Genomic DNA, 57,207 nt, shown 5'->3' with positions numbered 1-57,207 from the left:
TGTTGCTGGCACACAGCAATGAAATTCCCAAGGTGGGCGAGGTGATTGAACTGCATCACTTCCGTTTTGAGGTCATGGCTGTATCGGAATACCGTATCGAACTGGTACGGGTGACGCGTTTGGCCGATCCTTATGCGGATGAAGAAGAGTAATCCTGGCTACGCACCCGAAAAAAAACCCCTCCGTTGAGGGGTTTTGCTTTTGGAGCGTGACATGTTCAACCATTCACGCGCTGTTAATCACATTGTACTTTCACGGCCAAACCGCCACGCGAGGTTTCGCGGTACTTGGCATTCATGTCTTTGCCGGTTTCGTACATGGTTTCAATCACTTTATCGAGCGATACACGTGGTTCGCTGGTGCGACGCATGGCCATGCGTGTTGCATTGATAGCCTTCACCGAGGCGATGGCATTGCGCTCAATGCACGGCACCTGAACCTGACCCGCGACAGGATCGCAAGTGAGACCAAGGTTGTGCTCCATACCAATTTCAGCCGCAACACACACTTGCTCCGGGCTGGCGCCGAGTAATTCGGCCAGACCTGCTGCCGCCATGGAACAGGCCACACCAACTTCGCCCTGACAGCCCACTTCCGCCCCGGAGATCGAGGCATTCATTTTATACAGTATGCCGATCGCTCCGGCAGCGAGAAAGTAACGCAGGGCAATGTCAGTGGTGATCGGCTCAATAAAGTGATCGTAATAGGCCAACACCGCCGGAACGATCCCACAAGCGCCGTTGGTTGGCGCGGTCACGACGCGGCCGCCGGCGGCGTTCTCTTCATTCACGGCTAACGCGAACATGTTGACCCAATCGACCACGTCCATCGGGTCATTGGAGTGTTTGCCAGCGGCACCCAGAATACGACGCAACGCCGAGGCGCGACGCGGTACACGCAGCGGGCCGGGCAACACCCCTTCAGTATTGATACCGCGATCGATGCAGGCATGCATGGTTTGCCATACCGCGGCAAAGTAGTGCTCAATCTCATCCCGGCTGTGTAGCGCCAACTCATTGCGCATCACCAACCCGGAAAGCGACAAGCCGTGCTGTTTACAGTGCATCAGCATCTCTTTTGCCGAGTGGAACGGAAACGGCACCTGAACGTCGCTTGTGCTGCTTTGACCAAACTGGGCTTCATCAACGATAAATCCACCGCCGATGGAGTAATAGGTGTTGCGATACAGCGGGAGGTCGCCGCCAAAAGCGGTGATGGTCATGCCATTCTCGTGCAGAGAGAGGTTTTCACTGCGAAAATTCATGCCGCCGTGCAACGGAAAATACACTTCATGCTGACCGTTTGCCAGCATCAGGCGCTCGCGCTGCTCTACGTCGCGGATAAATCCCGGAATGGCATCGATGGCGATGGTATCGGGCATGTTACCCGCCAGCCCCATAATAATGGCGATATCGGTATGGTGTCCTTTCCCCGTCAGGGAGAGCGAGCCGTAGACGTCAACGGCGATGCGGGTGACATCGCCCAGTTTACCCAGCTCAATCAAATCATCGACAAATTGCTTACCGGCTTTCATCGGTCCAACCGTATGAGAGCTTGAAGGGCCAATACCGATCTTGAACATGTCGAAAACGCTTATCACGCGAAAACTCCTCAAAAGCGCAGATTTAGAATAATACTCCTTGGATCGCGCTATTGTAGTGGGGTTTATCTGGCAGGAGTGGGCTTTTCACATGAAAAAATCTTATGCGCCAGGTGAAGATAACTTATAGCAGATCCGCGTCACATTTGTGTTTGCCATGGATAATCAGAGAAATAGAAATACCCCTGTTTATGTATGGTTAATGTCCGTGCAGGGGTGTATCAGCATAAAATGCTACATTTCAGAGGGTTGAGGCAGAGACTTGAAGCGCTAGCTGGCGAATGATGGCGGCAGTCAACCCCCAGACAAATTGCTGTCGATACCAGGAGAGATAAACGCGGTGCGTTTGGCGCTGCCGCTCAATATCCAGCGGATAGTAGCGCGCCAACGAAAACGCATCGGTCAACGGCATTTCAAACAGCTCAGCGACCTCATCTGCATTGGGTGCAACACGAATATTGGCGGGTAGCAGCCCAACCACGGGCGTGACCTGAAAGCCGCTGACGCTGTCCAGCGGCGGCAGGGTGCCTAACACGGTCACGACCTCAGGGGCAATAGACACTTCCTCTTGCGCTTCGCGCAGTGCCGTGGCGATCAGACTGGCGTCGCTGCTGTCTGCGGCTCCTCCGGGGAAGGCAACTTGCCCGGCATGTTTGCGCAGCGTGCTGGCACGCCGGGTCAGTAACAGCGTCGGGGCATCGGCGTGGCACACAATCGGCACCAGCACCGCCGCTTTACGCACCTGACGCACCGGTTTGGCCTGCGGTGCGCGCTGCAACTGAAAGCGCGTGACGAAGTTCGCCAAATCATCAGTCAGCGGGGGGAAGGGAAAGGTAATCGGCTGAATCTCTGAACTCATAACCTGTGCGCCGTGTCGAGTAGGGGAAGAATACGCCCCAGTTTATCCAAGGTTTCCTGGTATTCCGCCTGTTCCTGACTGTCTGCCACGATACCGCCACCCGCCCAGCAGTGAAGCTGGCCCTGCTCTGCGATCAGCGTGCGAATGGTAATGCTGGTATCCATGGTGCCACAGACGCTGATATAGCCAATACTGCCACAATAGGCGTTGCGGCGATGCGGTTCCAGCTCTTCAATAATCTCCATGGCGCGAATCTTGGGGGCACCGGTGATGGAGCCACCGGGAAAACAGGCGCGTAGCAAATCTGTGGCATGGTGGGTTTCCGGTAGCCTTGCTTCAATGGTGCTGACCAGATGGTGTACCGCTGGAAACGGCTCAACGTGAAACAACGCTGGCACCCGCACGCTGCCGGGTACGGCAACGCGACCAATATCATTACGTAGCAGGTCGACAATCATGACATTCTCTGCCCGATCTTTCTGCGAGGTAGCAAGCGCCGTGGCGCGGCGCGCATCTTCCTGTGGATCGGTTGAGCGTGGCAGCGTCCCCTTGATGGGACGCGTTTCAATACGCTGGTTTTGTAACTGCAAGAAACGCTCTGGCGATACGCTGATAACGCAATGCGCCGGCAAGCGGATAAACGCAGAAAACGGAGCACGATTGGCCTCAGAGAGCGAGAGAAAAGCCTGCCATTCATCACCGCGATAACCCGCGCTGAAACGTTGTGCCAGGTTAACCTGATAGCAATCCCCGGCGCGCAGATAGGCTTGAATGCGTTGGAAGCGGATGCCGTACTCTTCCCGTGTCATATTGGACTGCCACGGGGTGGTCAGTTGGAAATCGTCAAGGGAAGGCACCTCGGGCGGTGCTGATAACCAAGCCAGCCGCGCTTCATGGCCGCCATAGGTCACCAGAGTAAGCGTCTGCTGCTGGTGATCGGCGATCAGCGCCCAGTCGTAGATGCCCACCGCCATGTCCGGCAGGTGGATATCTTGCTTGGCCTGTGACGGCAGCGTTTCGACGCGCCGCCCAAGATCGTAACCAAACAGGCCGAGTGCTCCGCCCTGAAAAGGCATATCAGGATGGGTAGACGCGGTGATCCCGGCCTGCGTCATCGCCTGGCGCAGCAACAAGAAGGGATCTTGCGTGGAGCGCTCTGTGCCATCCGCACGCGTGATGAGTGTTTCATCGCCGTCGGTGGTTAATGTTGCCACCGGATCGGTCACCATGATATCGAAACGGTTGTGCTGGTGTTCAGCAAAACCGGAGTGCAGCAGCATCGCCCATGGCTGATGAGAGACGCGGGCAAACAGATGCAGCAGGGTGTCCGGCTGATAAGGCAGTTTGTGAAAATCAGGTAAACGAGAATCCATCGGTATTATGTCATCGTGCAGGTGCTGATTAATATCGTCGTTAGCGTTATGATGCGTGTTTATAGGCCACGCGAGTGCGCCAGCCTAGCACAATTCGCCTACGGCGTATAAGGAAGCTGACCGAATGTTTGATGATATGCCCCCCTTGACCCACTCGCAGCAGCAAGATGCGGTTGAACGTATCCAATCGCTGATGGCGCAAGGCATGAGCAGCGGTGAGGCCATCGCACTGGTTGCCGCTGATTTACGGCGGCAACATAGAAGTGACGCCGTCACTTATGATCGCAGTGACGAGGATGAATAAGTGCTAACGCAGGCGCTTAGCGATGCACTTATTCTTCGCTGTACTACAGCGCGGCAATCGCTTTGATTTCCACTTTATATTTCGGGTTCATTAGACGTGCTTCTACGGTACAGCGTACCGGTGCCTGGCCTGCCACTACCCAGGCATCCCAGGCGGCATTCATGGCGTTAAAATCAGCCGCATTGGCAAGGAAAATCGTCACATCCAACAGACGCGTTTTGTCTGAGCCATTCTGTTTCAGGATGGCATCAAGCAGCGCCAGGGCGTTTTCGGTTTGCGCCTCGGCACCAGCATCCAGATTCTCCGGCACGCTGGTGTAGTAAAGGGTGCTGTTATGGATGACGGCATCGGACCAGCGGGCTTCTGGTTGAATTCTGATAATGTCTGTCATTGGTTGTCTCCCTGCATCAATCCTGTGAAGTAAAAATCGTTTTGCAGCCTAGGGCCTGTTGACAATCATCGCCAAGAACCTGTTTTTTTGTAAAAGAATCTGTTTACATTCTGTCTTTTTTGGAAAAGCAGAATGCCAAGATTGATGCTCAGTGATGACCAATACGAACGGATTAGCCCGTTTTTGCCGGGAAAGGATTCGGAGCCGGGACGAACAGCAGCAGATAATCGGCTTTTTGTCGAAGCGGTTTTATGGATCGCCCGAACTGGAAGCCCATGGAGAGATTTACCACCCGATTTCGGACTCTGGAACAGTGTGTACAAACGCTTTGCCAGATGGTCACGGGCAGAAATATGGCATTCCGTTTTTGCTGAACTTGCGGGCGATGCCGATTTCGAGGAAATCTTCATCGACAGCACTATCGTACGGGTTCATCAGCATGCAGCGGGCGCTCCCAAAAAAACGGTGACCAGTCGATTGGTCGTTCTCGCGGGGGATTGACAACCAAGATTCACGCTCTGGTTGATGGGCTGGGCATGCTTGCCCGTTTTAGTTTGACTGGTGGTCAAAAGAGCGACACCAGAGAAGCATTGCCTTTACTTGGTGAATTGAAACCTTCAAGCTTGGCTGCAGACAAAGCCTACGATACGAATGTGATTCTACAATATCTGGAGTCGGTAGGCATTCAGGCTGTCATCCCCAGCAAAGAGAATCGCCGTGAGCAACGCCCACTGGACAAACATCTTTACGCTTCACGCAATTTGATCGAACGTTTCTTTTGCCGTATCAAGCAATTTCGACGCGTAGCTACACGCTTCGACAAACTCTCAAAACGCTTCGCATCATTCGTTGCGCTCGCTGCTGCATTCGTCTGGCTGTGTTAATTGTCAACAGCCCCTAGCATGATTCTGCGGTGTGAGGCGATGCGATTGCGAGGCAGGGTGGCTGCCGGGACAGACACAGGGCATAATTGGACGACAGTTTCACGGTATCCTTAGCGGTTGTGATTGTGACCATTGGCAGTGACAAATAGAGAGCGTGTGTGACAAAACATTCCGTGCAGGACGATTTTTCTCCCGAAGGCACCCTGGCGCGAGCCATTGACGGTTTTAAACCGCGTGAACCTCAGCGTGACATGGCTGCGGCGGTGGAGCTCGCTATTACAGAACAACACGCGCTGGTGGTGGAGGCAGGCACCGGGACCGGTAAAACGTATGCTTATCTGGTTCCGGCGTTGCGTTCTGAACGCAAGGTCATCGTCTCCACCGGCTCTAAAGCCCTTCAGGACCAGCTTTTTTCACGTGATTTGCCGCGCATTGCCACCGCGTTGGGCTACACCGGGCAGGTCGCGTTGCTCAAAGGGCGATCGAACTATTTGTGTATCGAGCGGCTTGAGCAGCAATCCCTGGCTGGGGGCGATCTGAGCGGTGAGGCGTTGAGCGAACTGGCTCGTTTGCGCGGCTGGTCATCCGCCACGGTAGACGGTGACATCAGCACCTGCACCGACGTGGCGGAGGACAGTGCGGTGTGGCCGTTAGTCACCAGCACCAACGACAATTGTCTGGGGAGCGATTGCCCACATTATAAAGAGTGCTTTGTGGTGAAGGCGCGACGTAAGGCGATGGAATCCGACGTTGTGGTGGTTAACCATCACCTTTATCTGGCGGATATGGTGGTCAAAGAGAGCGGATTTGCTGAGTTGATCCCCGACAGCGATGTGGTGATTTTCGATGAAGCCCACCAGATCCCTGATATCGCCAGCCACTACTTTGGTCAGCAACTCACCAGCCGCCAACTGCTCGATCTGACGAAAGATATCATTATCGCGTATCGCACTGAAGTGCGCGATGCGGCTCAGTTGCAAAAATCCGCCGATCGCCTAGCGCAAAGCACGCAGGATTTTCGGTTGGCGCTGGGTGAACCCGGCTTTCGCGGCAACCTGCGCGATGTGCTGGCGCAGCCCTCGTTGCAACGCGCGCTGCTGTTGCTTGATGATGCGCTTGAGCTCTGCTATGACGTTGCCAAACTGTCGCTCGGGCGCTCGGCGCTGCTGGATGCCGCCTTTGAACGCGCTACGCTGTATCGCGCCCGTCTCAAGCGGCTACAGGATGTGCAACAGGCTGGATATAGCTATTGGTATGAATGCAATGCGCGGCACTTCGTGTTGGCGTTGACCCCGCTCTCCGTGGCGGACCGTTTTCGTGAGCTGATGCAAGAGAAGAAGGCCGCCTGGATTTTTACCTCAGCGACGCTGTCGGTTAACGACAGGGTCGAACACTTTACCGAGCGCCTGGGGTTGGACCATGCGCACGCTATGCTGCTGCCAAGCCCGTTTGATTATGCGCAGCAGACGCTGCTCTGCGTGCCGCGTTTTCTGCCGGAGATGCAGCAACGTGGTGCGGCTCAACGGTTAGCCACTCAGTTGCGCCCGCTCATCGAGGCGAATCGCGGACGTTGCTTTATGCTATGTACCTCGCACCAAATGATGCGCGATCTGGCCGCAGAGTTTCGCGCCTCACTGACGTTGCCCGTGTTGCTTCAGGGCGAAACCAGCAAGGCGCAACTGTTAGCGCAGTTTGTCTCTGCCGGAAACGCCTTGCTGGTGGCGACCAGCAGTTTCTGGGAAGGGGTGGATGTGCGCGGTGATGCGCTCTCTTGTGTGATTATCGATAAGCTGCCGTTTACCTCGCCAGATGACCCGCTGCTGAAAGCGCGTATTGAAGATTGCCGCCTGCGTGGCGGTGATCCGTTTGACGAGGTGCAACTGCCCGATGCGGTCATCACCCTGAAACAAGGGGTGGGGCGTTTGATTCGTGATGTGGACGATCGCGGCGTTATCGTTATCTGCGATAACCGTCTGGTGATGCGTCCTTACGGAAAAACCTTTCTGCAAAGCCTGCCACCCGCTGCCCGCACGCGCGATCTGGCGCAAGCGATCCGTTTTCTTTCCCGCACCGAGGCGGTGTGATGCCTCTGAGTAATTCCATGCGCGGTGTGCTATGCTACGCCGCGTTATTTTGTTTCCCTGCCTGAGGTCGGCATGTCTAAGCGAATTTTAGCGCTCGATACTGCGACGGAAGCCTGTTCCGTTGCGCTCTGGAATGATGGTCAAATTTTCTCCCTGTATGAAGTGTGTCCCCGTGAACATACCCAACGCGTGTTGCCGATGGTGCAACAGGTGCTGGCCGAAACCGGTGTGACGTTGAACAGCCTGGATGCGCTGGCATTTGGTCAAGGCCCTGGCAGCTTTACCGGTGTGCGAATTGGCATTGGTATCGCTCAAGGGCTGGCATTAGGCGCAGATTTACCGATGCTGGGTATCTCGACGCTTGCCATGATGGCGCAGGGTGCCTGGCGCCGCACAGGGGCTACGCGCGTGCTGGCGGCGATCGACGCTCGCATGGGCGAAGTCTATTGGGCCGAGTATCAGCGTGATGTTGACGGCAACTGGCAGGGTGAGGAGCATGAAGCCGTGCTGACGCCACAACAGGTGCTGGAGCGCACACTGCTGCTACGCGGCGAATGGGCGACCGTTGGTACCGGGTGGGAGACGTATCCGACACTGGCTGCCCACGCCGCGATCACGCTGACACCGGGCGATATGCTGCTGCCACAGGCGCAGGATATGCTGCCGTTGGCTTGTCATCAGTGGCAGTCAGGTAACGCGGTCGCCGTTGCTGATGCCTTGCCGCGCTATTTGCGCAACAACGTCACCTGGAAAAAATTACCCGGCCGCGCCTGATAACCGCGCAACTTATTGCATTACTGCCTACTCTAATGTGTAGGTAATGGCAAAGGGATCAGTATTATGGCGATTTCTCATTGGTCAAAACAGGTGACGTTCGCGGCGCTGGCACTGTTGCTGGCAGGTTGTTCCTCGATTCCTGAATCCATCCAGAGTAGTTCGGAAAGACCGTACGACCGTTTGTCACAAATTATGTTGATGCCGCAGATGGCTTTGGGCCAGGAAGCGCGTCTCGGCGGTCGCGTTGTCGCCGTACATAACGAAAATGACAAAACCCGTCTGGTGATTGTCAGCCTGCCGTTGGATCGCTGGGCGCGGCCTCAGTTGGAGAGCGTTTCGGAAGGGCGATTCATCGCCAACGTCAAAGGTTTCCTTGAACCCCTCGATTTTCAGGGCCTGCTGGTGACCGTCGTGGGATCCGTCGCTGAAATGGAGCAAGGTCAGATCGGCAGCAGACCTTATCGCTTTGTGGTGATCAATGTGACGGGTTATCAACGCTGGAACGAAACGCAGCAGGTTATCTTGCCGCCCGGCGCAGCCGATCCGTGGGGATGGGATTGGCGCTACCGGCGGGGTTGGGGCTTTGGCAATGACTGGGGCCCGGCTCGTATCGAGACGATTGTGACGCAATAAATGACGTTTTTTCTCTCTTAAAAAAACGCAGAATAACGAGGCGACGCAGGTCGCCTCATTTTTTTGATACATATGCTTAACAATAAGGCGTGATCGAACTCTCAACCTCGATATTGTCTCAGCAGCAACTGGTAAGCTGAGTTAAAATAATGTTAATTATACGAGCGGTGGGAGAATCATCATGCCACTAAAAAAATACCTTGGGAGTGATGCCTTGGAGAAAATCTGGTTAACGCGTTATCCGGCTAACGTGCCCGCCGAAATTAACCCGGATAACTATACGTCGTTGGTCGATCTTTTTGAAAATGCGGTTACCCGATATGCCGACCTGCCCGCGTTTATTAACATGGGCGAGGTGATGACTTTCCGCAAGTTGGAAGAGCGTAGCCGCGCATTTGCCGCCTATTTGCAAAATCAGCTCCATCTGCAAAAAGGCGATCGCGTAGCGCTGATGATGCCGAACCTGTTGCAATATCCGGTCGCGTTGTTTGGAATTTTGCGCGCGGGCCTGGTCGTGGTTAACGTTAACCCGCTTTACACGCCGCGTGAACTGGAGCACCAGTTGAAAGACAGCGGCGCAACCGCCATTGTCATTGTGTCCAACTTTGCGCATACGTTGGAAAAGGTGGTGTATAACACCGACGTTAAACATGTGATCCTGACGCGCATGGGCGATCAGCTTTCCACCGCGAAAGGGACGCTGGTCAACTTTGTGGTTAAATACATCAAGCGTCTGGTGCCGAAATACCATCTGCCGGATGCCATCTCGTTTCGCAGAGTGCTGCAACAAGGGCGGCGTCTTCAGTACATCAAACCACAAATTGTGAATGCCGATCTGGCCTTTTTGCAATATACCGGCGGCACCACCGGGTTGTCGAAAGGCGCGATGCTCACGCACCGTAATATGCAGGCGAATCTGGCACAGGCGAAAGCCGCCTACGGTCCGGTGTTGCAAGAGCGCCATGAGCTGGTGGTCACCATGCTGCCGCTTTATCACATCTTTGCGCTGACGGTAAACTGCCTGCTGTTTGTTGAACTGGGTGGGCAGAACCTGTTAATTACCAATCCGCGAGATATTCCGGCTGTGGTGAAAGAACTCGGTAAATACCCGTTCACGGCAGTCACGGGCGTTAACACCTTGTTTAACGCATTGCTGAATAACAAGGCCTTCCACGAACTGGATTTTTCTACGCTGCGTTTGTCGGTGGGGGGGGGCGCATCGGTGCAGCAATCGGTGGCCGAGCGGTGGGAAAAATTGACGGGGAAACACCTGCTGGAAGGCTATGGCCTGACGGAAAGCTCTCCGCTGGTGGCAGGCAACCCCTATGATTTAAAACACTACAGCGGCAGCATCGGGTTGCCAGTGCCGTCTACCGATGTGCGTATTGTGGATGATGAGGGACAAGATGTGGCACCGGGCGAATCGGGGGAACTGTGGGTGAAAGGTCCGCAGGTGATGCTGGGCTACTGGCAGCAACCGGCTGCGACGCAAGAGGTGCTGAAAGCGGGATGGCTGGCAACCGGCGATATTGTCACGGCAGATGAAGAGGGGTTTCTGCGCGTGATCGATCACAAAAAAGACATGATTCTGGTGTCCGGATTTAACGTCTATCCGACAGAAATCGAGGAAGTGATTGCGCGCCATCCCAAAGTGTCCGAAGCAGCGGTGATCGGTGTGGAAAGCGAGTTGAGCGGTGAAGCTGTTAAAGCTTATGTTGTGGCTCGTGACAGCAGCCTGAGTAAAGATGAACTGATCACCCATTGCCGTCGTAATCTGACCGCCTACAAAGTGCCAAAACTGGTCGAGTTTGTGGAAGAATTACCAAAATCTAACGTAGGGAAGATTTTGCGCCGTGAATTACGTGCAGACAACGCCAACCAAAAGTCATCGGCTGAAGGTGCCGCAAAGGTTTCCTGATTTATCAATAAAACGTCTGCCAGATCGCAGCAGGACAGGCTATCATAGCAAAAGGTTAACAACGCCGGTTATACCGGCGTTGTTTTTGCAGTAGCCGACAGTTAAAAACAAGAGAACCCGTTTTGAATTATCAGTTAATCAGCGACAACAATGGCCTGGAACAGGTTTGTCAACAGGCGCGTCAGCACACACAGGTCGCGCTGGATACCGAATTTGTCCGCACTCGCACCTATTATCCGCAATTGGGTCTCATCCAGCTTTTTGACGGCGAAACCCTCTCTCTGATTGACCCCCTCACTATCAGCGCCTGGCAGCCGTTCGTGGCGCTGTTACAGGATGCGCAGGTGACCAAGTTCCTGCACGCCAGCAGTGAAGATCTTGAGGTGTTTATTAATGCGTTTGGCGTGTTGCCGCATCCGTTTATCGATACACAGATTTTGGCCGCTTTTCTCGGTAAGCCCTTGTCCTATGGATTTGCAGCTTTAGTGGCCGATTATCAAGGTGTGACGCTGGATAAAACCGAATCACGTACCGACTGGCTGGCGCGTCCGTTGACTGAGAAACAGTGTGACTATGCTGCTGCAGATGTCTTCTACCTATTACCGATGGCTGAGAAGATTGTGGCCGAAACGCGTGAAGCTGGATGGCTGGACGCAGCGTTGGATGAGTGCCGGCTACTGTGTCAGCGTAAACAGGATATTCTCACGCCGGAACTGGCCTATCGTGAATTTGGTAACGCCTGGCAACTGCGTGGCAAGCAACTGGCTTGTTTACAACTGCTTGCTCAGTGGCGGCTAAATCTGGCGCGTCAGCGCGACAGCTCGGTCAACTTTGTAGTACGGGAAGAAAATCTACTTCAGGTGGCGCGCTGTATGCCGTCCTCGTTGGGTGAGTTGAGTGCATTGGGGCTGAGCGGCCCGGAAATCCGTTATCACGGGAAAACACTGCTCGATATTGTCATCCAGGCCAATGCGCTGCCGGAATCCCAGTATCCCGCGCCGATCGTTAATTTGATCGACTACCCAGGCTATAAGCGCGTGTTTAAAGACATCAAAAATCTGGTGACACAGGTGAGTGAACGCAGTGGACTTTCTGCTGAGTTACTGGCATCACGGCGTCAGATCAACCGCTTGTTGAATTGGCATTGGAAACTGTTTGCTCAAGAAGGCACTGCGCCGGAAATGTTGAACGGCTGGCGAGCTAAACTGTTCGATGAACCGTTGCGCGATTTGTTGGCTCGCGAAGGGTAAGAGCAGAATAACCCCCACAAGGTGCGGGGGTTATTTAATTCCTTGGACTCATTTAGCGGGTTCTTCCGGTTCAGGCAGGGTGACGTTAAGCTCAAGCACGGAGATATCATCCCCTTTTTGCTCCAACTGAACCGTCACCATTTCCGGGTCGATCTGTACGTATTTACAGATCACCGCCAAAATATCCCGCTTTAACTGTGGCAAATAATGTGGCTCACTGTCACCACGGCGGCGTTCTGCAACGATAATTTGCAACCGCTCCTTGGCAATATTCGCAGTGTTTTTTTTGCGGGACAGAAAGAAGTCGAGTAATGCCATAATTTATCCCCCAAAAAGGCGTTTAAGAAAACTTTTTTTCTCTTCCTCAATGAAACGGTAGGGACGATCTTCACCCAGCAAGCGATCGACGGTGTCAGCGTAGGCTTTACCTGCGTCAGAAGCGATATCAAGGATCACCGGTTCCCCCTGGTTTGATGCGCGTAGTACGGACTGATCTTCGGGGATAACGCCAACCAGCGAAATACGAAGAATTTCCAGTACATCTTCCATGCTTAACATATCACCGCGGCTGACGCGGCCTGGATTGTAACGGGTGAGCAGCAAGTGCTCTTTAATCGCATCCTGCCCGCGTTCTGCCCGGCGTGATTTGGAGGCGAGGATACCAAGAATGCGGTCAGAGTCGCGCACTGATGACACTTCCGGGTTGGTGGTAATAATGGCTTCGTCGGCAAAATAGAGCGCCATCAGTGCACCCGTTTCAATCCCGGCCGGGGAATCACAGATGATAAAATCAAACTCCATTTCTGCCAGCGTATCCAACACTTTTTCCACGCCTTCGCGCGTCAGTGCATCCTTGTCACGGGTTTGTGACGCGGGCAGGATATAAAGGTTTTCCGTGCGCTTGTCTTTGATCAATGCCTGATTCAGCGTGGCATCGCCTTGAATCACATTGACAAAATCGTAGACTACGCGGCGCTCGCATCCCATGATGAGATCGAGGTTACGCAGCCCAATATCGAAGTCGATAACAACCGTTTTTTTACCTTTCTGGGCTAAACCGGTAGCAATGGCCGCGCTTGAAGTAGTCTTGCCAACGCCCCCTTTACCCGATGTAACAACAATAATGCGTGCCATAAATAGTTCCTTGTTAAAGGGCTTAGTCTAGAGGTTGTATGGTTAAATCGTTTGCGAGTTGGTCGAGCTTAAGACGCACGGCCTTCCCGAAATGGGCCGCTGGGATCTTGTCACTGAGCCAGTAACGCCCGGCGATGGATACCAGTTCGGCTGCAAGATGCGTACAGAAGATTTGGCTCTGTACATCACCCGAGACGCCCGCCAGCGCTCGGCCCCGCATCATGCCGTAAATATGGATATTGCCATCGGCGATAACTTCTGCACCGGCGCTGACGCTGCTCAGTACGATTAAGTCGCCCTCTCTGGCATAAATCTGCTGTCCGGAACGAACCGGCGCGGTAATCACTTTGGTTTTGGCTATTGCGGGTGAAACGGGAATAGGTTCCGGTGCCCGACGCGGTGACTTGCCTTCATTTAACAGCGGCAATCCCGCCTTGATAATGGCTTTTTTAAGTACCTCGTCCTTACATCCGCTCACACCCACCACGTGTAACCCTGTAGCAATAATAGCGTGCTGGATAGATAACCAGTCTATTTCTTCCGTCAGGGCGGCAACATTAATAACCACAGGCGCATTTTTTAAAAATGCGGGAGCCTGCTCGATCTTTTCCTGTAATGCTTTAATAATTACCTCGGGTTGCGACTCATACAAATGAACAACCGATAAGGTAAAATTGCTGCCTTTTAACTCAATTGGCGTTTGTGACATCTATCCTGACTCTGTTTCAGCCTGTTAAATCCCTGGATTTGCATGGCAACATGATATTCCAGAGTGCTGTAAGCATGTTATAGTCACAATTATATACAGGCAAGATGACATTCCCATCTAATCGAGTAAAAAAATGTTTTGTGTGATCTATCGAAGCGCTAAACGCGATCAAACCTACCTCTATGTTGATAAAAAAGACGATTTTTCCCGCGTGCCGGAAGCGCTGATGAAAAGTTTTGGCTCGCCGCAGTTGGTGATGCTATTACCGCTCGATGGCAGCAAAAAATTAGCGTCAGCCGACATTGAAAAAGTAAAGCAGGCGCTTAAGGACGAGGGTTTTTATCTGCAAATACCACCGCCTCCTGAGAATTTGTTATCCGTTCATCACAACGTCAGCAAATAATGTGACGCCGTGTTTGGGATGAAAATTCGGTTTTTTCTTAACCGTTTTTCGCCCCTAATTGCGTCGTTCAGACGTCGCGCTCGTGTCTAACCACGCTTAAAAAGTATGATCTGGCGTTGAATTCTTTACTTATATTTTTCCGCATTACCGTCTATAGGCTTGTTTTATCGGCGCAGAGACGTATAAATAAACCCCTGGCGTAAATGGATACCCACCGGTTTACCTGATGCACAGGGTATCTTAGCGTGATTTTCAACTGACAGGGCAGGAGATATCCATGTACCAACACAGAGACTGGCAGGGCGCACTGCTCGATTTCCCGGTAAATAAAGTGGTTTGCGTCGGCAGTAACTACGCGGACCACATTAAAGAAATGGGAAACTCGGTCGCCCCTGAACCCGTGCTATTTATCAAACCTGAGACCGCACTGTGCGATCTGCGCCAACCGGTGGCTATTCCGAAAAACCTGGGTTCGGTGCATCACGAAGTTGAATTGGCGGTGCTGATCGGCACGCCGCTCAAGCAGGCGAATGAAGAGCGCGTGGCGCGTGCGATTGCCGGTTACGGTGTCGCGCTGGATTTGACGCTGCGTGACATTCAGTCCGACTGCAAAAAGGCCGGTCGCCCTTGGGAAAAGGCCAAAGGGTTTGATGGCGCTTGTCCGATTTCCGGGTTTATTCCCGTCGCGGAGTTTGGCGATCCGCAGCAAACAGATTTAGGCGTAAAAGTGAATGATGACATTCGCCAACAGGGCAACACGCGCGATATGATCACGCCGATTCTGCCATTGATTGCTTATATGAGCCGCTTTTTCACGCTGCGTGCAGGTGATGTGATCCTGACCGGAACCCCAGCGGGCGTTGGCCCGATTGTGTCCGGCGATATGCTGACCATCACTATCAACGATCGCAGCCTCTCCACGCGGATTATCTGATCTTTCCCGACCCGTTCCCATTGGGAACGGGTAAAGCACTTGCTTCACTCCGCTAAATCCGTTATATACCCGTCTTACTTCAAGTTGCAGATACGCTGGCTGCGCTCACTCACCCGAATCACTTACTTGAGTCAGGTCATCGGGATTGATGAACCTCATCCCTGAGATTCTCCCTTCGGGCCACTGCTTGCCGTTTTTCTGCAACTCGAATCATTTTGGGTATACCCCTCCTGCTCGTTGCAGGTGTGGTTGGCGGGGCGTTTGTGCGTTGCCAGATAACATAAAGAATGACGAGATACTGTGCATGAGCGAACGCGATTTTTGGCAGCAAAAAACCTTGTCTGAAATGTCCGATCAAGAGTGGGAGTCCCTGTGCGACGGCTGCGGTCAGTGTTGTTTGCATAAACTCATTGATGAAGACACGGAAGAACTCTACTTCACGAATGTTGCCTGTAATCAGTTAAACATCAAAACCTGCCAATGCCGCAATTATGAGCGGCGATTTGAGTATGAGCCAGATTGCATCAAACTGACGCGGGAAAACCTGCTCTCCTTCGACTGGTTGCCTGCTACCTGCGCTTATCGATTGATTCACGAAGGCAAAGACCTGCCCGGTTGGCATCCGCTGCGAGCAGGTAACAAAGCGCTTATGCACAGTGAACGTATCTCCGTGCGCCACATCGCGGTGCGTGAATCTGAGGTCGTCGATTGGCAGGACCATATCCTGAATAAACCGGAGTGGGCGCGGTAATAGTTGAGTTGAAATATAATTTTATTATTGATTGTTTGATTGGGGCATCGGTGGGGCATTTCCCCCAAAATTCGCATTGAGTATGTCCATTTGATTGGTGTTGTTGTCTGCCGTCCATTTCGATAAACGCTTTAAACCCTCTGCGCCGAGGTGTGGCCCATACGAACAAGGCGTTCACCGTGGCAACTACTGATGCCACCAGAGTTACAGCGGTTGCATCAGGCAACACTGTCATTTGCAGTGCAACCGAGGATGGCAACAAAGTGGCTACTCACACTGTCACCGTGAGTAAGTGGTCATTACAAGGGGGTGGTCAGACTGCCCGTGATAATGACCATGGAGAAACCCCATGACACTATTACTGCGATCGGGAAAATGGTCCTCTCCCACACGTAAACAGATTACTTTTTCTGCCCCTTTCTGCCCCTCATCCCTACGCCGCGTTACTTACAGCAACATCATTCGGTTCGCCTGATTCTGTTAGTTACACAGACGGAGGTAAGGAAGTAGGTTTACTCCAAGATTTCTTTATAAACGCGGTGTTTTGGTTGCCATATGTCTGATGTGCGGCAGTGAGGATATCGGCTTTCCGTAGGTAGAGATGGAACGCGATGAAAACGGTAAAATGAGGTATGTAGCTTATATAAAGTTAGACGCGGGCGGCCCGCCATTTTCTCTCATGCACTATCAATATCGGTTAATCTGCCGGAATTGTGGATTAACACGTAATCTAGCCGTTTGACCTGTGCTGAAATGGATAGAGGAAGAGAAGGATGTCCAAAATACCAAATAGCGAGAGAGATCCTAACGTTATTGTCGGCGACATTCTGCGATTTGGCGGTGGTAACAGTGGAGGGGGGGAAGTGATTGATACCCGAGTAGTCAGGCTGGCATCTGATTCTGAAAATATTAAGTCAACGCTGAAATACATTAAAGATGATGTGCGCGAGATAAAACGAGAGGCTCGTTGTGATTTCCGTATTCTCTTTGGTGTGCTTATCGTGTTAGTTCTTGGTTTAGCTGGCATAATGTCGAAAGGCTTTGGGTGGCTCTACATTACCAATGGGGATGAGGATGAAAAGCAAAGCCGGCTATATATTTCTCATTGTGATTATTTTATTTTCCATATTTGCATACAACAAAATGACTATCTTTAGCATTCAGCCTGTTGGCGCTTTACCTGAAGGTGCCACAGTTGTTATGTGGCGAAAAGGCGACATGAGATTTTTTGAAAGCCCGGATGGCATTTGTTTGAGAAAAGTCGGTAGCGTGAGTCTGATGTGTAGGCTAATGGCTATGGGTAGCATTGGGGAGAATTCTCAGATAATCCTGAAGTTGCCATATATAGAGCAAGCTTATCTACTTTCAACCGATGGAAAGAAATTTGAAAAATAGGGGTGGCATGAAAAATTTACTAATTATTGCATTGTTGCTTGTCTCTGGACATGTCAACGCTGAATCCGAGATGGTTAAAAACCTAAGAAAGGCACCTGAGAATTTATGCATGGGACACCCAAGGTATGACGAATGTGTTGTCCTTACTAAAAAGATGATAGTTGCAATAGATAGCGCTTCAAGAGCAGCAGCACTCTGCCAGGTAAATAGATCAAACTTGACTGCGGAGCTTCGAACTCAATGTAATGAATTTCAAGAAGTTGTTGATTTTATAAAAACACTAAATTAGGACACTAATTTAACAGTAAAACACATACCCGCTTCTGCGGGTTTTTTTATGCCCGGAGAACATCATGACTGAGGACGTTGTTGGACAAACCGTCTATCAAGTAGACATGGACACTTGTTCAGCAACTTCCCGATAACGCTAGAAAGTATCTCGATATACGCCCATGACTTTGCAGGTTTTTGATACATTGCCGCGTTTTTCGGCTAGATTCAGCAAACCTGCTTTGTGTTTAATAACAGGATTGTTGGTATGCAGCATGAGAGTTACCTTTTGTGTTTTGCATAAGGATTTGACACCCATATCAAAACTGGTAACTCTCAACTTTTCAAGTCGTTGTGTCAGAACTCGTCGCGACTAATAGACTTAATATCATGAGGCGTTACCCTCAACCCCTCATGTTTCGCCTGTTTCAGACTGTGCGGTTATTTATTTAGTGTGTGTCTGGCTTCATCGAGCTCGGACTGAGCCTCTTTGAGCTTCCTCTGTTGTTTACTGATTTTATCTTTACGCCCGTTAGCCTGAGCTTCAGCCAATTCCTGGCGGCGCTTTTCAACCTTTCGCTCTTTTTCACGCAAGTTGGATTCACGCTTGGCACGCAATGCTTCGTCGGTGCAGTTAGCGTTAAGTTCAGAAAGTGCTTTTTCCAAACCGGCTATGCGATGGTCGTTGCCGTGTGTGCGGGCATAATCTATTTGCTGCTCAATGTCCTGGCGTTTGGCTTCGCATCCTGTTGCTGCTTGGGGGGTTGCTAGTACGGAAAAAATCGGCGTCATAACCAGCAGGCCTGCCAGCAGTGTTTTAGTGTGTTTCATAAAATTCTCCTGATTACGTGCTTATCCTCGACGGGCAGGGGCTAATATTACAGAAGAGTTTTTAATGATTCCTTACCGCATTTGTGAGTGCAGCGATATGTGATATTGCTAGTTCAGCACGGGGTACGACGCCATGTCCCTTAATTGCTCGTTAGGTGGAAAATTGTACAGGGTGGCGGTTTTTGGTAATAAAAAGCTCAAGGTGAGTCCAAAAAATAAACAGACTCGATGCGCGGCAAGCAGCTGCCTTGTACGTGGCGTTACGTTTGAAGAAAAAAGATACCGACAAACGGAATGTGAAATTGAGTATTAACAACAGGTCCTGGCTAACGTCGGGTTTTTTATTCTCTGAAATCACAACGCGCTCACTTGGCGGGATGCGTTCATGGCTGACATGAGCAAAATATCGGCAGAGCTACTTACCTCACCGACACTATCTACTGCCGGAATGTCTCTAGCGACGTGGGGTGCATCTATTGAGGATAAATTCACAGTGCTTGGCGATCAGATGGCAGGATTAACACTCAGGAATTCTTTTCCAGAGTAAAATTCAAATCGTAGTGTAATCATATCGAAAAAATCCGTATCTACAGGAAGATACCTTGTTAGTGTAGTGGCATTTGTGGAATTTGCTTGGTTGTTTAAGGTTAGAGAATAAATGGCAACTGTAAGGGAAATATACGCTGTAAAGGTTCGCCTAAGAACTGGCGTTACATTGAATGGATTTGTAAAACAGGGCTATAACATGGTGGGGAGCTGGGTAATCATATCAAAAACAATTGACATGAAAAATATTATCTACATCAACCCTGTCGAAATTTCTTATCTTGAACTGAGCTAGAATAAATAAAGGGTGAAACTCACAGGCAAACAGGGTTTGTTTGCTCATCAGTCAAGGTTTTTACTCGGAGACCTATGGCGGTTAATTATGTCGCGCTACTCTGCGCTGTTGCCAAGGGTATCGTAATGGGCGTTTAGGCGTTCAGGGGGAAATCGTGGAGCAGTGCGAAAGCGGTGACTTGGTGCTAAAAGAGGGGCTCCAGTGCAAAATTGACCGCATAAAACGCGAAACATCGCTAAAGCCGCTAATACCTGCACCTGATGCGTATCGGGCAATGTCCATGATTGTTAACGCTGTCTTTGGGCACCATTTTTCCCTGCCAGAAACGTAGGGCGCATGATGCTAATTACGGGCAGTAATTAGCTGTTCAGTGACTTGTCGTTGTGGTGAATGACGTATCTTTCTTATTCTAAGACCTGGCGTGCGAGCTAGGCCAGCGTCAGGATGGCGCTGTAGCATCAAGACTATTGAATCGACACGAGGAATAGTATGAAAAACGCAAAGGTATGCAGCCGGTTAGCCGTTATTCTGGCTTTAATGGCCAGTTCAGCATCATTGATGGCGGCGGAAAAAAACACAGTCAGTGAACAGGATCTTGCTCAGGCGTCTGTCATTACACTCAACGCCACGACCGTTAACGGCTTTGTGAGTATTGCCAGAGGCCGTAATTGTGTGGTTCTGGGGAAAAATGATGTTCCCACTCTGCTACCGTGTCCCGAGGCATCAAAAACTGCACCTATTACTACGACCTTCAATATCATTGAACTCAGTCATGATTGGTGCCTGGCTGATAACGGGATTGGTCCTGTAGTTAAGAGATGCGATATTAAGGATCCCGCTCAGCATTGGGACGCGCTGACCGCGGGACCAACCCACGTTAAAAATATTGAGACAAAAAGATGCCTGACGTCAGTGGGACTTGATAAACCACTTAAATTGCAAAGCTGCACGGGTTCGTTTGCGCAGTCATGGGCTCTGCCAAAGTAAGCAACTGCGTAAATTGTACATTTAGGCTCACTTCAGTGGGCCTTTACCTTTCCGGTAAATCCTACACGGCCCCCTGTTGGGCGTTAACGTTATTTACTGTCTGTTATTTTAATAAAAAAACCTGGGGCCAGTAGAGTTGGTTTTGTTGAGCGACTTATTCAGTTTTAGTAGGTTTTTTGCTGATAACGGATTTTGGTTGAGATGAACCTCCGCCTCTTTTGATAAGTCAAAAATATTTTTCGGAAGCGATTCTAACCAATTGTTTTTTAGATTTAGATACAGAATGGACGTTGGCAATTTTTTGGGTAATTTACCTATTTTGTTATCATTTAATGAGATGTATTTTATGGCGTGTGGTAAGGGTGTTGATAAATCCGTTAATGCATTGCCACTTAAATCTAAATACACTAAGGACATGGGCGTGTTGCTAACCAGACCTTCCATTCCGTTATCACTAATATCCAGTTTTGATATACAGGGTGGTAGGTTTTGTGGAAATTCTTTTAAGGCATTATTGGATAAGAACAGTTCGGAGAGCCTTCCTGGAAGGTCTGTGGGCAGCGTGGTCAATCGATTGTCATGGGCATAGAGTTTGTCGAGATTTTTGGGTAATTTTTCAGGTAACCAATGAATTTTGTTTCTGTCTACATGTAATTCCGCAATGTGCTCGGGAATAAAATCTGGTAGCGAACTGAGATTGAGTTTACTTAAGTTAAGGGAGATAGCATTTCTTTCCAGACAATCTTGCATTCTTGCTACTGCGATATCTCTTTTTTCACCTTCACCCTGTGGGGCAACTTTCTCCCATGCTGACCAAACAGCATGGTATTCTTCAGGATTACGAGGTGGCGTCATTGTTTGAGACGATATCCTTGAAGGTGTGGTGGGCATCACCGATGCTGCGTTTATCAATGCTGATGAACATGAATTGTTGTCATCTTTTATAGTGAACATATCAATTACTCATTTTAAATAAATTGTTTTTATTATGTTCTCCTATAAAGGGGATGCATTATATCAAATAATAGGCATTACGGTGTTATATGTACATGCTGCCGCCTAATTTGAATCGATGCGACTGTGCGCTAGTGCTGCCAAAGTAGCGTTAATTTATTCTGGCAAACTTGTCGGTATGCACGGACGTTAGCTACATTTTCAGTTGGTGTGATTAACGGTGAGTGAGGCCTGATGCTTTGGTTAGAACAAGGGTTATATCTACGAATTCAGGAGTTAGACAACGGCCCCAGACCGTTACCACTGCAAAGCGGATTTTCGGTGGGCACAGCGTATCGCGTGCTGGGATGCTTTAATCCTTCTGAAACCTCAGATGCTTATTACATATTGGCAAACGATCGCGATGAGATATGGTTTATTTGCAACCGGCATGTGCGCGTGGTGACATTGGACGCATCGCATAAAGCGTTCAGATATTCGCTGGACCTCTCGCTTCACCACTGAGGTCGCGCACAGCCTACGAGGCCTTAGACGTGTATGAAGCCAGATGGCGCAGGCCATCTGGCAACAACAGGATTAGCGGCTAAACAGATCGCGACGTTTTGGCTTGAACGGCTGGGCAATCAGCACCAGTACGCCCATCACCAGAAACGCACCGAAAATCACCAGCATCCACTGTGGCATAACCAGTGACAGGAACTGCCATTGGCGCTCGGCACAGTCACCGTAAGCAACGAACACGGAGGGCAGCCATTTGTCCAGCGGCAGCCATGACGGGAAGTTGACAAAGAAGTCACACACGGCAAACGGTGAAGGATGCAGCATGACATTGGTGTGCTCCCAGGCGAGCTTTAATCCTTCGACTGCACTGTAGATCCACAGGAAAATGGCTGGATAGCGCAGCAGCGTCGCGGGTGCGATAGCCCCCAGCAACCCGGCACCCATCACGCCGAACAGTGCGCTGCGCTGGTAGATACACAGCACACAAGGTTTGAGCAACATGACATGCTGAAAATAAAGCGCGACCAATTCAAAGGCAAACGCCGTCAAAGCCATTAACAGCCAGGCACCGCGCCCACGTGAGCAGCGGTTAAGAAATCGCAACATAACGAATATTCCATGCTAAAAAAAATGATCGATTTGGCGGCAAAGACGGTACAGGCAATGACGCCATCATTTCACTGAGCAAAACGTAACAATCTATTTATTTGATAATCTTTATATATCATTTTTGCGACTGCCATCCTTTGACGCATCGCACGCTACGGTTAAGCGTTGTAACGCGTTCACTATACACGATAGTTGTGCGTAGCGATGCGTCTGTGTTTACAGTTTTGGTAGCGCTATCCACTGCCATTCAGTAAACAGTTCGGTTGCAGGCACTAACGCGAATGCGACGCACAGCCAGCCTACCAGCGTCATGACTATCGTATAGGGCAGTGCCATGATCACCATTCTGCCATAAGAAAGTCGAATGAGCGGGGCCAGGGCCGAGGTCAGCAAAAAGAGAAAGGCGGCCTGTCCGTTGGGTGTCGCGACTGAAGGCAGGTTAGTACCGGTGTTGATCGCTACGGCTAACAGTTCAAACTGTTCCTGTGAGATGCGGCCTTGTTCAAAGGCCTGATGCGCCTCGTTGATATAAATAGAGCCGACGAACACATTGTCAGAAATAGAAGAGAGCAGGCCATTAAACAGGTAAAACAGCGTAAGCTGGTTTTGCTCCGAGCCTTGAAGCACAAACTGAATCAGCGGTGTGAACAGTTGCTGGTCAATAATCACCGCAACAATGGCAAAGAACACGGTAAGTAATGCCGTAAAAGGCATCGCATCCTGAAAGGCTTTGCCGATGGCGTGTTCTTCTGTGATGCCGCAAAACGAGGTAACCAGAATAATAACGCTCAGTCCGATTAAACCGACTTCTGCCAGGTGAAATGCCAGGGCTGCAATCAACCAGATGCCAATAACGCCCTGAATCCACAGAATAGTACGCTCTTGCGGTGCCCGTTCGGCGCTGGTCTTACGCTCGTAATCTTCCAGCACCTGACGCACGGTATCCGGCAGTGCGACGCCATAGCCGCAAATTTTTACACGCTCTACCAGAATGCAGGTCGCGATCCCGCACAGGAATACCGGAACGGTGACTGCAGACATACGCAAGAAAAAGCTGGCGAAATCCCAGCCGGCGGTTTTGGCAATAATCAGGTTTTGTGGCTCACCGACCATGGTCATCACGCCGCCGAGAGCTGTACCCACGCCCGCGTGCATCAATAAACTGCGTAGAAAGGCGCGAAATTGTTCCAACGTTTGCGCCTGCTCGTCGGTGATCGACTGGGATTGTTGATCCAGACCGTTGATGTACCGGTGGTAAATATCATAAAACCCGGTGGCAACGCCAATCACCACCGCGATGACGGTCAAGGCATCCAGGAACGCCGACAAAAATGCGGCCGCCAGGCAGAACGCGAGTGAAAGCAGCGTCTTGGAACGGATGCGCAGCAACAGTCGCGTGAACACGAACAGCAACAGCGGCTTCATAAAGTAGATGCCCTCAACCATAAATATCAGCAGTGTGATGACGGGAATATTGCGAGAAACCTCATGCCAGATCTGCTCTGGACTTGTCATGCCGATAAACACCGCTTGCAGCGCCAGTAGTCCACCGGGCTGGAGCGGGTAGCATTTCAGGGCCATGCCCAGCGTAAAAATAAACTCGGCGACCAGTAACCAGCCCGCTAAAAAAGGACTGACCCAAAAAAACACCAAGGGATTGAGGATGAGGAAACCCAGCAGGGTTAATTTATACCAACCGGGGCATTGCCCCAGAAAATTAGTTTGCAGTGCGCGTCTTATCGACATGTCCGTCATTATGTTTACGGTTCCCTTATTGTCTAACAGTGTGAAATCTGAGTTACCGTTCACTGACGGTAAACGACCGGGTCAATACTAAGCCCAATGCAATGACTTTTAAATAAATCAGCGGGTGAAGTGTCACAGTTTCTGTCGGAATTCTGCTTTTGTCTCCCTGCCACGCTATGTCATAGCTGACTGCTCTGGTATGATGAGTCCGCTTTTATATCGCAATGGAACATCACACACATGGTTATCAAGGCGCAAAGTCCTGCTGGATTCGCGGAAGAATATATTATCGAAAGTATTTGGAATAATCGTTTTCCTCCCGGTTCAATCTTACCTGCGGAACGTGAATTATCGGAACTGATCGGGGTAACCCGTACCACGTTGCGCGAGGTGCTACAGCGCCTGGCCCGTGATGGCTGGCTGACGATTCAGCATGGTAAACCCACGAAAATCAACAATTTTTGGGAAACATCCGGGCTGAACATCCTGGAAACACTGGCGCGACTCGATCACGACAGTGTCCCGCAACTGATTGATAATTTGCTGGCTGTGCGCACCAACATTGCCGCGATTTTTATTCGTACTGCGCTGCGTCAACATCCTGATAAGAGCCAGGAAGTATTAATACAGTGGGCCAGTGTCGAAGACAACGCCGATGCATTTACACAACTGGATTATGCAATTTTCCGTGGATTGGCGTTTGTTTCCGGTAATCCGATTTATGGATTGATTCTTAACGGGCTGAAAGGGCTGTATATGCGGGTTGGGCGTTATTACTTCTCTAACCCGGATGCGCGTAAGCTGGCTATTGATTTTTATGCTCGACTGGAAACCATCGCGAAAGAAGGTCAACACGAGCGTGTGATGGATGCGGTGCGTACCTACGGTAAAGAGAGTGGCGCTATCTGGCACAGCATGCAAAACCAGATCCCGCGCGATATTGCTGAGGTTCGTCGCTAATTAATGCCACCACGTGTCGCGCCCTGTGTGAGCGCGGCACGTGAGACATTTGCCTCAGTTAACCCCAGGGTTACGCGCAGGACAGCGTTCAACCAATTCTACGCTGCCGTCTGCATTCTGCTGTTCCAGATAAACATCAAATCCCCACAGACGATGTACATGTTTCATCACATCGTGGCTGCTCTTGTCGAGCGGTGCGCGGTGGTGAGGAACATAGCGCAGCGTCAGCGAGCGGTTACCGCGCAGATCCACATTCCACACCTGAATATTGGGCTCCTGATTGCTGAGATTGTACTGCGCGGACAGCTCTTGACTGATCATCCGGTAGCCTTCCTCATCATGGATGGCGGCAATCTCCAGGTAATTATTGTGGTCGTCATCCAGCACGGTAAACAGCCGGAAATCGCGCATCACCTTGGGTGATAAAAACTGGCTGATAAAGCTTTCATCTTTAAAGTTCTGCATGGCGAAATGCAGGGTTTCCAACCAGTCCTTGCCCGCAATATCAGGGAACCAATAGCGGTCCTCTTCTGTCGGCGTTTGGCAAATCCGCTTGATATCCTGAAACATGGCGAACCCGAGTGCATAAGGATTGATGCCATTGTAATAGGGGCTGTTGTACGGAGGCTGATAGACCACATTGGTGTGACTGTGCAGGAACTCCATCATAAACCGCTCGGTCACTTTCCCTTCATCGTAGAGATGATTGAGAATGGTGTAGTGCCAAAACGTCGCCCAGCCCTCATTCATGACCTGAGTCTGTTTTTGTGGGTAAAAATACTGGCTGACCTTACGTACAATGCGCAGCACTTCGCGCTGCCAGGGCTCCAGTAACGGTGCATTCTTCTCCATAAAATAGAGAATATTCTCTTGCGGCTCGCGCGGGAAACGACGCGTCGATTCGAGCGAAATTTCGGGATCGCGCCGTGGCAGAGTGCGCCACAGTTCATTGACCTGACTTTGCAAATAGGCTTCACGGCTTTTCTGACGCAGTTTTTCCTCTTCCAGCGAAATCTTTTGCGGGCGTTTGTAGCGATCGACGCCGTAATTCATCAGCGCATGGCAGGAATCAAGCAATTGCTCGACCTCTTCAACGCCATAGCGCTCTTCGCATTGGGCGATATATTGCCGGGCAAAAATCAGGTAGTCGACGATGGAGCCGGCATCGGTCCAACTGCGAAATAAATAGTTATCTTTAAAAAAGGAGTTGTGGCCATAACAGGCGTGCGCCATCACTAAGGCTTGCATGGTGATGGTGTTTTCTTCCATCAAATACGCGATACAAGGATCGGAGTTGATCACGATCTCATAGGCCAGCCCTTGCTGACCGTGTTTATAGCGCTGTTCGGTTTCGATAAACCGCTTACCAAACGACCAATGGGAATAGTTGATGGGCATGCCGATGCTCGAATAGGCATCCATCATTTGCTCAGAAGTGATGACCTCGATTTGATGCGGGTAGGTTTCCAGGCGATAGTGCTTCGCCACCCGATCAATCTCCTCAAGGTAGGTTTGCAGCAAATCGAACGTCCAGTCTGGTCCATCATTCAAACGTGTTTCAGCTTGCGGTACTCGAGTCTTTGTTTTTGTCACCATCAGCGCGCCCCCCACAGTGCCCTCTACACGCTTTCGTGCAGACTCTATTAATCGTAGCTCACTCTGATAAAAGTGCCGTGAAAACCGGTGTTTGGCAGAAAAGATTGCGGCGTAAACAGCAGCATAAAACGGGACTTCACTCGCGGAATAATAGATAAATAGTATGTTAGCCAAGCGTGACAACGGTAAATCCCATGTTACATTAGCTTTTTATTTTGGGTAGTGGCGATTCAGGCAGCATATTGCGCCGCAAACGGCGAGTTATCACGGAGATAAGTCAACATGCGGGTTGTAATCTTAGGCAGTGGCGTTATTGGCGTCAGCACGGCGTGGTATTTGTGTCAGGCAGGACATGACGTAACGGTGGTTGACCGACAGCCTGCACCGGCGCTGGAAACCAGTGCGGGCAACGCTGGGCAAATTTCCCCCGGTTATTCCGCGCCTTGGGCAGCGCCTGGCATCCCTTTGAAAGCCATAAAATGGTTATTTCAGCGCCATGCTCCGTTAGCTATCCGGCCCGATTGTTCCAGTGACCAGTTACGTTGGATGTGGCAGATGCTGATGAACTGCGATTCCGCGCATTATCAGGTCAACAAAGCGCGCATGGTGCGCCTGGCAGAATACAGCCGTGACTGTTTGCAGGCACTGCGCGCGTGCACGGCGATTCAGTACGAAGGCCGCCAAGGCGGGACGCTGCAACTGTTTCGCAGCGAGCAGCAGTATGACAATGCCAGCCGGGATATTGCCGTGCTGCGCGATGCGGGTGTTCCATACCAGTTGCTGACCTCTCAGGAGCTGGCGACGGTGGAGCCTGCTCTTGCTTCGGTGGCGCATAAACTCAGCGGTGGGCTGCGTTTGCCCCATGATGAAACTGGCGACTGCCAACTGTTTACTCAGCGTCTGGCTGAAATGGCGCAGGCGGCTGGTGTGGTTTTTCGTTTTGACGAATCTGTCGAACAGTTGCAGGTGGCTGGCGATCGCGTCACTGAGGTGCGGTGTAATGGACAACGCGTAACCGCTGATGCCTATGTGGTGGCCTGCGGTTCCTATTCGACGGCGCTGGTACGCCAGTGGATGCACCTGCCGGTCTATCCCCTGAAAGGCTATTCACTCACGCTGCCGCTTGCCAACGAAGCCGCAGCACCGGTTTCAACGGTACTCGATGAGACGTACAAAGTGGCTGTGACGCGCTTCGATCGCCGTATTCGTGTCGGGGGCATGGCAGAAATCGTTGGTTTTGACACAGCCCTTAACCCTAAACGCCGTGAAACGTTGGAAATGGTGGTGCGCGATCTTTACCCTGACGCTGGGCCGGTAGAGCAGGCAACGTTCTGGACCGGGCTGCGCCCAATGACCCCAGACGGCACGCCATTGGTAGGCCGTTCGCCGCTATCCAATCTTTATCTTAATACCGGACACGGTACCTTAGGCTGGACGATGGCATGCGGTTCGGGGCAACTGCTGGCGGATATCATTTCTGGCAAGACGCCTGACATTGCCCATGACGATTTGTCGATCTTTCGTTACGCCAGCGTTTAAATCATCGGGTTATCGAGCACGATTGCAGCGCGCTGCGATCAACCGAGCGCCGTGATCGTGCCGCGCGCCACTACGCTTAAACGTTGGGCGCGCAGCGCTAACAGCGTGGCACACAGCATGGAAATAGCCAGCGTACTCTGCGGTGAAAGGGGCAATGCCATCACCGCCAGCCCAACACCCGCACCGCCCGCCATTTGCACGAATCCGACCAGCGCCGATGCGGTACCCGCTTCATTGGCATAAGGTTCCAGTGCATAGCTGGTGGATGGGCCGATGGCAAACGCCAGGCCAGCGAACGCTACCACGATCGGGATCATAAAGATCCACCAACGCACCTGTAGCGCCTCGGGCAACCACAGAATAATGGCGCACAGTAATAAAAACCACTGCCGATCAATATCACACTCAGTGTCAGGCAAGCGGGGCGGCCAATTTTCACGATCGCGCGCGTTGCCAGCAGGCTCATCGCCATCACCCAAAAGCCGTTTGCGCCGAATACCAGAGAGAACTGTAACGGTGACAACCCGCCGTGTGCCATCAATACCACTGATGCCATCGACAAATAGGTAAGGGCCATCCCCATAATGCCTGCATTACAGCCAGCAAAGCCGATAAAACGTGGCGTAAATAGGATGCGTGCATACTGTTTGATGGGTAATCCTGGCAGGCGCAGGGTGTCTGCCGGGCGGGTTTCTGGCAGATAGCGCAGGGCGAGCAACAGGGCCAGGCTGGCATACAGCGTCAAAAACCAGAAGCAGGCCCGCCAACCGAAAGCGGCGGATAGCAAGCCGCCAAAAAACGGGGCCAGTGCGGGCACGATATTCAAGGTGCCATTGAGAAAGCCAAAAGTGCGTGCAGCATCATCGCCGTTTAACCGGTCCCGCACGGCGCTAAATACCACCACAGCAGTGCAACACACGGCAATGCTTTGCAGTACGCGCGAAGCGATAAACACAGTCCCAGTGGTCGCCAGCGCTGCCGTGATGGCCCCAACAATGTAAATTACGATCCCGATCAGGGCCATTGGGCGGCGTCCTACGCGGTCAACCAGCGGACCCGCCACCAGTTGTCCCCATCCCATGATCATGATAAACAATGAAATGGTCGATTGGATGGTCGCATTATCGCTATCCAGACCTTGTGAAATAGCTGGGATCACCGGAAGGTAGAGGTCGATAGCTAATGGGCCGAGCAGCACCAGTATAAATAACAACAGCACGAATCTTTGTATGGTCATAGCAAGGTAAATTCCGTTCCCTGGCAAGTGAATGAATAACGTAGTGCTTGCCTTTGGTCATCGTCAGGAAAGGCGGGTTACATAACCACACTGTAGCGAATGGTACGCTACAACGGACGTGCTTTACCACGCCAGAAGCGTTTCTTGGTGTTTTATGCGTTCCGGGGCAGAGAGTCTGGTTCATTATTTTAAGTGACAATGTCACTTTGCCTTCTTCATACCAACGGTCATTTGTCCCAACGAGACCGCCAACATTGCCAGCAGCATCAGTGTGGTAACCGGGGCCAGTACCTCCCAAGGGGCACGTTCTATATACGGCATGCCTTCAGCGACAATCCGTCCCCATTCAGGGTATGGCGGTTGTTGCCCCAATCCGAGAAAACCTAATGCCGTCAATGCCAAGGTGATACCGGGAAAACGCACTAGGGCGTGCCGGGTGACGGGGCCAACCAGCGCAGGCAGTACATAGCCTGTGAAGCGGTGCCAACGTCCGACACCCAACAAGGGGGTGATGCGCACATAAGGGCGTGCCAGTATCTCTTCCACCAATGCGGCAGTATGCGCCGCCAGCGGCGCCCAACTCACTAGCATCACCGCCAGTGCCGCACCATAGGTAGAGGGTCCGGTGAGGGCGACAACGATCAGGCCCGCCATCATCGGCGGCAACGCATTGGCTATCTCCATCGGACCAATAAACAGGCGCGGGAAAAGCCCAAACAGAATACCGATAAGCAAACAGGCAATGCTGACGCCGGTGGCGGTGATAAGCGTGGCAAACGCGCCGTGCGCCACGCGTGCCAGCAGATCGCGCCCGGTGGCATCTGCGCCTAACGGCAGTGCCAGGCTGGGGGGTTGCAAGCGAAGAAAATCAGAGGCCAGCGGATCGCGGGTCAGTCCGAGCGCAATCAGCAGTACCAACGCCACGGCAATCGTTATCGGGAAGGCATAGTGTGGCCGCATCGTTGGGCTGATGGTTGGGGCGGACAAGGAGCCACTGCGTAGCGCACGCCCCAGTATCAACTGACGTAACAGGTTGCCAAGGGTGCCGCTCACCGTTGCAATCAACAGTAACAGCAGAACGCCGCATTGCTGGGCAGGCAGATCCTGTGCGGCTGAGGCGCCAAGCGTGGCACGGCCCAAACCGGGGATAGCAAAGATCTTTTCTACCGCGACTGCACCCCCTGTCAGCCCTACGGTTATCAAGCCAATCTGTGGCAATAACGCAGGCAGTGCGCGCCGCAGAACCGCGATGGCACAATCAAATTGGCTCACGCCCGCCACGCGCCAGGTGATAAGCCACGGCTCGGCAAACGTGCTGCGCAGTGCATCCGCCAGCAAGCGCGCCAGTAATCTTCCGGTAGTTCTGCGCGATCGCTGAAGGTAGCCAGTTTGATAACCTCGCCCTGCGGATAGCGTGCGGGGGTCGGATGGTCGATGGCATGGCGCAGAGGCGCAGCCCACCGCAGCGCCGGACCGAGCAAGCCGCTGGCGCTATCCGCGCGGTTCTCGTACACGTTTTTGACCAACACGTCCCGTCGAACGGCGTCGCGCACGGCGGCTCGCAGCCCGGCATCGCGCAGTGGGCCGATGCGGGTGTTGAGATACAGGGTATTGGTGCGCGGCATTGGCACCTCATGGATCAGCACTGGATCGATCAGGGGAGCCTGCGCGACCGGCACGGCCTCCACAATATCTGCGCTGCCGCTGCGCAGCGCGGCGGCGCGGGCTGTTCCGTCTGGAACGAAATCAACATCAATCCCTGAAGCCTGCGCAGGCGTGCCCCAGTAGCTATCAAAGCGCTCAAGGGTGGCGTGACTGGTGCCCTGAACGGCGGTTAACACAAAGGGGCCACTGCCGTGGCCGATCGGATCAACGCGACCTTCCTGATACGCATTGGGCGAAAGGATAGCCAGCTGTGGGCTGGAAAGCCGTTGAGGCAGTAGAGGATCGGGGGTTGCGGTAGTTACCCGCACCGCGTTGTCGCCGTCAGCACTGATGTGCAACGTCACACCATCCAGAATACGCGGTTTGGGGGCGGCGCGTGTCGCCGCGCTGAGTGCATTGACCACGGCGGCCGGCGTCAGCGGTTCACCGTCGTGGAAATGCACATCGGGACGCAGGATGAAGCGCCAGGTAGTGCCGTCTATCGACTGCCAAGCCGTCGCCAGCGCTGGCTGTGCATCACCGTTTTCATCCAGCACGATTAGGGTTTCGCTGGTGCTCCAACGCGAAAGCTTGAAGGCATCATCGCTTAGCGGGGTCAGACCTGCGCGGGGCGGTTGCAGCATTGCGATGCGAATACGATCGCGGGCGGCTTCCGGCGTGGTCTTCTCTTCACTGTCAAAGCAGCCAGCAAGCCCGGCACTGCCAACGACCAGCAGTAAAGGAAAAATTTGGCGATAGACTAACGACATAGCAGCGTCCTTTCAGGGAAAAAAATTAACAATAACAATCAGGGAGTGTCGGGATAGCCGCCAGCAGCGCCCGCGTATGTGGATGGGCAGGGGTGGAGAGCAGCGCGCTACACGGCCTGTCCTCGACAATGTGCCCCTGATGCAGGACCAATACGCGCTGGCACAGTGCCGCCACAGTGGAAATATCATGGGAAACCACGAGCATTCCCATATCATAGTGCCGGGCAAGTTGGTCAAATAACGCCGTTATCTGCGCGCGTAACGGTAAATCCAAACCGCTTACCGGCTCATCAGCAATCAGGAAAGCTGGTCGTAAGGCCAGCGCGCGGGCAATCGCTACCCGCTGCGCTTGCCCACCGGAAAGTGTTCCCACGCGCTGGTGCAGCAGTGAGGCTGGCAACGCGACATCGTCAAGGGCACGTTGCAATATCGACATAGACGGTGTGCCATGGCTTAAGAAATGCAGTGGCTCGGCAATCGACTGTGCCACCGTTTTATGGGGGGCCAGCGTGGCGGCGGGATCTTGGGGAATATACTGTACCAACTGGCGATACCAACGCAGCGCTGCGGTGGAAGCAGGAACAACGGCACGGCCCTGACAGTGCACACTTCCTGAGTTTGGCGTTGCTAATCCCAATAAAATCTTCAGCAGCGTTGATTTTCCGGCACCCGATGCACCCACCAATCCGACATGTTCGCCTTTGTTAAGTGACAGCGTCACATTATCAATTACGCAATGATACTGGGTGGCTTGCCAGAAGCGAGTGCCCGGCAGCGGATAGCGCTGCGTTACCTGATGCATCGCCAGAAAAGGGGGCGCGGTGGCCGCGTGCAATGCAGAAGCACACATCTCAGGTTACCCCGCCAGCGCTAATGCGTTTTGAGATATCTGATGACGCTGTTGACGCGCCGCCGCCATCAGCGCAACGGTATAAGGGTGTTGCGGGTGACGCACTAGCGCATCGATAGCACCTTGCTCAACGATCTTGCCCTCGGACAAAATCAACGCCCGCTGGCAAAGCGCAGCGGCCACGGCGATATCATGGGTAATAAACAGCAGGGCGCGTTCAGGTGCATGGCTGGTGTAGGTTTTTAGCGCTTGTAGCACCTGAGCCTGGGTGATGACGTCTAGTGCAGTGGTGGGCTCATCCGCAATCAGCAGCGCGCTTTGGCTCGCGAGTGCCAGTGCGATACAGACACGCTGACGTTGCCCGCCAGAAAGCTCACCGGGGTAGTGATGGGCGATATGCTCCGGCTGAGAAAATCCGACGGTAGCCAGTAACGCAATTCCTGCCTCCCATGCAGTACGTGCAGAGGGTGCGCCGTTAGCGCGTAGCGCCAGTACCAGCTGTTTGCCGACGCCGATCAGCGGATGCAGTGCCGCCGAGCTGTCTTGGAAAATGGCGGCAATGTGCGGTGGCTGCACGGTGGACGACGCGACTCGCTCTTGTCCAGCATAATGAAAGGTGCCACTCATCGTTGAGCCTGCAAGGGGCAACCCTAACAAAGCGCGTGCCGTGAGCGATTTTCCAGAACCCGATGCCCCGAGGAGTGCGACACGCTCTCCGGGATGCTGTGTAAAACTGATGTCGTTAAGTTTTATCAACCCGTTAAGTGTGAGGGTGAGGTTATCGACGGTAAGCAGCGCCATGCCGGGAAGTTCCTGTTACACAATAATGCAATGTTATAATATATCATAAATTATGATGTAACATAACATTATGCATGCCGGTGTTCAACTCAAAGTGGCGTGATACTGCTGTCTGTCAGGGTGTGGATGCGCTCAAGCACTTTTGCCATACTGCGATTGATGACTTTATCTTGCCGCATCACGATGCCCAGCTCGCGATGCAACGTCGGTTCCAGCGGATAGACATCCAGGCCCACCTTATCGGCAGGCGTCATCACCGACATGCTGGGCACAATGCTATAACCTAACCCTGCACTGACCATCCTTTTGATGGCTTCAATGCTTCCCAGTGCCATTGTGGGGGTGGTTGCCTTGCCGTCCGCGTGAAACCAGCCATCAATAAGTTGTCGGGTATTGCTGCCGGTCTCAAAAGCGATCCACGGCTTATCGGCTAATGTTGTGGGCGTGAAAGTCGGTGAGCCACCGATGCTGTCTGCCTGAGCGATCGCGATAAATTCTTCTTTCATTACGGGCGTAACACTCAGGCTTCGGCCATTTGCTGGCAACGTAACCAACCCCATATCAATGCTGTTTTCTTCCACTGCTCTGACGATATCCTGTGTGTTTCCGGTTCTGACGCCGATAGACAAACGTGGATGTGCTTTCTGAAGTTGGCACAGTAACGTTGGAAGTAAATGAATGCAGGCCGTTGCGCCAGTACCCATGGTTACGGTTCCGCTGATGTCATGCTGGTGCTGCGCGATGGCCTGCATGGCTGCATTGACCGCACTTTCAATGCTCTCACAGTGATCGAGCAGTGCCAGCCCGGCGGCAGTTGGGCGGACACCCCGACCCGTCCGTTCAACCAGTCGCACGTGAAGTGCCAGTTCCAGTTGCCGTATTTGCAGGCTGACCGCAGGCTGGGAAATACCCAATGCGGCGGCTGCTGAGGTAAAACTTCCACGCTGTATAACGCGTTTATAGGTGACCAGTTGGTCGAGGTTGAACTGCGCCATCCGTGATTTTCCTTATGCGGTTTATAAGCGTTGGTGGGTATCAGCCTTGGCGGATTTCACGTAGCCTGTGATCGGTTTATTGAGGGAGTAAAACCGTGGACATTATTGCAGCAGAAGCACGACACATTAGCGCTATCCAAAAAATTTACGCCTATCACGTCCTCCATGGCACCGCATCGTTTGAAACAGAGCCTCCTGATACCAACGAGATGCTCGCACGGTTACACAAAACTAACGATGCCCGCCTTCCCTGGTTTGTGGCCATCAAAAACGGCAGTGTAGCAGGGTATTGTTATCTGTCTCGCTACCGTGAGCGCCGAGCCTACCAGTATACGCTTGAAGATTCGATCTATGTTGATCCTCAGTATCAGCAGCAGGGCGTTGGGAAAACGCTTCTGGCTCACGCTATTGAGTGGGCAGAGCAACACGGCTTCCGCCAACTGGTTGCGGTGGTAGGTAACAGTGAAAACGAGGGATCGCTACATTTACACCGTCAGGCCGGCTTCTCGCTGGTGGGGACGCTGGCAAGCGTAGGATTAAAACATGGGCGCTGGCTGGACAAGGTCATGCTGCAACGTGCATTGGGTGAAGGGGATTCGACCTTGCCAGAATCTCCTCCGCGCGTTGAAGCGAATAGATAGGGTGCTGGTTTCCGCCAGCGCGAAGGCTGGCGGAAGGCTGGGCGATTAACCGTTAACGGTTTGCTTGCGGAACAATTCGCGAAACACCGGATAAATATCGTCCTGATCGCGAATATGCTGCATGGCAAAATTGGGGTAGGTATCACGCAACGCTTCATACTCGCGCCATAGGGTTTGGTGTGAGCGACGCGTGATTTCGATGTAGCTGTAGTAACGCACAAAAGGCAACAGTTGATTAGCCAGAATATCGTGGCACAGCGGTGAGTCATCGGCCCAGTTATCGCCATCAGACGCTTGTGCCGCATAAATGTTCCACTGTGACGGGTCATAGCGCGCTTTAACCACTTCCTCCATCAGTTTCAATGCGCTGGACACAATGGTGCCGCCAGTCTCCTGAGAGTAGAAAAACTCTTGCTCATCGACCTCTTTGGCCTGGGTATGATGGCGAATGTAAACCACATCCACGTTCTTATAATTGCGACTCAAAAACAGATAGAGCAGAATATAAAAACGTTTCGCCATATCCTTGGTCGCCTGATCCATCGAGCCGGAAACGTCCATCAGGCAAAACATCACTGCCTGACTGGATGGCTCGGCCCGGCGTTCATAGTTTTTGAAACGCAGGTCGAACGTATCGATAAAGGGCACGCGCGCAATCTTCTCACGCAGCGCCGCAATCTCGTTGCGCAACCGATCCTCTTCGAGCAATTGTGCTGGCTCGGTGTGCTCAAGTTCGGTCAGATCTTCCTCAAGTTGGTGCAGTTCGCGACGTTTACCCGCCGTCATTGCCATACGCCGCGCCAGAGAGTTTTGCAGCGAGCGCACCACGCTGATATTGGCAGGCACGCCGTTTGCGGTGTACCCCGCACGGTGCGTTTTGTACTCGTTCATTTGGTGCTGCTGGGTCTTTTTCAGGTTAGGCAGCGCCAGATCCTCGAACAGCAGATCGAGGTATTCATCCTTGGAGATTTGAAACACGAACTCGTCCTGGCCTTCGCCATCTTTACTGGCGTTACCCTGGCCGCCACCGCTGCCGCCACCTCCTTGTGGCCGCTCGATGCGATCGTTGGTAACAAAGTGGTCGTTGCCGGGATGGACGCGATGGCGCTTCCCGCCGCGCCCCTGATGGAACATCGGTTCGCTAATGTCGCCCTGGGGAATCGACACCGACTCCCCGCTGTCTATGTCGGTTACCGAACGCTTGTTGATGGCCTCGGAAATCGACTGTTTTATTTGCGACTTATAGCGGCGTAAAAAGCGCTGGCGGTTCACCAGGCTTTTGTTCTTGCCGTTCAGCCGTCGATCAATGAAATAGGCCATGATTCCCCCGCATGACGTCGTCAAGCTGCCCGTACGTTATGATGATTTCCTGACACGCAGATACCATTCGCACAGCAAGCGTACCTGCTTGCGGGTATAGCCTTTTTCCATCATACGATCGACAAAGTCGTCATGTTTTTTCTGCTCATCGGTTGAGGTTTTGGTGTTGAACGAAATCACCGGCAACAACTCTTCCGTATTAGAGAACATTTTCTTATCAATCACGGTGCGCAGTTTCTCATAGCTGGTCCAGTTCGGGTTGTGGCCACTGTGGCTGGCGCGGGCGCGCAGCACAAAATTGACGATTTCGTTACGGAAATCTTTGGGGTTGCTGATGCCAGCCGGTTTCTCGATTTTCTCCAGTTCGGCATTGAGCGATTCCCTGTCAAACAGCTGACCGGTGTCCGGATCGCGGTACTCTTGATCCTGAATCCAGAAATCCGCATAAGTGACATAGCGATCGAAAATGTTTTGCCCGTACTCGGAGTAGGACTCCAGATAGGCGGTCTGAATCTCTTTGCCGATAAATTCGGCGTATTTGGGGATTAGATAGCCTTTCAGGTGCTCAACATATTTCTCTGCTACTTCTTGCGGGAACTGCTCACGTTCGACTTGCTGTTCCAGTACGTAGAACAGATGCACTGGGTTGGCTGCAACCTCACTGTGGTCGAAGTTAAACACGCGTGAGAGGATCTTGAAGGCGAAACGAGTGGACAAACCGCTCATGCCTTCGTCGATGCCCGCGTAATCGCGGTATTCCTGGTAAGATTTTGCCTTGGGATCGGTATCTTTCAGGCTTTCCCCATCGTACACGCGCATTTTTGAGTGGATACTGGAGTTTTCCGGATCCTTCAGGCGCGAAAGGATTGAGAAGCGTGCCAGGGTTTCCAACGTGCCGGGCGCGCAGGGAGCGTGTGACAACTCGCTGTGATCGAGCAGTTTTTCGTAAATTTTCACCTCTTCAGAGACGCGCAGGCAGTAGGGCACCTTAACGATGTACACGCGGTCCAAAAAGGCTTCGTTATTTTTGTTATTGCGGAATTGCACCCATTCTGACTCGTTCGAGTGGGCCAGAATGATGCCGTTGAACGGCAGGGCGGCAATGCCTTCGGTTCCGTTATAGTTGCCTTCCTGCGTGGCGGTCAACAGGGGATGCAGGACTTTGATCGGGGCTTTGAACATCTCCACAAATTCCATGATGCCCTGGTTGGCACGGCACAACGCGCCGGAATAGCCATAGGCATCAGGGTCGTTTTGGGCAAAATGCTCCAGCTTGCGGATATCCACCTTCCCGACCAGAGCGGAGATATCCTGATTGTTTTCGTCACCCGGTTCGGTTTTTGCGATCGCGACCTGTGCCAGAATGGACGGCCACACTTTTATTACTTTGAATTTGGTGATGTCACCGCCGAAATCACGCAGGCGTTTGGCCGCCCAGGGCGACATGATAGTGCCCAGGTAACGGCGCGGTACCGCGTACTCCTTTTCAAGAATATCGGCATCTTCCTGTGGGTTGAACAGGCACAGCGGGTGGTCATTCACCGGACTACGCTCACCGTTGGCGCTCAGCACATAAATCGGCACGCGTTGCATTAAGGCTTTCAGTCGCTCAGCCAGCGACGATTTTCCGCCGCCCACCGGGCCGAGCAGGTAGAGGATCTGTTTCTTCTCTTCCAACCCCTGTGCGGCATGTTTCAGGTAAGCAACGATCTGCTCTATGGCATCTTCCATGCCGTAGAACTCTTCAAAGGCCGGATAGCGTGCAATCACCCGGTTGGAGAATAAACGGGAAAGGCGAGACTCATGGGCGGTGTCTACCATCGAAGGTTCACCGATCGCCATTAACAATCGTTCGGCGGCGCTCGCATAGGCACTGCGATCCTGCTGGCAGATGTTAAGAAATTCCTGCAACGTGAATTCTTCGTCCTTGGCAGCGTCATAACGCTGACGGTAATGATCAAATATGTTCATAGCGATGCCCGTCCTTCGTCGATTAGCACAGATTTAGAGAGCCTGTTAAATAATGTGCGGCGTTATTTATACGGCCATAGATGTGTAGCCCTCTGGCAGATGATTTCTCTGAATACAGCAACCCTTATGCCACATTCGCAGCAGTGTGGATGTTATTACACTGACAAGGCGCGTTATCCTTAACCCACTCTGGGTGAGGTGGGAAGGCTGGTGAACGCGCTGATGCTGACCTGCGAACTCAGGAACATTCATCTCCCTGTCATTAAGCGTAGTTGGCATCTGCAAAATTTCCTCATTGGTGAAAACATCTTTTTAAGATATTTCAATAACTCACTCTGCGAAGTATGCCGCTACAATGGCAGTAGCCACTGGGCATTCATGCCTTTGGCTCATCTGGAACAACGATAGGTGCGGCATGTGGTTTAATGCCATGCGGTTTGCACATTTAACGATTATGATTGATATGAGCGAAATACGATTTTGATAATTCATATCAGTAATAGGAATAATAACGTTATGAAAAAATCATCTGTGATTTATACCTCTGTGCTGTTGGCAGGAGCGCTGGCAGCAACAACGGCCGCTGCGGCGGATTTCTCATTGGGGGCCGGGGTTTTAGGTTCCATCAGCCCGTATCGTGGGGGCGATAACGCCCTGTATCCGGTGCCCATGGTCACCTATGAAAGTGACAACTTTTATTTTCGCGGGCTGGGTGGGGGGTATTACCTGTGGAATGATGGACAAAATCGCCTGTCGGTAACTGCACTCTATTCTGCGCTGGGATTCAAACCGAGCGATAACGACGATGCGCAGATGAAGCAACTGGATAAGCGCCGTGGCACGCTGATGGCGGGGCTGGCCTATTCTCACTCCGCGTCCTGGGGCATTTTGCGCACCTCTCTGATGGCGGATACCTTGGGTTACAGCGACGGTTATCTGTGGGACAACACCTATCTGTATCGCTTCGAATTGGGTGACTGGTCATTGACGCCGGGCGTCGGTGTGACCTGGAGCAGCGAAAGACTCAACCGCTACTACTTTGGTATCAGTGGCAAAGAGGCATCACGCTCAGGCTTAGGCGCTTACCGTCCTGATGGTGACTGGTCACCGTACGCCGAGTTGAGCACCAACTACCGTATTAACGATAGCTGGAGCGCATGGGCGACCGGGCGTTATGTACGCCTGGCGGATGAAGTAAAAGAGAGTCCGATGGTCGATCGCAGCTATACCATGGTGTTTGGCGCGGGTGTGAGCTATCGCTTCTAACGCCTGATGCGCTAAAACAGGGCAAATGCCGCACAATAATGGGGTGATTTCACCCCATTTGCACGTTTTGGGCGCGCTGTGGCTCAGCTAGGGTAGTTAACAGGATGCAAGGAGGATGGCGATGACAACCCGACAGATTCGATTTCCTGATGGTTCAACGCTGCCCGCTATCGGGCAGGGCACGTGGTTTATGGGGGAAGCGGTCAGTGAGAAGGCGCGTGAAATAAAGGCCTTGCAGGCAGGGCTCGATCTCGGGCTCAGGCTTATTGATACCGCAGAAATGTACGCCGACGGTGGTGCAGAGAGCGTAGTGGGTGCTGCACTGCGTGGGCGGCGTGACGCAGCGTTTCTGGTCTCCAAGGTCTATCCGCACAATGCGGGCGGTGCGAAAGCGATTGAAGCCTGTGAGCGCAGCCTGAAACGGCTGCAAACCGACGTGTTGGATTTATACCTGCTGCACTGGCGCGGAGGTATCCGGTTGGAAGAGACCATCACGGCAATGGAGGCGCTGCAACAGGCAGGCAAAATTCGTCAGTGGGGCGTGTCCAATCTGGACGTGGCCGACATGAATGAACTCTGGTCTTTGTCGGGCGGTGAGCGCTGCATGACCAATCAGGTGCTCTATCACGTTGCCTCGCGCGGCATTGAATTTGATTTACTGCCCTGGTGTCAGGCACGTGCCGTGCCGGTGATGGCCTACTGTCCATTAGCTCAAGCGGGTACGCTGCGCCGCAACCTGTTTTCTCACCCGGTGATAACGCGTATGGCAGAAAAATACCAGGCGACGTCTGCTCAGATTATGCTGGCGTGGGTATTGCGACAACCCGGTGTGATGGCGATTCCGAAAGCGAGTTCGGTGGCCCACGTTGAAGAAAACGCACACGCGCTCACGTTGGAATTGGACAGTGGTGATATCGCGGCGCTGGATGCCGCTTTTCCCGCACCGACCAGTAAGCAGCCGTTGGCTGTTGTGTAGCGGGATAGGGCAGTGAGGCTCAATGGGTTAGCATTATGTGACTAACGCCGCCCGCATGGCTGCGAGCGGCGATTTCGGATCTACGGACGTAAACCCGTTTCTCTGATCAACGTTTTACGCTAATCACCGTCGTCAAACGCGCGGGTGCAGCCGGAGTAGCAACAAACGGCTGCGTCACGCGTGCTGTTTCCACGCAAACAAAGGTTTTATAACCGTCATCCGGCATATCAGCGATGGTTTTAGACACTTCTGCCGCCGGGTTCCAGGCAACCGCATCGCTGTGGTGCGTGTGGTGCACGTCGATAGTGCGTTTCAGCGTTGGATCCACGATGCTGCTCACTGCTTCTGGATGCGTATAGATACGGTCGGTACGCGCGCTGAATGTCAGATCGCCACCTTGCGTCGTCAACTTGCCTTGATTGACCTTATCAATAAAGGTATCGCCCAAACCGCTGACGCGGATATGGTCAATGTCACCAATCTTGAAGTAGGTGTGCAAGGCGCTGGTGATGCTGTAATCGCCCTGCGCTTCTAATTCGATGGTGCAGGTTTTACCCAGCTTGTAGCGCGCCGTCAGCGTGAAAGCGTGTGGCCAGCTTGCCAACGTCTCCGGCGTATCACGCAGGGTGAAAGTCAGCTCAACGCCGTTGGCGTCTTCACGGTGCGCGGTGAATTCCAACGGCAGCAAACGGGCAAAACCGTGGTTAGGTTCCGCGAATGGACCAAACCATGGGAAACAGATCGGCACACCACCACGAATGGCGACACCCTCAGCGAACGGCATATTGTCGCTCAACCACAGCACGGGGGGTTCACCCTGCGGCTGCCAATGCAGCAGATGGGCACCTTGCAGCGTGACGGCAGCACGTACCTGCGGATGATCAACCACAATAACCGGCAGTTGGTCTATCTGGCGTTGAGTGAGCGTGGATGAAATTTCAGATTTGATGGGAAGTGAAAAATTTTATCGTTCATGATGTTACCTTGTTTTATTTGTATTTCGTGTTGCATCATGGCGGAACGCAGCTAATAAAAAGGGCGACATTATGTCGCCCCTAGCATCGCTTATCGCACCGTCGCCTTATTTGGAGATGTGGGCGATCAGGTCCAGTACTTTGTTGGAGTAGCCGGTTTCGTTGTCATACCAGGAAACCAGTTTCACAAAGTTGTCGTTGAGCGCGATACCGGCTTTGGCATCGAACACAGACGTCAGAATTTCGCCGTTGAAATCGGTGGAAACCACGTCATCTTCAACGTAGCCCAGAACGCCTTTCAGCTCGCCTTCAGAAGCGGCTTTGAGGGCTTTCTTGATTTCTTCGTAAGAGGCTGCTTTTTCCAGACGAACAGTCAGGTCAACCACAGAAACGTTCGGGGTCGGAACGCGGAACGCCATACCGGTCAGTTTGCCGTTCAGCTCTGGCAGAACTTTACCTACTGCTTTAGCTGCACCAGTAGAGGACGGAATGATGTTCTGGGATGCGCCGCGGCCGCCGCGCCAGTCTTTGTGAGACGGGCCATCAACGGTTTTCTGCGTAGCCGTGGTGGCGTGAACAGTGGTCATCAGACCTTCGATGATACCGAAGTTGTCGTTGATCACTTTTGCCAGCGGTGCCAGGCAGTTAGTGGTGCAAGATGCGTTGGAAACGATATCTTGTCCGGCATATTTGTCAAAGTTGGCACCACGAACGAACATCGGGGTGTCATCTTTGGACGGGCCAGTCAGAACCACTTTTTTCGCGCCAGCGGTGATGTGCTTACGTGCAGTTTCGTCAGTCAGGAAGATACCGGTTGCTTCTGCAACCACGTCAACACCAACTTCGTCCCACTTCAGGTTAGCCGGATCTCTTTCTGCGGTAACGCGGATTTTTTTGCCGTTAACAATCAGCTGACCGTCTTTCACTTCAACGGTGCCGTCAAAACGGCCGTGAGTTGAGTCGTATTTCAGCATGTAAGCCATGTAGTCAGCGTCCAACAGGTCGTTGATTGCAACGATCTCAATGTCAGAACGTTTCTGAGCAGCACGGAAAACAATGCGGCCGATGCGGCCAAAACCGTTGATACCTACTTTGATAGTCATATATTCCACCAGCTATGGTTTGTGAATAATGGTTAGTGAATAAAGGTTGGTTGTAAAATTACAAAAACCTTGCTGAGCGTCAAGCGGAATCGTGTCAATAGTTGCGGCAAGTCAAATCTGAGACGCAAAGGTTGCACGAAAATGCGCCGTAATGAAACTTAGGAACATCTTTCCCTTAAATGGGACCGTTTGCACCAATATAAAGCCCGCAGTCCCGATAAATGTGATGAGTGTCACAATTGCTGGGGCCTTGGTCGGTTACTCCTCATTTTAGTCGGAAAAAACGTTATGAGGATGTTAATTCTTGTTAAGCTAAGCAATGCCAAACAAAAATGATAACGAGACAATCATGGACAAACCAGCTTCAACGTCTGCACCGGCAGGCAAGGGAACGTTGACGGAGATGCAACAGTACGTGACGCAGCAACGCGGCACTGAACCTGCCTATTCAGGCAAACTGTTGCATAATAAACGCACCGGGGTGTATCACTGCCTGTGTTGCCAAAGCGCGCTGTTTTACTCCGACAACAAATATGACTCAGGATGCGGCTGGCCCAGCTTTGATCGGCCCGTGGCGAAGGGAGCCATTCGCTATCTGGAAGATTTTTCGCATAACATGCACCGTATCGAAATTCGCTGCGGTAAATGCGATGCCCATTTGGGGCATGTGTTCCCCGATGGTCCGCAAACCACTGGGGAACGTTACTGCGTTAACTCGGCCTCGTTGAGCTTTATCGATGGCAGCGACGGTGAGAAAGTGGATGGCTGACGTTGCGGGATGACAGTTGTAGCTAAAACGTTTCAGCCTGTTGGATTTTGATCAAAAATAGCAATGACAGGATGGCAATCACGATGCTCGATAAACAGCTTGATGAGGTTGTGACGGCGCTGACGCCGGATATCTACCAACGCCTGGCAACCGCCGTGGAGCTGGGGAAATGGCCTGATGGCGTGCCGTTGACGCCGGAGCAAAAAGAAAATTGCCTGCAAATGGTGATGCTATGGCAATCGCGCCATAACGTGGAAGCGGAACACATGACCATCAATACCGACGGTGAGTTGGTGATGAAAAGCAAGCAAGAGCTGAAGCAGGCGTTTGCCATCGACAAGCTGATTCAGCGAGAACGCCAGTAAGCAAGCCCCCTGAATGCACAGGGGCTCTGCGTTAAGCGGGGGGGGGGGGCGCTGAGGTCGCGCTAAAGTCGGCCAGGCTAATACGGCGCGCTCCGTGAGCCACCATCTCGACCAAAGCGGCTTCACTGTCACCCGGTTGGAGATTTACCCCGCGACAACCGTATTCAACGATCTGCACGTCATACCCGAGTGTCAGTGCATCAAGCACGGTAAATTTTACGCAGTAGTCCGTTGCCAGCCCCATGATGGTCAACTGCGTGATACCGCGTTGGCGCAACAGGGCATCCAGTGCGGTGGAGGCGCGTTTGCCGTTGTCGAAAAAAGCGCTGTAGCTGTCAATGTCAGGCTGAGTGCCTTTCTGTATCACCGCATCAAACGCCCCACGTTCAAGGCGCGCGTGAAATTCTGCACCACGCGTGCCCTGTACGCAGTGCACGTGCCACCATGTTTGCGCTAATCCTGCCAGTTCGCCACGCTCTCCCACGACAGCGTTCGGATGGTTGGCTGCGAAGCTCAGATGATTAGCCGGGTGCCAGTCCTGGCTGGCGATGACCGGCATTCCTGCACGCTGCGCCACCGCTATCGCGGCGTTGGCAACATCGATGGTGATGTCACCTTCTGCGACAGGCAGTGCGCCGTTCGGACAAAAATCATTCTGCAAATCAATCAACAGCAGGGCATGGTTTATGACGACAGGGTTCATGGCAGCTCGCTCCAGCATCCGGGTTAGGCGTCCTGAGTCAGTTCGCCGCGCAGGTCTTGTTGCATTAGCTGGCGAATGGTATCAGGGGTTAAATCAGGTTGGCTCAGCAGATAATGCAGTTTAGTCAGCGCGGCTTCCACCGTCATATCGAAACCGCTGATCACGCCAGCCTGCGCCAGCGCATTGCCGGTGGCGTAACCTTCCATATTCACCCGTCCGGAAATGCACTGGGTGAGGTTAACCACCACGATACCGCGCGCTGATGCCTGACGCAGCTCGTCCAGCAGCGCCGGGCTTTGCGGCGCGTTACCCACACCATAAGAGCGCAATATCAGCGCCTTGACCGGCTGGCTCAGGAAGTTACGCACTACGTCCGCTGAAATCCCTGGATAGACAGTGATCACACCGATCGGTTGCGGGGTAATCGGATGTACGATCAGCGGTGCGCAGGAGGTTTCTGACGGCGCTGGCACCAGACGGCGTATATGAATACCGGCCTCTAACAGGGTCGGAAAATTGGGAGAGGCGAACGCATCGAAGCCGTCGGCATGGGCTTTGGTGGTGCGGTTACCGCGCAGCAGCTTGTTATTGAAGAACAGGCTGACTTCATTTACCGGATGATTAGCCGCGACGTACAGTGCATTAAGCAGGTTGGTTTGCCCATCTGAACGCAATTCGGCCAACGGAATTTGTGACCCTGTAACAATGAGCGGCTTTGCCAGATTCTCCATAATGAAGGAGAGGGCAGAAGCTGTGAAGGCCATGGTATCGGTGCCGTGCAGAATCACGAAGCCATCGTATTCATCGTAATGTTGTTGAATATCCTCAGCGATAGCCTGCCAATCGGCAGGGGGCATGTCGGAGGAGTCAATCAGTGGGTCATATTCATGGATGGTAAAATCAGGCATTTCCGGACGATGAAACTCCGGCATGTTGGCCAGTTGCTGTTGCAGGTGACCTGAAACTGGAATGTAACCATTGGCGGAGCGTTGCATACCAATCGTACCGCCGGTATACGCGACATAAATGGATTTCTTTTGCATGCTGTTCTTATCTAAAAGATGAAAAACAGCCCGACATAAGCCGGGCTGAGGGAGAACCCTGTGTGACGTTGTCTTATTTTACTTCACCGCAGGCCATGCACAGCGCATAGCGATGCTGCGGATCGTTAAACGTGTTGAGCAAAGCCGGTTGTGCTTGCACCACCTCAGCCAACTGCGCTACTGGCGCAGGTAGCATGGCCTGAAGTCGGGCAGGTAACCAGGCGTGGGCGGCGGCGTTGACGCGGTTTAGCATCATATCCAGCAGGCTTGGCTGTTCTTCGAACCAGTTGAGCTGGTATTGGCCCAACTTGGCCAATTCAGCGGCTTTTTTGACGGCGTCGTCGAAGTCACCCAACTGATCGACCAACCCGTTGGTCTTGGCATCATCACCGGTCCAAACGTGCCCCTGGGCGATTTTATCAATCTCTTCCGGGCTTTTCTTGCGTGACTGTGCAACCAGATCGACGAAGTTTTTATAACCGCGCTCGATGCTGATTTGCATCATCTGAGCAAACTCGGGCGGCAGCGTTTTGGTGATGCTGAGATCCGCTAACGGTGAGGTTGCCACGCCGTCGGTATGTACGCCAATAGACCCAAGGGTATTTTCAAAGGTGGTGATCACGCCAAATATCCCAATCGAGCCAGTCAAGGTGCTCGGGCTGGCGATAATCGCGTTCGCCGGCGTGGAGATCCAGTAGCCACCGGAGGCGGCCATACCGCCCATGGATACCACGATCGGTTTGCCAGCCAAGCGTACCGCCATCAGCTCAGCGCGAATCTTCTCTGAGGCGGTTACGCTGCCGCCGGGGCTGTTGACGCGCAGCACGATCGCCTTGATTTTAGGATCCAGTCTGGCCTGGCGAATTTGGGCCGCCGTGGTATCGCCACCGACCACTCCCGGGGTTTCCGGACCGTCAACAATGGCGCCACTGGCAAAAATCACCGCGATTTCAGCGCCGCTTTGAGTGGTCGGTTTCTCGGTGTAGTCGTAAATGCTGGTGTAGTTGAAACTCTGATTTTTGGTGTCCCAGCCAAAGGTTTTTACCAGCTTCTGTTCGATGAACGAACGTGATGCCACTTCGTCCACCAGTTTGTTTTCCAGCGCATAGCGTGCCGGATCGCCTTGCACGGCCTGAAGGCCGGCAATAATTGCGCTGGCACCGGGGAACAGCTGTTGCGGCGTAATTTGGCGGTTTACGGCAACCGTATTCAGGTAGTTTTGCCATAATCCACCCACCCAGCGCATATCGGCTTCACGCGCTTCAGGGGACATATCATCACGCAGGAAAGGCTCCACTGCTGACTTGTAAGTACCGACGCGGAATACGTGACTGGTCACATCCAGCTTTTCCAACAGCGATTTGTAATAGAGGCCATTGGTGGCGAAACCGCGCAGATCGACGTTACCCTGCGGGGTGAGTGAAATGCTGGTCGCGAAACTGGCCAGATAGTATTGCGTTTGGCTGTAACTGTCACCGATCGCGAAAATGGGCTTGCCGCTGTCGCGGAATTCACGCAATGCTTTGCCGATATATTGTAGATAGGGTTGGTCTGCACCGACGAAATCGCTTAGATCGAGCACCATACCGGTAATATTACTGTCGGTTTTGGCCTGACGAATCGTATTAACAATATCGAACAGCGAATTTTCCTGACGGCGATTGCTGGAAGCACCAAAAATTTCTCTACCTAACTGGCGCAGTTTATTATTAACCGTCGGTTTATCGACGACAACGCCGGTGATATCAACGAGCAGCGCGCCCTGAGGTGTTTGAGCTGGCGCATTTTTGAACTGCACATAAATGCCGACACCCACCAGAATCAACACAATCAGAAACAAATTAAGAATAAACTCACGGGTGAAATTGAGCAGACGCCAAGTCCACTTGAAGAGTCCGCTAAAGATTCGCCACAGTGTGCGCATGTTATCTCCAAAAAACGCCAAACATAATACCTGCCGCTGTTCCTTTTAATGGCAAAGCGAGCAATAAAGGGTTGCCCCGCGACATTCACGCTAATAAGAGCGAACTTACTCTCTATCCTAATGAGCGTATAGGAAAATGCCAACTTCATTAGTACCCTTCGTTGATAAAAATGTGTCTATTTTGTAAAGAAAAGCGATTGCCTGAGCGGCAACATTTTTTCGCAGGGCGTGATGTGAAGACTGCCGGAGGAGGAATAGAGGCGTGTGGGCGAGAGATGAAGAATAACGCGCAGAATCTGGTAATGGCATTTCAGGGGAAAAATGCTCGCCCCTGGAAAATAATACTTTTATTATTATCATGTTGCCTGAAGCGATCGGGTGAAGTGCATTATTATGAATGGAGTGAACCATGTCTTTTTTAACGCACGTCCGCGTGTTGTTCCTTTTGCTATTGACCTCTCTGTCATTCCCCGCCTTGTCCGATCCGGTTTCTGGCTTGACCTGTGGCATTTACCAAGAACCAAGAAGCCAGATTCGTGTGTTAAATCACGAGTTGCTACAACAATCGTTTGCGACTGAGACTGCGTTGCATCAGTACCGCTTAGCGGGAAGTAAACTCAAGCGGGTTACGCTGGGGGAATTGGTAGACACTACTATGGAGGTGTCTGCTGACGGTAAAACCATTACCGACCCGATGTTCAAAGTTAATTATGTGCTCAAGGAAGAGCAACCCTGTCTGACCAACCTGCCGCCGCCGAAAACCGAGATAGGCAAAACCTGCTGGAACGACCTGCTCGCTTGCAAAAAAAGGCTGTATGAGGTTGATACTGCTCAGTTAAAACAATTATGTGAAGACCACATTGATTCAGCGTGTAGCCGGTGGGAAGCGCGTACCTCTGCAGAAAAATCGGGCCAGTCACCGTTGGCAAGCATTGCAGGCATCCCGGCCGCACCGGTACAGGAATATACCGATATCATGGCCACAGTGTGCCGCAGCGGTATTTCGGCCAAACTGTGTACTGAAGCGGCCAAAGCGCAGTGGCGTAGCGGACAATACCTGGCGGCCCGTGACCTTTTGCAGGTTGCCTGTACCGCGCCGATCAATGATGGTTCATCGTGCCAGAAAGTGGCCAATCTGGCCTCATTGACAGAGCAGGACATCGCGTCGCCGGTATCGGGTATTCCCGTAGGAGCCTTTGCCCTGCGCGAAACGGGCGATCCGGATATCACGTTTGCCGAAGACGGTAGGGTGAACATGCGCGGTATTGCACCGGTTAACGCACAAGAAGAAAAAGGCATTATTCGTATCGGTCACAATAAAGGCGGTGCATTTGCCTTTCGCCGCGCAGGAAATGACAAGTTGATTGGCCTCGACTTTTGGAATCAACTAACGGTGTATCACTTGCGTCACGACACGAAGTGATAGCAGTGCGGCACTGAGCGTGCTTCCGGTCACGGTTCGAATGCGCAGGCAACTGTTCATGCTGGCCCATCACCCTACGTCAACCGTCTGAACAGGGCCGGAAACAATCAGAATCTCCCCGCATTATCACCGGCATCCGCTATGATAGGATTGCCACAAAACCGTTACTGACGCACCGCGAGTTGTGATACCGTGGCGCGCACTAACAGGCGATGGCAACGCTTGGCGCTATTTTTCATGCAGACCGTTTACAGGAGAAAAAGGATGGATGCACTGGACTTGTTACTCAACCGCCGTTCTGCCTCGCGTTTGGCTGCTCCGGCACCGCAAGGCGACGCGTTAGCCAACATTATTCATGCCGGCATGCGCGCGCCCGATCACGGCACCCTGCAACCGTGGCGTTTCGTGATTGCTCAGGATGAGGGATTGGCCCGCCTGAGTGAGGTTTTATACGCCGCGGCTCAACAGGAAGGCCTTGACGCGGCTGCTCAAGATAAAGCCCGTCAGGCCCCGTTTCGCGCTCCAATGGTCATCACCGTGATTGCACATTGCGAAGATAATCCCAAGGTGCCCAAATGGGAGCAGGTGGTTTCCGCGGGCTGCGCGGTGCAAGCGATGCAAATGGCTGCACTGGCGCAGGGTTTCAACGGTATCTGGCGCAGCGGTCTGTGGACTGAGCACGAACAGGTCCGTGAAGCCTTTGGCTGCCGCGAACAAGATGAAATTGTCGGGTTTCTCTATTTGGGAACACCGCAACTGAAAGCGTCCACCACGGTTGTGCCGTTGGACACGGAAAAATTTGTTCGCTATTTCTGATAATGCGCCTGTTTATTGCTGAAAAACCCAGCCTCGCCAGAGCGATAGCCGATATCTTGCCTAAACCGCATCGGCGAGGTGACGGCTACATCGCCTGTGGTTCACAGGATGTCGTTACCTGGTGCGTCGGGCATCTACTCGAGCAGGCTCAGCCTGATGCCTATGATGCCCGCTACGCACGCTGGTCGTTGGCCGATCTGCCGATTATCCCCGAAAAATGGCTGTTGATGCCGCGTCCCTCAGTGAGCAAGCAACTGAATGCCATCAAGAAGCTGTTGGGGGAGGCGACGGAGGTGATCCACGCCGGTGACCCGGATCGTGAAGGACAACTGCTGGTGGATGAGGTGCTGGAGTATCTGGCGCTGGCGCCGGAAAAACGTCAGCAGGTGCGGCGCTGCCTGATCAACGATCTCAATCCGCAGGCGGTGACGCGAGCTGTCGAACGTCTACGCGATAACCGCGACTTTGTACCGCTGTGCGTATCGGCGCTGGCGCGTTCGCGGGCTGACTGGCTCTACGGTATTAACATGACCCGTGCCTACACGCTGTTGGGGCGCAATGCCGGTTATGACGGCGTGCTCTCCGTCGGCAGAGTGCAAACGCCGGTGCTGGGGCTGGTGGTGCGTCGCGATGAAGAGATCGAAAATTTCGTCGCCAAGGATTACTTTGAGGTCAAGGCGCATATTGTCACGCCTGCCGATGAACGCTTTGTGGCGCTGTGGCAACCGAGCGAATCTTGTGAGCCGTATCAGGATGAAGAAGGGCGTTTGTTGCACCGCTCGTTGGCTGAGCATGTGGTCAAGCGCATTGCTGGACAGCCTGCCGCCGTAACGGATTACAGTGATAAACGCGAATCGGAAACGGCACCGCTGCCATATTCTCTTTCCGCATTGCAGATCGAAGCTGCCAAACGCTTTGGCCTTAGCGCACAACAAGTGTTGGATACCTGTCAGCGCTTGTATGAAACCCATAAACTGATTACCTATCCGCGTTCGGACTGCCGTTACCTGCCTGAAGAGCATTTTGCTGGGCGTCATGCGGTTATCAATGCGATTACGGTGCATGCGTCCGGGCTATTGCCGCAACCGGTCGTCAACCTTGAACGTCGTAACCGCTGCTGGGATGACAGCAAAGTTGATGCGCACCATGCGATTATTCCCACCGCGCGCAGCGCCAATGCATCGCTGAGTGAGAACGAGCGTCAGGTGTATGGGCTGATTGCCCGGCAGTATCTGATGCAGTTTTGTCCTGATGCGGTGTTTCGTAAATGCGTCATTACCCTCGATATTGCCGGGGGGAAATTTATTGCCAAAGCCCGTTTTCTTGCCGATGCAGGCTGGCGTGCGCTACTGGGCGCCAAGGAGCGCGACGACGAAAACGATGGCTTGCCGCTGCCGGTGGTCGCCAAAGGGGATGTGCTGCTGTGTGAAAAAGGTGAGGTGGTAGAGCGGCAAACCCAGCCTCCACGTCCGTTTACCGATGCCACGTTGCTTTCTGCCATGACCGGCATTGCCCGTTTTGTGCAAGACAAAACGCTGAAGAAAATATTGCGTGAAACCGATGGCCTCGGTACCGAAGCCACGCGTGCAGGCATTATTGAGCTACTCTTTAAACGAAGCTTTCTGTTTAAAAAAGGGCGTTATATTCATGCTAGCGAAGCGGGGCGGGCGCTGATTCATGCATTACCGCCTAGCGCAGCGTTGCCGGATATGACCGCCAATTGGGAAGCCACGTTGACGCTGATCAGCGAAAAACAGCGTCGTTACCAGGATTTTATGCAACCGCTCACTGAAACCTTGAGTGGATTGATAGCGCAAGCGCGACAAAACCGGTCCGCATCGGCGTTTCGCGGACTGCAAGCACCCCAAAAAACGCAGAAAAAAACACGTAAACCCACGGCGAAAAAGGCCGCGAAGGAGCAGAACGGATGAAATCATCACAGGTGATGTTGTTTGTCGGCGCGCTGGTCTCTCTGCCCGTGTGGGCGCAATCTGCCGCGACGACCCTGCCCGTGCCCTCGCGGGGCAACACGGATATCGTGGTTGGCGTACCGCCCAGTGTGATTTGGGGCGATAACAACGGTTCGACGCGGCGAGAGCCGCAAAACAACTGTATGCGTTGCTGCGTGTTTGAGAACCGTAATTATACGGAAGGCGCTGTGGTGCGAACGGAAGGGGTGTTGTTGCAGTGTACGCGTGACAGGCAAACGCTGGGGACGAATAATCTGATCTGGCAAGTGCTGAAACAGTAACGGTATTAGCGACAGGGCAGTCGTGAACGGCTGCCCGTGCAAGGTGTCAGAGCCCGGTGAACGTGGCCCAAATCGGCGCGTGGTCAGAGGGTTTTTCCATGCTGCGGATGTCGTAATCGATATCGCTTGCTGTGCAGTGCGTCGCCAATGCCTGACTGGCGAGGATCACATCGATGCGCAGGCCGCGATTGTCGTCAAAACCAGCAGAGCGGTAGTCAAACCAGGAATAGCGGTCGGTAGTGTCTGGCGCCAGCGCGCGGAAGGTATCGACCAATCCCCATCCCAGCAGGCGCGCCATCCATTCACGTTCTTCGGGTAAAAATGAACACTTACCGGTGCGCAGCCAGCGCTTACGGTTTTCTTCACCAATGCCAATATCCAGATCTGTTGGGCTGATATTGATATCCCCCATGACGATCAGCGGTTGCTCCGGGGTGTGATGCTGCGTCAGATAGGTCTGCAAGTCGGCATAAAAGCGCGTTTTGGCCGGGAATTTCACCGGGTGGTCGCGGCTCTCTCCCTGCGGGAAATAGCCATTGATAACGGTCAGCGTGCCAGCGGGCGTGGCGAAATCCGCCATGATGATGCGTCGCTGCGCATCGGGTTCATCGCTGGGAAAGCCGTAGCGCACGGCAATCGGCGTCTCTTTACACAGCAGCGCGACGCCATAATGGCCTTTTTGCCCGTAGTAGTAGACCTGATAGCCCAGCTTGCGTATCTCTTCGAAGGGAAACATATCATCGTGTACTTTGGTTTCCTGCAAGCCAATGATATCCGGCTGATGCTGGGCGATGATAGCGGCCAGTTGGTGAGGGCGGGCACGCAGCCCATCGATATTAAAAGAAACAACTTTCATCGTCACTGCCATGTCAGGAAATTGTGACGCTGATGGTATCAGAAAAAACCGGCAAAGGTCGCGCCAGAGGCGCCCGGCGGATGATATCGCGGTCTGTTGAGCGAACGGAAGGTTGAAGTAGCGATAGTAAGCCCTTATACTTCGCAGCTCGCAGGAGAGAGGACCGCGCAACGCGCGACCCGCCGAAGGCGCAAACTCCCATAATCGCTCAGGCCACCTTACTGCACTTTGTTGATACGCCGACTTGAGAGCGGTGTGCGCGCTGTTTCTGCGTAGCCACCCACCGAAGGGGCAAGCGGCGTAAGCTGCATAAACTCTCAGGTAAAACGGACAGGGGGAGAGGCACATTTCACAGGAAAATTTGTGTGCTTACTTACATCTATCTGATCGCAATTACCGCAGAAGGCATGTCTGGTGCATTGGCCGCCGGACGCAGGAACATGGATATTTTCGGTGTGGCGATGATCGCCTTTATCACCGCACTGGGCGGTGGCACCGTTCGTGACATCCTGCTCGGCAACTATCCCATCGGCTGGACGCAACACCCCGGTTATATCTATCTGACGATTGGTGCAGACCTGTTCACTATCGTGATTGCCCGCATCATGCATCACCTGCATCGACTGTTCCTGATCCTTGACGCTATGGGGCTGATTGCCTTTACCATTATCGGCTGCAATGTGGCGCTGAAGCTGAACTATTCCTTTACCGTGGTCATTATGGCAGGGATTGTCACCGGGATCTTCGGCGGTATTCTGCGCGACATTTTTTGCAACCGTACGCCGATGGTACTCCGTAAAGAGCTCTATGCCAGCGTCTCACTGCTGGTGGCGCTGCTGTATCTCGGGCTGAAAGCGTTACAGATCAACCACGATATTAATCTGCTGGTGTCGTTTACGCTGGGGCTGTCGCTGCGTTTGGCGGCGATCCGTTGGTCATGGCAGTTGCCGGTGTTTTCTTACTCGCCGGGCAGTTGGAAAGGAAAAGCCTGAGAGATGTGCTGAACCGCACCGTAATCGGTCACAAAACGGTGTAACGTGGCTTCTTCATAACACTATGGCAGACGGATCTGATCGTATTCTGCTACCAGGACCCTATGAAGAACAATTTTAACGTTTTTGTCGCAAGTTCTGCGTTTTCACTTCTGGGAATTGAAATTTACCACATCACGCTACCTTTGCTGGCGTTGAGTCTCAACCTCGACCCGGTGCAGATAAGCTGGTGTGTGTTTGCTTTTTATTGCCCGGTGATTTTTATCAAAATAATATCATCACCGTTCATAGAAAAATCAAACAAGATCAGCGTGCTAAAATGCAGCGAGTGTGGGCGCATTTTCTGTTTGGCGCTGTTTATCCTGTTGCTCATGTTGTTTCGCGATGCCAGCTTCTGGTGGATTATGGCGGTTTCACTCGCTTATGGCATATTCACCGTGTTTACTGAAGTGGCTGAACCTGTGGTCATCAAGGGACTGATTCAGGGACACGCCTCTACGTCAGCCTTGTCAACCTACGAGATCAGAACCCGAGCCGTTCAGCTTGTTGCGCCAGCATTGTGCGGCTATCTGATCTCTGTGAATATTTTCTTTCCCTATTCCGTCAATCTGCTCTTTTCGCTGTTAGCCGTGTGCTTATTGTTCCTGATGCGTATTGATGCCCCCCCGACAGCACGTGCTGCGCATTCCTCGGTGGGCGCTGATATCCAACAGGCATTTCGCTGGTTGCGCGACAATAAATTGTTTAGCGTCATCGTTGCACTGACCGCGCTTAACAATTTTTTACATCCTATTCTCTATCTGACGGTGATATGGAGCCTGAAAGCACAAAATACCGCCTTTGAAATAACCGGCCTGGTGCTTTCTGGTCTGGGGGCGGGCGGTCTTATCGGCAGCTTTATTTCACGCAAAGTGATTAACCTATTGTCGCTCAGGCAGTTGGTTCTCATTGTCAATCTGGCTCGCGTGCTGATTTTCTGTGGGTTTCTCGTCTTTACCGATCCGGTGTCGATTTTTGTGCTGTTTGTCTTTAAAGCCATCATGGGGGGGATATGGAATGTCAGTTATAACGTATTCACCCTTCAGGAGATGCCGCTCAAACTGGCGGCAAGGATTTCTGCGGTGAGCGGGACGTTGGTGAAAATCAGCGCTGGCGTTGGTAGCCTGGTGGCCGGATATTCTCTGGGATTTATCGGGGCGGATTTGACGCTGGTTACACTGGCCGTGCTGACCTTGTTCATGGTGTTTACCATACTCTTTTGTGTGTAAAAAAGAGTATGGTAAACACCATGAACAAAAAGCGTTAGAAGGATAGGGCGTGAACGTCAGGTGCGAACAGGAATTAGGATAAACGAGAGAGATAAACGGGTGCAACAGGCGTTGCTAGATGGTGGTGGGGGAAGGATTCGAACCTTCGAAGTCTGTGACGGCAGATTTACAGTCTGCTCCCTTTGGCCGCTCGGGAACCCCACCATGGCCTAACTGATTGTGCGCTTTCTTGGTAAGCGGGGCGCATCATATCAAATGCGGCGCCCCTGTAAAGCCTGAAGGCAAAAAAAGGCGTTTGTTTGCCGTTTTTTCACACGCCTTGCGGATTTTCCACTCAGCGTTGAGTGGAAAAACAGCGGCTTAAAGAATAATGGTGCGATTACCGTAAACGAAAACCCGCTGCGCCAGCACGCGGTACAGGGCGCGGCTAAGGACGTTTTTCTCGACGTCGCGGCCTGCACGCATCATGTCATCGGCGGTATAGGTGTGATCGACGTTGATCACATCCTGCATAATGATCGGACCTTCATCCAGGCTATCGTTCACATAGTGGGCAGTCGCACCGATAATCTTCACGCCGCGCTCATAGGCCTGATGATAGGGACGCGCACCGATGAATGCTGGCAGGAACGAGTGGTGGATGTTGATCACCTGATTCGGATAGTGCTGCACAAAAGCAGGCGTCAATACGCGCATGTATTTGGCCAATACCACATAATCCGGTTTGTAGGCGTCAATCTGCTCAATCATCAGCTGGTCGTGTGCTTCGCGCGAAAGCCCTTCATGGCTCACCAGATGGAACGGGATATCAAAACGCTCAACCAGCGTCTGCAAGGTATCGTGGTTGCCAATCACGGCGGCAATCTCAACATCCAGGCCACCGTAGGCGCTCTTCATCAGCAAATCGCCCAGACAATGCGCCTCTTTGGTGACCAGAACCACGATGCGACGACGGCCCGCATCGCTCAGTTCACGCACGGAACCTTCCGGCAGCGCGCCGTCCAAATCCGCCAGCAGCGTCGTGTCATTGAAGATCCCTTCTAATTCAGTACGCATGAAAAAGCGCCCGGTGCGGTGATCGACAAATTCATTGTTCTGCACAATGTTTAATTCATGCTTGTAGCAGATATTGGTAATTTTCGCGATAAGCCCCTTCGCATCGGGGCAAATAGTACGCAACACTTTTCGTTGTATTGCCTGAGATTGCATCGTTTGGGATTGCATGGAAATAAGAACCCTGTCCAAATTCGTCTGTCATCATCCCCGAAAGCTGCCACGTTCGTGCGTTTTATCGCCGCGATAAGGGGAAGCATGCCACCGGGTTACATTTTTTGCCTTACACTACGCGCCTATCTTCGCCCGCAGCACTGTTTGTATTTTTTGTCCGAACCGCATGGACAGCGATCGTTTCTGCCAGTTTGCAGATGTACGCCATCCACATAGTACCAGCGATCGAGGCGGCGAAGGAAGCGTGAGCGTTCGCGCATCAGCGATGTGCGCTCTGGCTGCGCGGTGTCGGTATAGCGCGCAGCGAATTCGACATATCCTTCATCCGCATCGCGTCCTGGGCTGGTAGCCAGCACGTTCAAGCGTTGCCACTGCGTATCCTGGGCGCTTTCGGCGATTGAAGCCCGCCATTTTTCAGGTTGAAGCGCAGGGTCCCAGGTAGCAATAAGATAATCAACGTCATGGGCTACGTACGCACAATAGCGTGAACGCATTAATGCTTCTGGCGTTGGTGCGATGTCGGTGCGTTGCAGATAGGGAAGGCAGCATGCGGTATACTGCTTACCACTCCCGCAGGGACAGCTTTGCGGCACGGTGACTCCTGGGTGTATTGCCAATAGTAAAAAAAATTAAAAAATATCGATATTTGCGTGAAAATAACTCAACGTCGTGGCGATATGTTACCTAACAATCTCGGTGAGTGGCAATGTACGCTAAAATGAATAGCGAGATGAGAAGGATATCATGAGGCAAAGAAAGATTGGCCTGGCGCTGGGATCGGGCGCGGCA

53 protein-coding genes, 1 tRNA gene, 5 pseudogenes and 2 riboswitches (2 of these 61 running past the window's edge) are annotated in these 57,207 nt (G+C 52.6%); of the genes and pseudogenes, 29 read left to right on the top strand and 30 right to left on the bottom strand.

All coding sequences use genetic code 11. From position 1 onward, the window contains the following. Positions 1-152: the 3' portion of a TerC family protein gene (locus K6K13_RS10655; protein WP_222160754.1), read on the top strand. 1,399 nt of this gene lie to the left of the window's left edge; only the last 152 of its 1,551 coding nucleotides appear in the window; its start codon lies off the left edge, out of view; its stop codon occupies positions 150-152. An 83-nt stretch (positions 153-235) separates the two neighbouring features. Here K6K13_RS10655 and K6K13_RS10650 read toward each other — a convergent pair whose 3' ends face one another. The 3 genes from K6K13_RS10650 to pabB all read right to left on the bottom strand — a co-directional run bounded on the left by K6K13_RS10650 (position 236) and on the right by pabB (position 3,832). Next, the gene (locus K6K13_RS10650) at positions 236-1,600 is read right to left on the bottom strand and encodes an L-serine ammonia-lyase (RefSeq protein ID WP_222160753.1); all 1,365 of its coding nucleotides are present in this window, start codon (positions 1,598-1,600) and stop codon (positions 236-238) included. 241 nt (positions 1,601-1,841) lie between these two features. Further along, complete coding sequence (locus K6K13_RS10645; protein ID WP_222160752.1) at positions 1,842-2,459, bottom strand: CoA pyrophosphatase; 618 nt, start codon at positions 2,457-2,459, stop codon at positions 1,842-1,844. After that, positions 2,456-3,832, bottom strand: coding sequence for an aminodeoxychorismate synthase component 1 (gene pabB / locus K6K13_RS10640; protein WP_222160751.1), 1,377 nt, complete (start codon positions 3,830-3,832; stop codon positions 2,456-2,458). Before pabB ends, K6K13_RS10645 begins: the two co-directional genes overlap by 4 nt. A 124-nt stretch (positions 3,833-3,956) precedes the next feature. On the opposite strand from pabB, the gene K6K13_RS10635 reads away from it, so the two are divergent. Continuing rightward, positions 3,957-4,136 carry a YoaH family protein gene (locus K6K13_RS10635; protein WP_222160750.1) on the top strand — a complete coding sequence of 60 codons (180 nt, stop codon included), beginning with the start codon at positions 3,957-3,959 and terminating at the stop codon, positions 4,134-4,136. 43 nt (positions 4,137-4,179) lie between these two features. Here K6K13_RS10635 and K6K13_RS10630 read toward each other — a convergent pair whose 3' ends face one another. Beyond that, positions 4,180-4,527: a RidA family protein gene (locus K6K13_RS10630; protein WP_222160749.1), complete on the bottom strand. Its 348-nt coding sequence runs from the start codon at positions 4,525-4,527 to the stop codon at positions 4,180-4,182. A 132-nt stretch (positions 4,528-4,659) separates the two neighbouring features. Between K6K13_RS10630 and K6K13_RS10625 the strand changes: the two genes are divergently transcribed. The 6 genes from K6K13_RS10625 to rnd all read left to right on the top strand — a co-directional run bounded on the left by K6K13_RS10625 (position 4,660) and on the right by rnd (position 12,073). Beyond that, positions 4,660-5,411 (top strand): IS5 family transposase gene (locus K6K13_RS10625; RefSeq protein WP_252120469.1). Its coding sequence is split into 2 segments (ribosomal slippage): positions 4,660-4,993 and positions 4,993-5,411, totalling 753 coding nucleotides; the frame shifts between segments, so codons are not numbered across the junction. A 173-nt stretch (positions 5,412-5,584) separates the two neighbouring features. Next, the gene (yoaA, locus tag K6K13_RS10620) at positions 5,585-7,495 is read left to right on the top strand and encodes a DNA repair helicase YoaA (RefSeq protein ID WP_222161053.1); all 1,911 of its coding nucleotides are present in this window, start codon (positions 5,585-5,587) and stop codon (positions 7,493-7,495) included. A 72-nt stretch (positions 7,496-7,567) separates the two neighbouring features. Continuing rightward, positions 7,568-8,269, top strand: coding sequence for a tRNA (adenosine(37)-N6)-threonylcarbamoyltransferase complex dimerization subunit type 1 TsaB (gene tsaB / locus K6K13_RS10615; RefSeq protein ID WP_222160748.1), 702 nt, complete (start codon positions 7,568-7,570; stop codon positions 8,267-8,269). Positions 8,270-8,335: 66 nt separating this feature from the next. Beyond that, the gene (locus K6K13_RS10610; RefSeq protein ID WP_222160747.1) at positions 8,336-8,905 is read left to right on the top strand and encodes a Slp family lipoprotein; all 570 of its coding nucleotides are present in this window, start codon (positions 8,336-8,338) and stop codon (positions 8,903-8,905) included. A gap of 214 nt (positions 8,906-9,119) precedes the next feature. Further along, complete coding sequence (gene fadD / locus K6K13_RS10605) at positions 9,120-10,823, top strand: long-chain-fatty-acid--CoA ligase FadD (RefSeq protein WP_222161052.1); 1,704 nt, start codon at positions 9,120-9,122, stop codon at positions 10,821-10,823. Positions 10,824-10,945: 122 nt separating this feature from the next. Beyond that, entirely contained in the window at positions 10,946-12,073 is a 1,128-nt protein-coding gene (gene rnd / locus K6K13_RS10600; RefSeq protein WP_222160746.1) for a ribonuclease D, read from the top strand. Positions 12,074-12,121: 48 nt separating this feature from the next. On the opposite strand, the gene minE is transcribed toward rnd, so the two are convergent. From minE to minC, 3 genes are read right to left on the bottom strand one after another with little or no spacing between them, the layout of a single operon-like run. After that, positions 12,122-12,391, bottom strand: a complete 270-nt coding sequence (minE, locus tag K6K13_RS10595) for a cell division topological specificity factor MinE (protein ID WP_222160745.1) — start codon at positions 12,389-12,391, stop codon at positions 12,122-12,124. Positions 12,392-12,394: 3 nt separating this feature from the next. Continuing rightward, on the bottom strand, positions 12,395-13,207 hold the full coding sequence (gene minD, locus K6K13_RS10590) for a septum site-determining protein MinD (RefSeq protein WP_195313355.1): 813 nt from the start codon (positions 13,205-13,207) through the stop codon (positions 12,395-12,397). A 22-nt stretch (positions 13,208-13,229) separates the two neighbouring features. Further along, on the bottom strand, positions 13,230-13,916 hold the full coding sequence (gene minC, locus K6K13_RS10585) for a septum site-determining protein MinC (RefSeq protein WP_222160744.1): 687 nt from the start codon (positions 13,914-13,916) through the stop codon (positions 13,230-13,232). 133 nt (positions 13,917-14,049) lie between these two features. On the opposite strand from minC, the gene K6K13_RS10580 reads away from it, so the two are divergent. From K6K13_RS10580 to K6K13_RS10560, 5 genes are all read left to right on the top strand, one after another. Next, positions 14,050-14,319 carry a YcgL domain-containing protein gene (locus K6K13_RS10580; protein WP_222160743.1) on the top strand — a complete coding sequence of 90 codons (270 nt, stop codon included), beginning with the start codon at positions 14,050-14,052 and terminating at the stop codon, positions 14,317-14,319. A 277-nt stretch (positions 14,320-14,596) separates the two neighbouring features. Then, positions 14,597-15,253, top strand: a complete 657-nt coding sequence (locus tag K6K13_RS10575) for a fumarylacetoacetate hydrolase family protein (RefSeq protein ID WP_222160742.1) — start codon at positions 14,597-14,599, stop codon at positions 15,251-15,253. Between the two features lie 304 nt (positions 15,254-15,557). Continuing rightward, complete coding sequence (ycgN, locus tag K6K13_RS10570; protein ID WP_222160741.1) at positions 15,558-16,004, top strand: cysteine cluster protein YcgN; 447 nt, start codon at positions 15,558-15,560, stop codon at positions 16,002-16,004. Positions 16,005-16,777: 773 nt separating this feature from the next. Then, positions 16,778-17,161, top strand: a complete 384-nt coding sequence (locus K6K13_RS10565) for a hypothetical protein (protein WP_222160740.1) — start codon at positions 16,778-16,780, stop codon at positions 17,159-17,161. 245 nt (positions 17,162-17,406) lie between these two features. Then, positions 17,407-17,688, top strand: coding sequence for a hypothetical protein (locus K6K13_RS10560; RefSeq protein ID WP_222160739.1), 282 nt, complete (start codon positions 17,407-17,409; stop codon positions 17,686-17,688). Positions 17,689-17,829: 141 nt separating this feature from the next. On the opposite strand, the pseudogene K6K13_RS10555 reads toward K6K13_RS10560, so the two are convergent. Both K6K13_RS10555 and K6K13_RS10550 read right to left on the bottom strand, forming a co-directional pair. Then, positions 17,830-17,946 (bottom strand): annotated as a pseudogene (locus tag K6K13_RS10555) (helix-turn-helix domain-containing protein); the annotation flags it as partial. A gap of 164 nt (positions 17,947-18,110) precedes the next feature. Continuing rightward, positions 18,111-18,500 (bottom strand): DUF1090 domain-containing protein, encoded by a 390-nt coding sequence (locus K6K13_RS10550; RefSeq protein ID WP_222160738.1) that lies wholly within the window; start codon positions 18,498-18,500, stop codon positions 18,111-18,113. Positions 18,501-19,830: 1,330 nt separating this feature from the next. Here K6K13_RS10550 and K6K13_RS10545 point away from each other — a divergent pair. Next, positions 19,831-20,328 carry a ricin-type beta-trefoil lectin domain protein gene (locus K6K13_RS10545; protein WP_222160737.1) on the top strand — a complete coding sequence of 166 codons (498 nt, stop codon included), beginning with the start codon at positions 19,831-19,833 and terminating at the stop codon, positions 20,326-20,328. Between the two features lie 108 nt (positions 20,329-20,436). Here K6K13_RS10545 and K6K13_RS10540 read toward each other — a convergent pair whose 3' ends face one another. After that, complete coding sequence (locus K6K13_RS10540; protein ID WP_222160736.1) at positions 20,437-21,282, bottom strand: leucine-rich repeat domain-containing protein; 846 nt, start codon at positions 21,280-21,282, stop codon at positions 20,437-20,439. A 234-nt stretch (positions 21,283-21,516) separates the two neighbouring features. Here K6K13_RS10540 and K6K13_RS23195 point away from each other — a divergent pair, with 234 nt between their 5' ends. After that, positions 21,517-21,786 carry a hypothetical protein gene (locus tag K6K13_RS23195; protein WP_252120472.1) on the top strand — a complete coding sequence of 90 codons (270 nt, stop codon included), beginning with the start codon at positions 21,517-21,519 and terminating at the stop codon, positions 21,784-21,786. Between the two features lie 72 nt (positions 21,787-21,858). Here K6K13_RS23195 and dsbB read toward each other — a convergent pair whose 3' ends face one another. Beyond that, a complete protein-coding gene (gene dsbB, locus K6K13_RS10535; RefSeq protein ID WP_222160735.1) occupies positions 21,859-22,389 on the bottom strand; it encodes a disulfide bond formation protein DsbB in 531 nt (176 codons plus the stop codon). 219 nt (positions 22,390-22,608) lie between these two features. Further along, positions 22,609-24,147, bottom strand: a complete 1,539-nt coding sequence (gene nhaB, locus K6K13_RS10530; RefSeq protein ID WP_222160734.1) for a sodium/proton antiporter NhaB — start codon at positions 24,145-24,147, stop codon at positions 22,609-22,611. A gap of 231 nt (positions 24,148-24,378) precedes the next feature. On the opposite strand from nhaB, the gene fadR reads away from it, so the two are divergent. Beyond that, positions 24,379-25,098, top strand: coding sequence for a fatty acid metabolism transcriptional regulator FadR (gene fadR / locus K6K13_RS10525; protein WP_222160733.1), 720 nt, complete (start codon positions 24,379-24,381; stop codon positions 25,096-25,098). A 54-nt stretch (positions 25,099-25,152) separates the two neighbouring features. On the opposite strand, the gene K6K13_RS10520 is transcribed toward fadR, so the two are convergent. Further along, on the bottom strand, positions 25,153-26,694 hold the full coding sequence (locus K6K13_RS10520; protein ID WP_222160732.1) for a SpoVR family protein: 1,542 nt from the start codon (positions 26,692-26,694) through the stop codon (positions 25,153-25,155). 282 nt (positions 26,695-26,976) lie between these two features. On the opposite strand from K6K13_RS10520, the gene K6K13_RS10515 reads away from it, so the two are divergent. Continuing rightward, positions 26,977-28,233, top strand: coding sequence for a D-amino acid dehydrogenase (locus K6K13_RS10515; RefSeq protein WP_222160731.1), 1,257 nt, complete (start codon positions 26,977-26,979; stop codon positions 28,231-28,233). A gap of 38 nt (positions 28,234-28,271) precedes the next feature. On the opposite strand, the pseudogene K6K13_RS10510 reads toward K6K13_RS10515, so the two are convergent. The 6 genes and pseudogenes from K6K13_RS10510 to K6K13_RS10485 form a co-directional block, all read right to left on the bottom strand. Then, positions 28,272-29,464 (bottom strand): annotated as a pseudogene (locus K6K13_RS10510) (multidrug effflux MFS transporter). A gap of 207 nt (positions 29,465-29,671) precedes the next feature. Further along, positions 29,672-30,826: pseudogene (locus tag K6K13_RS10505) on the bottom strand (ABC transporter permease); the annotation flags it as partial. Continuing rightward, positions 30,823-31,884, bottom strand: a pseudogene (locus K6K13_RS10500) (ABC transporter substrate-binding protein); the annotation flags it as partial. The pseudogenes K6K13_RS10500 and K6K13_RS10505, both read right to left, overlap by 4 nt. A gap of 25 nt (positions 31,885-31,909) precedes the next feature. Next, positions 31,910-32,734, bottom strand: a complete 825-nt coding sequence (locus K6K13_RS10495; protein WP_252120471.1) for an ABC transporter ATP-binding protein — start codon at positions 32,732-32,734, stop codon at positions 31,910-31,912. A 6-nt stretch (positions 32,735-32,740) separates the two neighbouring features. Further along, on the bottom strand, positions 32,741-33,535 hold the full coding sequence (locus K6K13_RS10490; RefSeq protein ID WP_222160729.1) for an ATP-binding cassette domain-containing protein: 795 nt from the start codon (positions 33,533-33,535) through the stop codon (positions 32,741-32,743). A gap of 89 nt (positions 33,536-33,624) precedes the next feature. Further along, entirely contained in the window at positions 33,625-34,530 is a 906-nt protein-coding gene (locus K6K13_RS10485) for a LysR family transcriptional regulator (protein ID WP_222160728.1), read from the bottom strand. A gap of 95 nt (positions 34,531-34,625) precedes the next feature. Between K6K13_RS10485 and K6K13_RS10480 the strand changes: the two genes are divergently transcribed. Further along, a complete protein-coding gene (locus K6K13_RS10480) occupies positions 34,626-35,171 on the top strand; it encodes a GNAT family N-acetyltransferase (RefSeq protein WP_222160727.1) in 546 nt (181 codons plus the stop codon). A gap of 45 nt (positions 35,172-35,216) precedes the next feature. Here K6K13_RS10480 and K6K13_RS10475 read toward each other — a convergent pair whose 3' ends face one another. Next, positions 35,217-36,491: a YeaH/YhbH family protein gene (locus tag K6K13_RS10475; protein ID WP_222160726.1), complete on the bottom strand. Its 1,275-nt coding sequence runs from the start codon at positions 36,489-36,491 to the stop codon at positions 35,217-35,219. Between the two features lie 36 nt (positions 36,492-36,527). Next, complete coding sequence (locus K6K13_RS10470) at positions 36,528-38,462, bottom strand: PrkA family serine protein kinase (protein ID WP_222160725.1); 1,935 nt, start codon at positions 38,460-38,462, stop codon at positions 36,528-36,530. 516 nt (positions 38,463-38,978) lie between these two features. Between K6K13_RS10470 and K6K13_RS10465 the strand changes: the two genes are divergently transcribed. Beyond that, on the top strand, positions 38,979-39,728 hold the full coding sequence (locus K6K13_RS10465) for a MipA/OmpV family protein (protein ID WP_222160724.1): 750 nt from the start codon (positions 38,979-38,981) through the stop codon (positions 39,726-39,728). A gap of 121 nt (positions 39,729-39,849) precedes the next feature. Beyond that, positions 39,850-40,704, top strand: a complete 855-nt coding sequence (locus K6K13_RS10460) for an aldo/keto reductase (protein ID WP_222160723.1) — start codon at positions 39,850-39,852, stop codon at positions 40,702-40,704. A gap of 106 nt (positions 40,705-40,810) precedes the next feature. Here K6K13_RS10460 and K6K13_RS10455 read toward each other — a convergent pair. Both K6K13_RS10455 and gapA read right to left on the bottom strand, forming a co-directional pair. Next, positions 40,811-41,679: pseudogene (locus K6K13_RS10455) on the bottom strand (D-hexose-6-phosphate mutarotase). Between the two features lie 106 nt (positions 41,680-41,785). Next, positions 41,786-42,781: a glyceraldehyde-3-phosphate dehydrogenase gene (gapA, locus tag K6K13_RS10450; RefSeq protein WP_222160722.1), complete on the bottom strand. Its 996-nt coding sequence runs from the start codon at positions 42,779-42,781 to the stop codon at positions 41,786-41,788. Between the two features lie 349 nt (positions 42,782-43,130). Here gapA and msrB point away from each other — a divergent pair, with 349 nt between their 5' ends. Further along, complete coding sequence (gene msrB / locus K6K13_RS10445; RefSeq protein WP_222160721.1) at positions 43,131-43,550, top strand: peptide-methionine (R)-S-oxide reductase MsrB; 420 nt, start codon at positions 43,131-43,133, stop codon at positions 43,548-43,550. An 83-nt stretch (positions 43,551-43,633) separates the two neighbouring features. Then, positions 43,634-43,915 carry a YeaC family protein gene (locus K6K13_RS10440; protein WP_222161049.1) on the top strand — a complete coding sequence of 94 codons (282 nt, stop codon included), beginning with the start codon at positions 43,634-43,636 and terminating at the stop codon, positions 43,913-43,915. A 31-nt stretch (positions 43,916-43,946) separates the two neighbouring features. Here K6K13_RS10440 and pncA read toward each other — a convergent pair whose 3' ends face one another. The 3 genes from pncA to sppA all read right to left on the bottom strand — a co-directional run bounded on the left by pncA (position 43,947) and on the right by sppA (position 47,585). After that, complete coding sequence (gene pncA, locus K6K13_RS10435; RefSeq protein WP_222161048.1) at positions 43,947-44,603, bottom strand: bifunctional nicotinamidase/pyrazinamidase; 657 nt, start codon at positions 44,601-44,603, stop codon at positions 43,947-43,949. Between the two features lie 38 nt (positions 44,604-44,641). Next, a complete protein-coding gene (ansA, locus tag K6K13_RS10430; protein ID WP_222160720.1) occupies positions 44,642-45,661 on the bottom strand; it encodes an asparaginase in 1,020 nt (339 codons plus the stop codon). Positions 45,662-45,734: 73 nt separating this feature from the next. After that, positions 45,735-47,585, bottom strand: a complete 1,851-nt coding sequence (gene sppA / locus K6K13_RS10425; RefSeq protein ID WP_222160719.1) for a signal peptide peptidase SppA — start codon at positions 47,583-47,585, stop codon at positions 45,735-45,737. Between the two features lie 409 nt (positions 47,586-47,994). On the opposite strand from sppA, the gene K6K13_RS10420 reads away from it, so the two are divergent. The 4 genes from K6K13_RS10420 to K6K13_RS10405 all read left to right on the top strand — a co-directional run bounded on the left by K6K13_RS10420 (position 47,995) and on the right by K6K13_RS10405 (position 52,075). Then, positions 47,995-49,008 (top strand): hypothetical protein, encoded by a 1,014-nt coding sequence (locus K6K13_RS10420; protein ID WP_222160718.1) that lies wholly within the window; start codon positions 47,995-47,997, stop codon positions 49,006-49,008. Between the two features lie 264 nt (positions 49,009-49,272). Continuing rightward, the gene (locus tag K6K13_RS10415) at positions 49,273-49,824 is read left to right on the top strand and encodes an NAD(P)H nitroreductase (RefSeq protein WP_222160717.1); all 552 of its coding nucleotides are present in this window, start codon (positions 49,273-49,275) and stop codon (positions 49,822-49,824) included. A gap of 2 nt (positions 49,825-49,826) precedes the next feature. Next, the gene (locus K6K13_RS10410; RefSeq protein WP_222160716.1) at positions 49,827-51,755 is read left to right on the top strand and encodes a DNA topoisomerase III; all 1,929 of its coding nucleotides are present in this window, start codon (positions 49,827-49,829) and stop codon (positions 51,753-51,755) included. Continuing rightward, entirely contained in the window at positions 51,752-52,075 is a 324-nt protein-coding gene (locus tag K6K13_RS10405; RefSeq protein WP_222160715.1) for a DUF1496 domain-containing protein, read from the top strand. The genes K6K13_RS10410 and K6K13_RS10405 overlap by 4 nt, the downstream gene beginning before the upstream one ends. Positions 52,076-52,121: 46 nt before the next feature. Here K6K13_RS10405 and xthA read toward each other — a convergent pair whose 3' ends face one another. Further along, positions 52,122-52,931, bottom strand: a complete 810-nt coding sequence (gene xthA / locus K6K13_RS10400; RefSeq protein ID WP_222160714.1) for an exodeoxyribonuclease III — start codon at positions 52,929-52,931, stop codon at positions 52,122-52,124. A gap of 141 nt (positions 52,932-53,072) precedes the next feature. Then, positions 53,073-53,165, top strand: a riboswitch (glycine riboswitch). Further along, positions 53,166-53,274, top strand: a riboswitch (glycine riboswitch). Positions 53,275-53,296: 22 nt separating this feature from the next. Here xthA and K6K13_RS10395 point away from each other — a divergent pair. Both K6K13_RS10395 and K6K13_RS10390 read left to right on the top strand, forming a co-directional pair. After that, a complete protein-coding gene (locus K6K13_RS10395; RefSeq protein WP_222160713.1) occupies positions 53,297-53,923 on the top strand; it encodes a trimeric intracellular cation channel family protein in 627 nt (208 codons plus the stop codon). Between the two features lie 104 nt (positions 53,924-54,027). Next, the gene (locus K6K13_RS10390) at positions 54,028-55,191 is read left to right on the top strand and encodes an MFS transporter (RefSeq protein WP_222160712.1); all 1,164 of its coding nucleotides are present in this window, start codon (positions 54,028-54,030) and stop codon (positions 55,189-55,191) included. A gap of 119 nt (positions 55,192-55,310) precedes the next feature. On the opposite strand, the gene K6K13_RS10385 is transcribed toward K6K13_RS10390, so the two are convergent. The 3 genes from K6K13_RS10385 to K6K13_RS10375 all read right to left on the bottom strand — a co-directional run bounded on the left by K6K13_RS10385 (position 55,311) and on the right by K6K13_RS10375 (position 57,011). After that, positions 55,311-55,395, bottom strand: a tRNA-Tyr gene (locus tag K6K13_RS10385). 156 nt (positions 55,396-55,551) lie between these two features. Next, complete coding sequence (gene purU, locus K6K13_RS10380; RefSeq protein WP_222161047.1) at positions 55,552-56,400, bottom strand: formyltetrahydrofolate deformylase; 849 nt, start codon at positions 56,398-56,400, stop codon at positions 55,552-55,554. Positions 56,401-56,540: 140 nt separating this feature from the next. Next, a complete protein-coding gene (locus K6K13_RS10375; RefSeq protein WP_222160711.1) occupies positions 56,541-57,011 on the bottom strand; it encodes a YchJ family protein in 471 nt (156 codons plus the stop codon). A gap of 151 nt (positions 57,012-57,162) precedes the next feature. Here K6K13_RS10375 and rssA point away from each other — a divergent pair, with 151 nt between their 5' ends. Beyond that, positions 57,163-57,207: the start of a patatin-like phospholipase RssA gene (gene rssA / locus K6K13_RS10370; protein WP_222160710.1), read on the top strand. 870 nt of this gene lie beyond the right edge of the window; 45 of the gene's 915 nt are visible here — the first part of the coding sequence; its start codon is at positions 57,163-57,165; its stop codon lies beyond the right edge, outside the window.

The sequence above is a fragment of the Symbiopectobacterium purcellii genome, from assembly GCF_019797845.1.
GTDB lineage: Bacteria > Pseudomonadota > Gammaproteobacteria > Enterobacterales > Enterobacteriaceae > Symbiopectobacterium > Symbiopectobacterium purcellii.
This window is presented reverse-complemented; position numbering and strand designations above follow the sequence as displayed.

Bases quoted from the DNA above. Each gene is read 5' to 3' on its own strand.
- K6K13_RS10645 (WP_222160752.1), bottom strand. From the start codon at position 2,459: ATGAGTTCAGAGATTCAGCCGATTACCTTTCCCTTCCCCCCGCTGACT.
- pabB (WP_222160751.1), bottom strand. From the start codon at position 3,832: ATGGATTCTCGTTTACCTGATTTTCACAAACTGCCTTATCAGCCGGAC.
- K6K13_RS10635 (WP_222160750.1), top strand. From the start codon at position 3,957: ATGTTTGATGATATGCCCCCCTTGACCCACTCGCAGCAGCAAGATGCG.
- K6K13_RS10630 (WP_222160749.1), bottom strand. From the start codon at position 4,527: ATGACAGACATTATCAGAATTCAACCAGAAGCCCGCTGGTCCGATGCC.
- tsaB (WP_222160748.1), top strand. From the start codon at position 7,568: ATGTCTAAGCGAATTTTAGCGCTCGATACTGCGACGGAAGCCTGTTCC.
- K6K13_RS10610 (WP_222160747.1), top strand. From the start codon at position 8,336: ATGGCGATTTCTCATTGGTCAAAACAGGTGACGTTCGCGGCGCTGGCA.
- minE (WP_222160745.1), bottom strand. From the start codon at position 12,391: ATGGCATTACTCGACTTCTTTCTGTCCCGCAAAAAAAACACTGCGAAT.
- minD (WP_195313355.1), bottom strand. From the start codon at position 13,207: ATGGCACGCATTATTGTTGTTACATCGGGTAAAGGGGGCGTTGGCAAG.
- minC (WP_222160744.1), bottom strand. From the start codon at position 13,916: ATGTCACAAACGCCAATTGAGTTAAAAGGCAGCAATTTTACCTTATCG.
- K6K13_RS10580 (WP_222160743.1), top strand. From the start codon at position 14,050: ATGTTTTGTGTGATCTATCGAAGCGCTAAACGCGATCAAACCTACCTC.
- K6K13_RS10575 (WP_222160742.1), top strand. From the start codon at position 14,597: ATGTACCAACACAGAGACTGGCAGGGCGCACTGCTCGATTTCCCGGTA.
- ycgN (WP_222160741.1), top strand. From the start codon at position 15,558: ATGAGCGAACGCGATTTTTGGCAGCAAAAAACCTTGTCTGAAATGTCC.
- K6K13_RS10565 (WP_222160740.1), top strand. From the start codon at position 16,778: ATGTCCAAAATACCAAATAGCGAGAGAGATCCTAACGTTATTGTCGGC.
- K6K13_RS10560 (WP_222160739.1), top strand. From the start codon at position 17,407: ATGAAAAATTTACTAATTATTGCATTGTTGCTTGTCTCTGGACATGTC.
- K6K13_RS10550 (WP_222160738.1), bottom strand. From the start codon at position 18,500: ATGAAACACACTAAAACACTGCTGGCAGGCCTGCTGGTTATGACGCCG.
- K6K13_RS10545 (WP_222160737.1), top strand. From the start codon at position 19,831: ATGAAAAACGCAAAGGTATGCAGCCGGTTAGCCGTTATTCTGGCTTTA.
- K6K13_RS10540 (WP_222160736.1), bottom strand. From the start codon at position 21,282: ATGTTCACTATAAAAGATGACAACAATTCATGTTCATCAGCATTGATA.
- K6K13_RS23195 (WP_252120472.1), top strand. From the start codon at position 21,517: ATGCTTTGGTTAGAACAAGGGTTATATCTACGAATTCAGGAGTTAGAC.
- dsbB (WP_222160735.1), bottom strand. From the start codon at position 22,389: ATGTTGCGATTTCTTAACCGCTGCTCACGTGGGCGCGGTGCCTGGCTG.
- nhaB (WP_222160734.1), bottom strand. From the start codon at position 24,147: ATGACGGACATGTCGATAAGACGCGCACTGCAAACTAATTTTCTGGGG.
- fadR (WP_222160733.1), top strand. From the start codon at position 24,379: ATGGTTATCAAGGCGCAAAGTCCTGCTGGATTCGCGGAAGAATATATT.
- K6K13_RS10520 (WP_222160732.1), bottom strand. From the start codon at position 26,694: ATGGTGACAAAAACAAAGACTCGAGTACCGCAAGCTGAAACACGTTTG.
- K6K13_RS10515 (WP_222160731.1), top strand. From the start codon at position 26,977: ATGCGGGTTGTAATCTTAGGCAGTGGCGTTATTGGCGTCAGCACGGCG.
- K6K13_RS10495 (WP_252120471.1), bottom strand. From the start codon at position 32,734: ATGTGTGCTTCTGCATTGCACGCGGCCACCGCGCCCCCTTTTCTGGCG.
- K6K13_RS10490 (WP_222160729.1), bottom strand. From the start codon at position 33,535: ATGGCGCTGCTTACCGTCGATAACCTCACCCTCACACTTAACGGGTTG.
- K6K13_RS10485 (WP_222160728.1), bottom strand. From the start codon at position 34,530: ATGGCGCAGTTCAACCTCGACCAACTGGTCACCTATAAACGCGTTATA.
- K6K13_RS10475 (WP_222160726.1), bottom strand. From the start codon at position 36,491: ATGGCCTATTTCATTGATCGACGGCTGAACGGCAAGAACAAAAGCCTG.
- K6K13_RS10470 (WP_222160725.1), bottom strand. From the start codon at position 38,462: ATGAACATATTTGATCATTACCGTCAGCGTTATGACGCTGCCAAGGAC.
- K6K13_RS10465 (WP_222160724.1), top strand. From the start codon at position 38,979: ATGAAAAAATCATCTGTGATTTATACCTCTGTGCTGTTGGCAGGAGCG.
- K6K13_RS10460 (WP_222160723.1), top strand. From the start codon at position 39,850: ATGACAACCCGACAGATTCGATTTCCTGATGGTTCAACGCTGCCCGCT.
- gapA (WP_222160722.1), bottom strand. From the start codon at position 42,781: ATGACTATCAAAGTAGGTATCAACGGTTTTGGCCGCATCGGCCGCATT.
- msrB (WP_222160721.1), top strand. From the start codon at position 43,131: ATGGACAAACCAGCTTCAACGTCTGCACCGGCAGGCAAGGGAACGTTG.
- K6K13_RS10440 (WP_222161049.1), top strand. From the start codon at position 43,634: ATGCTCGATAAACAGCTTGATGAGGTTGTGACGGCGCTGACGCCGGAT.
- ansA (WP_222160720.1), bottom strand. From the start codon at position 45,661: ATGCAAAAGAAATCCATTTATGTCGCGTATACCGGCGGTACGATTGGT.
- sppA (WP_222160719.1), bottom strand. From the start codon at position 47,585: ATGCGCACACTGTGGCGAATCTTTAGCGGACTCTTCAAGTGGACTTGG.
- K6K13_RS10420 (WP_222160718.1), top strand. From the start codon at position 47,995: ATGTCTTTTTTAACGCACGTCCGCGTGTTGTTCCTTTTGCTATTGACC.
- K6K13_RS10415 (WP_222160717.1), top strand. From the start codon at position 49,273: ATGGATGCACTGGACTTGTTACTCAACCGCCGTTCTGCCTCGCGTTTG.
- K6K13_RS10410 (WP_222160716.1), top strand. From the start codon at position 49,827: ATGCGCCTGTTTATTGCTGAAAAACCCAGCCTCGCCAGAGCGATAGCC.
- K6K13_RS10405 (WP_222160715.1), top strand. From the start codon at position 51,752: ATGAAATCATCACAGGTGATGTTGTTTGTCGGCGCGCTGGTCTCTCTG.
- xthA (WP_222160714.1), bottom strand. From the start codon at position 52,931: ATGAAAGTTGTTTCTTTTAATATCGATGGGCTGCGTGCCCGCCCTCAC.
- K6K13_RS10390 (WP_222160712.1), top strand. From the start codon at position 54,028: ATGAAGAACAATTTTAACGTTTTTGTCGCAAGTTCTGCGTTTTCACTT.
- purU (WP_222161047.1), bottom strand. From the start codon at position 56,400: ATGCAATCTCAGGCAATACAACGAAAAGTGTTGCGTACTATTTGCCCC.